Genomic DNA, 55185 nt, shown 5'->3' with positions numbered 1-55185 from the left:
GCGCGACTGCCCGCCGAGGATCGCGACGAGCTCCTCGTTGACGATCTGGACGACCTGCTGGGCCGGGTTGAGCGCCTTGTTGACCTCGTCGCCGAGGGCGCGCTCGCGCACCTTGCCGGTGAACTCCTTCACGACCTCCAGCGCGACGTCGGCGTCGAGGAGGGCCCGCCGGATCTCGCGGACGGTGCCGTCGACGTCCGACGCGGAGAGCTTGCCCTTCGTCCGGAGGTTCTTGAAGGTCTCGACGAGTCGATCGGAGAGGGTGCCGAAAGTAGCCATGATGCCCGGAATTCTACCGGAGGCCCGGAGGGTCGGCGGGCGGGGCCGCCGATCGGCCCGCGATCGGCGCGATCACGGAGGTGCGGATTAACTGGTCCGAGTCCAAGAACAGGGTTAGGGTGGCCCGGTGATCGAGACACTGGTGGCGGGCGACTCCGCGGACCCCCTGGACTACACCGACGGCTGGGAGCTGCAGCGCCGCCTGCACGCCGAGGTGGTGGCGGGCTCGAGGCCGGACACCCTCGTGCTCTGCGAGCACTCCTCCGTCTACACCGCCGGCAAGCGCACCGAGGCGCACGAGCGCCCGGACGACGGCTCGCCCGTGGTCGACGTCGACCGCGGAGGGCGGATCACCTGGCACGGCCCGGGCCAGCTCGTCGGCTACCCGATCGTGCGGCTCGGTGAGCCCGTCGACGTGGTCGCCTACGTCCGCTCGCTGGAGGGCGTGCTGATCGCCGCTCTCGACGACCTGGGCGTGCAGGGGCGGCGCGTCGACGGGCGCTCGGGAGTGTGGATCCCGAGGGACGGCGGCGCCGACAAGATCGCCGCGATCGGCATCCGCGTCGCCTCGGGCGTGACGATGCACGGCTTCGCCCTCAACGTCTCGAACAGCCTCGAGCCCTACGCCCGCATCGTCGCCTGCGGCATCGCCGACGCCGGGGTGACCACGCTCGAGCGCGAGCGCGGCGAGGCTCCGCCCATGGAGGCGGTGCGGGCGCGGGTGGCGGCGCGCTTCTCGGAGGCGGCCCCCGCCTTCTCCGCCCGCATCGAGGAGGTCGCCGCGTGAGCGCCGAGGCCGGCGGCCGCAAGCTCCTGCGGCTGGAGATCCGCAACGCCGAGACGCCGATCGAGCGCAAGCCCGAGTGGATCCGCACGAAGGCCTCGATGGGCCCGGAGTACCTGCAGCTGCAGTCGCTGGTGAAGAGCGAGGAGCTGCACACCGTCTGCCAGGAGGCGGGCTGCCCCAACATCTTCGAGTGCTGGGAGGACCGCGAGGCGACCTTCCTCATCGGGGGCGCCCAGTGCACCCGCCGCTGCGACTTCTGCCAGATCGACACCGGGAAGCCCGCGGACTACGACGCGGACGAGCCCCGGCGCGTCGGCGAGTCCGTGGCGCGGATGAACCTCCGCTACGCGACCGTCACCGGAGTCGCCCGCGACGACCTGCCGGACGAGGGCTCCTGGCTCTACGCCGAGACCATCCGCCAGATCCACGCCCAGGCTCCGGGCACGGGGGTCGAGATCCTGGTCCCGGACTTCACCGGCCGCGCCGAGCACCTGCAGCGGGTGTTCGACGCGGAGCCGGAGGTGTTCGCCCACAACGTCGAGACGGTGCCGCGGATCTTCAAGCGCATCCGGCCGGCCTTCCGCTACGAGCGCTCGCTCGACGTGCTCACCCAGGGCCGGGAGGCGGGGCTGATCACGAAGTCGAACCTCATCCTCGGCATGGGCGAGGAGCGGGAGGAGATCTCGCAGGCGCTGCAGGACCTCCACGACGCCGGCACCGACATCGTGACCATCACGCAGTACCTCCGCCCGACGCCGCGGCATCTGCCGGTGGACCGCTGGGTGCACCCGGAGGAGTTCGTGGCGATCAAGGAGGAGGCCGAGGACATCGGCTTCCTCGGCGTCCTCGCGGGGCCCCTGGTCCGCTCCTCCTACCGGGCCGGCCGGCTCTGGGCGCGCTCGATGGAGTCGAAGGGGCTGCCGGTCCCGGAGCACCTGCGCCACCTCGCCGACGCGGCACTGGGCTTCTCGCAGGCCGTGTAGCCCGCCACCGGGACGGCGCCGGCGCGTCGTCCCGGGCGGGGCCGCTCAGCTGACGAGCTGCTGGGCGAAGACGTGGGGGGTGAAGCCGGTGAGGTCGCCGATGCCCTCGCCCTGGCCGACGAGCTTGATCGGGATGCCGGTGCGCTCCTGGACCGCGAGGACGAAGCCGCCCTTCGCGGAGCCGTCGAGCTTGGTGATGACCAGGCCGGTGACGCCCGCGTGCTCGATGAACGCCTCGGCCTGGCTCAGCCCGTTCTGACCGGTCGTCGCGTCGAGCACGAGCAGGATCTCGGAGATCGGGGCCTGCTTCTCGATGACGCGCTTGATCTTCGTGAGCTCGTCCATCAGCCCGCCCTTGGTGTGCAGGCGGCCGGCCGTGTCGATGATGACCATCTCGACGCCGGTGTCCTTCGCGAACTGCACGGTCTGGAAGGCGACGGACGCCGGATCCTGGCGCTCCTGCTGCGGGCGGACGATCTGGGCGTCGGCGCGCTGCGCCCAGGTGGCGAGCTGGTCGACCGCGGCGGCGCGGAAGGTGTCGGCCGCGCCGACCACGACGCTCCGGCCGTAGTTGCGGAGGAACTTGGCGAACTTGCCGATGGTCGTGGTCTTGCCGACGCCGTTCACGCCGACCACGAGGATCACGGCGGGGCGCTCGCTGAGCTTGAGGGTCGTGTCGTACTTCGACAGGCGCTCCTCGAGGGACTCGCGGAGCATCCGCTGCAGGTCGCGCGGGTCGGTGGTGGAGTAGCGGGCGACCTTGGCGCGGAGGTCGTCGACGATCTCCTCGGTGATGTCGGGGCCGAAGTCGGCGGTGATCAGCGCCGTCTCGAGGTCGTCCCAGGTCTGGTCGTCGATCGTGCGCTTCTCGAACAGGCCGCGCAGTGCGCGGCCGAGCGACCAGGAGGTGCGTTCTGCCATAGGTCCAGGCTACCGGCGGGCGCGCCTCCGAGCGGTCGGGGAGGCGGGTTCAGGCCGGGGGCGCGGCGACGCGCTGGCCGACGACGGCCGAGACGCCGTCCTGCCGCATCGACACGCCGTAGAGGGCGTCCGCGATCTCCATGGTCCGCTTCTGGTGGGTGATGACGATCAGCTGGCTCGAGGTGCGCAGGTCCTCGAAGATGCTGAGCAGTCGGCCGAGATTCGCGTCGTCGAGAGCGGCCTCCACCTCGTCCATGATGTAGAAGGGGCTCGGCCGCGACTTGAAGATGGCGACCATGAACGCCACGGCCGCGAGCGAGCGCTCCCCTCCGGAGAGGAGCGACAGCCGCTCGATCTTCTTGCCGGCCGGCCGCACCGCGACCTCGATGCCGGTGGTGAGCAGGTTCTCCGGGTCGGTCAGCCGGATGCTGCCGGTGCCGCCGGGGAAGAGGACGGGGAACACGTCCGCGAACGCCGCCTGCGTGTCGTCGAACGCGGAGGCGAACACGGTCTGCATCGTCTCGTCGAGCTCCTCGATGATGGTGAGCAGGTCCCGCCGGGTCCCGGTGAGGTCGGCCAGCTGCTCGGTCAGGAACGCGTGCCGCTGCTCCAGCGCGGCGAACTCCTCCAGCGCGAGCGGATTGACGCGGCCCAGCTGCCCGAGCTGCTTCTCGGCCTTCTCGAGGCGGCGGCGCTGCTCCTCGCGGACGTAGGGCCGCGGCTCCTGCTCCTCGTCCGTCTCGTCGGGGACGCCGACTCCGGGACCGTACTCCTCCACCAGCACGTCCTCGGTGAGCCCGAGCTCGGACGCGGCGCGCTCGAGCAGACCGGTGAGCTGCAGCCTCTTCTCGTAGATCTGCAGCTCGAGGCCGTGCACGCTCTCGGTGACGGACTGGAGCCGGTCGCGCACGCTCCCCTCCTCGCGGCGGAGCCCCTGCAGCTCGGCGTTCTGCTGCGAGCGCGCCGCCTCGGCCGCGACGAGCTCGGCCCGGGCCTGCTGGACGGAGCGGTCGACGGAGGCGAGGACGGCGGGGAGCGCGGCGGTCACCTCGGCCGCGGCGTCGCGCTGGCGACGGCGGATCACGGCGCGGCGCGCGGCCTCGTCGGCGGCGGCGCGGTCGGCGGCCAGCTGGCGGGCCAGCGACTCCCCGCGGGACTGCTCCGCCCGCACCCGCTCCTTGGCGGTCTCGACGCCGAGTCGCGCCTCGATCTCGCGCTCGCGTGCGGTGTCTACGTCGCTCTGCAGACCGTCGCGCGCGCTCGCGTCGAGCACCGGCCGGGGCCTGGCGCGCGCGGCGTCGAGCGCCGACCTCGCCTCCTGGGCCGCGCGCTCGGCGTCGCCGACCCGGTCCGAGGCGACGGCCAGCGCCCTCGAGCCCCGGCCGTGCTCGGCGGTGGCCGCCTCGAGCTGGGCGCGCACGCCGCCGAGCCGCTCGGTGTGGGCGGCACGGGCGGCGTCGTGCTCGCGGAGGGCCGAGAGCGCGCTCGCCGCCTGCTCCTTCGCGCCGCGGAGCGCACCGGTCTGCTCGGCGAGCTCGAAGCGGAGCCGGTCGATCCCGCCCTCGACCTCCTCCAGCCGGGCGGCGGCGGAGTCGCGCTCGGAGACGAGCTCGATCCGGCTGCGCTGCCCGCCGGAGCCGGCGCTCTGCACGGCGTCGGAGACGGTCGCGCCGTCGCGGGTGACCAGGACGGTGCCCGGATCGATGCGCTCCCTCAGCCGCCGCGCCGCGGCGAGGTCCTCGACCACGAGCACGCGCTCGAGGAGCGAGAGGACCCCGGCCGGCGCCCTGACGAGGTCGCCCGCGCGTTCCGCCCCCTCGGGAACGGTGAGAGCGACGTGCGGCCGGGCGGCGTCGGCGACCAGCAGCTCGACGCGTCCGAGGTCGCGCTCCAGCGCGGCGTCCAGAGCCGCGTCGGCCCGGGTGGTCGACTCGACCAGCACGGCGTCGGCGACCGCGCCGAGGGCGGCGGCGATCGCGGCCTCGGAGCCCGGCCGCACCTGGATCCGCTCGGCGACCCGGCCGCGCACCCCCTCGATCCGGGCGGCGATCAGCTCGGCTGAGCCGTCCGAGACGTCGAGGGCCAGCGACAGGGCACCCGTGCGGGCGGCCAGCGCCTCGCGCTCGCGCTCCAGGGCGTGCAGCTCCTCGCGCAGCCGCTCGATCCCGGCCTCGGCGGCCGAGACCGCGGACTGGGCGAGCTCGTAGCCCTCGTCGAGGCCGCCGTCGGGGCCGCGGCCGGCGTCGTCCAGCTCGGCCTCCAGAGCGTCGAGCGCCCGCCGCGCCGCCTCCTTCCGCCGGTCGGCCGCGTCGAGGGTGTTCTGCGCGCGCAGGACCTCGCCCCGGACGGACGCGAGACGGGAGGCGGCGGTGTCGGCCTGCCCCGAGAGGGTGGAGAGCTCGAGGTCGTAGCGCGAGACGAGGGCCGCCTGCGCGGCGATCTCCTCGTCGACCGCGTCGAGGGCGGAGCGGGCGGCGACGGTCGTGCGCTGCGCCTTGACCCACGCCGTCTCCGCGTCGAGGACGGCCTGCCGCAGGCGCTCCAGCTCGACCCGCGCCTCCTCCACCTGCGCCGGCGTCACGCGCGGCTGGATCTGCGGCTGCTCGGACTCGAGCTCGAGCATCGCGAGCCGCTGCCCGGCGAGGGCCGAGAGGTTGCGCAGCCGCTCCTGCACCGACTCCAGCTCGAACGAGGTGCGCCGGGCGTCGTCGACCGCGTCGCCGACCACCTCCGCCTCGATCCGCGCTCGCCGGAGCGTCGCCTGCTCGAGCCGCTGCTGCAGGACCACCCGCTCGCTGTGCCGCTCGCTCTCGGTGCGGGCGAAGCCGTCCAGGGCGGTCCGGAGCGCGACCACGTCGTCGGCGAGCAGGCGCGCCCGGGCGTCGCGCACCACGGCGGCGATCGTCTGCGCCTGCCGTGCGACCTCGGCCTGGCGCCCGAGGGGCTTGAGCTGGCGCCGGATCTCGCCCGCGAGGTCGGAGAGGCGGGTCAGGTTCGCCTGCATCGCCTCGAGCTTGCGGAGCGTCTTCTCCTTGCGGCGGCGGTGCTTGAGGATCCCGGCGGCCTCCTCGATGAACCCGCGCCGCTCCTCGGGGGTCGCGTGCAGCACGGCGTCGAGCTGTCCCTGCCCCACGATGACGTGCATCTCGCGCCCGAGACCGGAGTCGCTCAACAGCTCCTGCACGTCGAGCAGCCGGCAACCGCGTCCGTTGATCGCGTACTCGCTGCCGCCGTTGCGGAAGAGGGTCCGGGTGATCGTCACCTCGGTGTACTCGATCGGCAGGGCGCCGTCCGAGTTGTCGATGGTGAGCGCGACCTCGGCGCGGCCGAGGGGTCCGCGGGTGGAGGTGCCCGCGAAGATGACGTCCTCCATCTTGCCGCCGCGGAGCGTCTTCGCCCCCTGCTCCCCCATCACCCAGGCGAGCGCGTCGACGACGTTGCTCTTGCCCGAGCCGTTGGGGCCGACGACGCAGGTGACCCCCGGCTCGAAGGCGAACGTGGTCGGCTGAGCGAAGGACTTGAAGCCCTTGAGGGTCAGGCTCTTCAGGTACACCCGGCCGCCTCGCTCCCGTCCACAACGCCTCCACGGTAGCCGACGGCCGCGGCCGGGCCGGGAGGCGGAGCCCCGACCGGCCGACGGACCGCCGCGATCCCGCACCGGAACAGGCGCAGGAGGCCGCCGCGGGCGCCGGGACGTGCACACTGGGGTGGTGAACCGCACCTCCGACCCGGCGCTCCGGATCCGCGAGCTCGCGATCCCCGAGGCCGTGGGCGCCGACGGCTGGAGCGACTTCCTCGCCCTGACCGCGATCGGCGACGCGGTGGGGACCGCCTCGGACTGCCGGGCCGTCTCCACCTGGAACGCCGAGGAGAACCGACCGATGCTCGCCGTGAACGAGGCCGTCGGCTTCACCCCCGTCGCCCACGAGGGCCAGTGGAGGAAGGAGCTCTCATGACCCCGCTCGTCGAGCCCGGACCGCCGCTGACCGCCGCCGAGCGCGAGCGGTTCGCCCGGCAGATCCGCCTGGCGCCCCTCGGGGAGCTCGGACAGCGGCGCCTCCGGAACGCGCGCGTGCTGATCCTCGGCGCGGGCGGCATCGGCTCGCCGGTGATCACGGCGCTCGCCGCGGCCGGGATCGGGCGGCTCGGCATCGTGGACGGCGACGTCGTCGAGCTCTCGAACCTGGCGCGGCAGACGGCGCACGACGACTCCTCGGTGGGCCGGTCGAAGGCGGAGTCGGCGGCGGCGACCGCGCGGCGGCTCTCCCCCGGCATCGACGCCCGGGCCTTCCCGGTGTCGCTGACCTCGGCCAACGTCGACGCCCTGGTGGCGGGCTGGGACGTCGTGGTCGACGGCTTCGACACCTTCGGCGCGCGCTACCTCGCCTCCGATGCGACGACCCGCGCCGGGATCCCGCACGTGTGGGGATCGGCGCTCGGCTTCGACGGGCAGCTCTCGACCTTCTGGGCCGGCGCCCCGGGCGGAGGGGTGACCCTGCGCGCGCTGCACCCCGAGGCCGAGGACGCGGGCGACAGCTGCTCGACGGTGGGCGTGCTGGGCGCGCTCTGCGCGCTGATCGGCTCGGCCATGGCGGCCGAGGTCGTGAAGCTCGTGACCGGGGCGGGCGAGCCGCTGTTCGGTCGCGTCCTCGTGCACGACGCTCTCGACTCCTCCTGGGCCGAGCTCCCTCTCGAGCGGCGGGTGCCGCCGGTCCCGGAGCGGCGGGCCGCGGCGGGCTCGATCACGGCGGCCGAGCTGCGGGAGCGGCTGGCCGGGCCGACGCCCCCGAGCGTCGTCGACCTCCGCGAGGACGACGAGGACCGGTCCGTCGCGGTGCCCGGTGCCGTGCGGATGCCGATGTCGCGCTTCGACCCCGCCGCTCTGCCGGCCGGTCCGCTCGTGCTGCACTGCGCCTCCGGGGTCCGGTCGCGTCTCGCAGCGGAGCGCGCGGCGGCGGCGGGCGTGGCGTCCGACTCGCTCGACGGCGGGATGGCGTCGTGGCGGGAGCGGTGAGCCGCGCCGCGGCCTCGTGCGCCGCGGAACGGGAGGGGTGAGGCGCACCCAGCGCCCTGCCGATCGGCGACCCGGGATGTTCGGTGCTCGCAGCGGAGAGGATCCGTCCTTCTCCGCGGATCAGGGCGGAGCAGTGTTCGAAGCTGATCGGCGGTGGCGTGCTCGCGGCCACCGTTCCGAGGAGAGCACCCATGCCGACGCCTTCACCGCACTCCGCGCGGCAGGCGGCGCTGCTCGATCCTCCCGACCCGCTCGACCCCGGCGCGGAGGCGTGATGCCCGAGGTCTGGAGTCCCGCCGAGAGGCGGCTGCGTCGGCTCGGCTGGATTCCGCGGCGCCCCCTGCCGCGAGGTGCCGTCTGCGACGCGATCGTCTCGCCGCGCCTCAGCCTCAGCCGCGCCTGGCTGCAGACCGGGGAGTTCGAGGTCCTCCCCCATCCCGGGAGGCTCCGCGTGCTCTTCAGCCTCGACGGGACCGGCCGCCTCTCCGCCCGGGGCCGCGACCACCGGCTCCCGGCCGGCAGCGCTCTCGTGACCCGCGCCTCGACGGTGCAGTACGCGGCGGCGGTCAGTCCGTGGGCGCGTTTCGAGTGGCAGCTGCGCCCCTCGGTGCTCCGCGCGAGCGAGTTCGCCTCGCTCACGGACCGGGTCCTCGCCCTCCCCGAGGCCTACTGGCGCGCACTCACCGGTGCGGCGAACACCGTCCTCACTTTCGGCGTCGAGCCCTCGGACGCGGCCTTCGAGCACTTCGAGATCGCGAGCGAGCACCTCCTGGCCTCGGCCTTCTCGGCGCTGCTGCCCTCCTCCGACCGGGAGGACCGGTCCCCCGCCGCCGTGTATGCGAACGGCACGCGCCTGATCGAGCGGCACTACCGCGACCGCTCCTTCACTGTGGAGACGCTGGCGGAGCGCCTCGGCGTGTCGGTCAGCCACCTGCACCGGGCGTTCTCGGCCGCCGGCACCACCCCTCGTCAGCGGATCGAGCGCGCACGGGCCTTCGAGGCGCAGCGCCTCCTCGACGAGCTCGGCCCGCGGGCGGCGACGGACCTGGACCGCGTGGCGCGGTCGGCCGGCTTCAGCTCGCGGATCCACATGCAGCGGACCCTCCGCCGGATCGACGACGCGGGCTGACGTGGGCCGCCGCGTCCCCCGCGCCGGACGGGCTCCCGGCGAGGAGGCGGCCTGAGCGGCTCCCCCGGTCCGGCGGCGCGACGGAACGTCCACGGTCGGGCATGGAACCTCGTCGCGGCCCGTTCCGCGTCGACCGGAGGCCGGACGTTCGGCAGGATCGGCGCGTCCACCACCCCTCGCACGAAAGAAAGAAAAGGAACACCATGACGGACACCAACGCCCTGGACCCGACGGCAGCGCACTCGCGCTCCCTCCCACCGCGGATCGACTCGACCCGCGGGGGGCCCGCCCGGCGGACGATCATGTCGGGTGCGGCCTGGTCCGTCCCCGTCGTCGCCGCGGCGGTTGCGACCCCCGCGGCCGCCGCGTCCACCGGCCTCACCCTCGCCTTCGACGCCCCGGCGTACTCCTTCCCCGCCTGCACCACGAGAACGGTCTCCGTCCTCGCCACGACCAACGGTGCTCCCGCTGCCGGCGACACGGTCACCATCACTCTCCCCGCCGGCCTGACCAGCGGCGGCGCGCAGACCGTCAGGGCGACGACCGGCGCGGACGGACGCGTGAGCATCCCGGTCACGGCCGGGAACGTGGCGCAGAACGGCATCACCCTCTCCGCCGTCTCCGGCGCCGCGGGCGCGACGGCGACCGCGAGCACCACCGCGACCACGGGGACCGCCGTCCGGTACGTCACCGACGGCGGAGGGACGACGCCGGAGTCGAACGGCAACGTGCCCTCGGGAGCCAAGACCGTCGGACCCCGGTACTACCTGACGGAGTCGGGCGAGCTCTATCACGGCGGGGGGCGGATCGCGCGCGGCGTCACCAGCGTCCAGGGCTTCCGCGACGAGCAGAACCGCGACGTCGCCGACTTCGTGGTCGACGGCGTCTTCTACCGCTTCGTCACCGGAGACGCCGCGCCGAAGGCCATCGGGAGCGGCGTGCCGGCCGGATCGACGGTCCATGCGCCCGCCTTCTACGTCACACCGAACGGCGAGCTGCGGCGCGCCGGCGGAGCCCTCGTGACCACCGGAGTGACGAGCGCGGACTCCTTCCGCGACCAGAGCAACAACGACGTCATCGACGTGATCGTCGGCTCGGAGCTCGTCCGCTACATCAACTCCACGAAGAACCAGGTCTACGCCAGGAACGTTCCGGCAGGATCGACGGCCTTGGCGCCCTCGTACCACCTGACGCCGGACGGGCGCCTCTTCAACAGCAGCATCCTGGTCGCCACCGGGGTGACCAGTGCCGACGCCTACCGCGATCGACAGAACCGTGACGTCGTGGACGTGATCCAGAACGGCGCTCTCGTCCGGTACGGGGCGTTCGCGGACAGGACGCAGCCGCAGATCCGCGTCGCCTCCGGTGTGCCCTCCGACGCCACCATCTACGCGCCGGACGCCTACGTGACCCGGGACGGCCGGGCCTTCGTCAGCGGCGTGCTGGTCGCCACCGGAGTCTCCTCGGCGTTCGGATTCCGCGACGTGCAGAATCGCAACGTGCTCGACACGATGACCAACGTCCTGTGCCCGTGACGCACGGGATCGGCCGCTGATCCGGTCCTGCCCCGCCGCACGCGGGTCCGAGGGAGGCGTCCCGCGGGTCCCTGTGCGGCGGGACAGGACCAGTCCGTCCTCGGGATGCAGCCTCCTCCAGAAGCGCGGGCGCACCTGCTGCGGACCGCGCGGAGCGGACGCACCGGTCCGGTCGAGGACGGCTCGTCACGGAGGGCTCTTCGGGGTCAGCCGCCGGCGAACGGCGGCAGGACGTCGACCGCGGCATCGGGACGCAGCGGCGTGGCCCTGTCCGCGGTCGACACGCCGTCGACCAGGTAGGTGCACCGTGCGAGCACGTCGGCGGCCGAGGGCGCGGAGGCGACGAGTCTCTCCTCGAGAGCGCCCAGGTCGGGCACCTCGTCGAGCTCGTCGGAACCACGGCCGAGGGCGGCCTTGGCCGCCGCGAAGTAGCGGACCCGCATGCTCATCCGCCGATCGCGCTCATCGTGCGCTCGGGCTGCACGAAGCCCGCCCTGTTCATCTCGTGTCCCGCGGGTTTGGCCCACATCGCCCCGCGCCAGAGCTGGGCGACCTCGTGGTCGTCCGCGCCCGCGCGCATCGGGCCGAGCAGGTCCGTCTCCTCGTTCGAGAAGAGGCAGCTGCGGACACCGCCCTCGGCGGTGAGCCGGGTGCGGCGGCAGTCGTCGCAGAAGTTCTCGGTGACGGACGCGATGATCCCCACCTGGCCGAGCACCTCGGACCCCCTGGCCTCGCGGACGTCGAAGAGCTCGGCGGGGGCGCCGTCGCGGGGGGCCGCGTGCGGGCTGAGCGAGAAGCGCTCCGAGAGCAGCGCCCGGATGTCCGCGGCGGTGATCATGGTCGCGCGGTCCCAGCCGTGGTCGGCGTCGAGCGCCATCTGCTCGATGAAGCGGAGCTGGTGGCCTCCCGCGAGGGCCCAGGCGAGCAGCTCCGGGGCCTCGTGGTCGTTGATCCCGGGGAGGAGCACCGCGTTGATCTTGGTCTGGTCCAGGCCGGCGGGACCGAGCGCGTCGATGCCCGCGAGCACGCGGTCGAGGAACGGGCGACGGGTGACCTTCGCGAAGGTCTCGGCGCAGATCGAGTCGAGCGAGACGTTGACGCGGTTCAGGCCGGCGTCGGCGAGCGCCGCCGCCCGACCCGACAGGCCGATCGCGTTCGTGGTGAGCGAGATCTCGGGGCGCGGGTCGAGGGAGGCGACGTCGCGGATGATGTCGACGAGGTCCTTGCGCAGGAGCGGCTCGCCGCCGGTGAAGCGGATCTGGCGGACGCCGAACTGCTCCACGGCGATGCGCGCGAGGCGGAGGATCTCCTCACGGCTGAGCAGGGACGCGGGCGGCTGGAACGGCAGGCCCTCCGCCGGCATGCAGTAGGTGCAGCGCAGATTGCACTTGTCCGTCAGCGAGATCCGCAGATCGTCCGCGACGCGCCCGTAGGTGTCCAGGAGGAGCGGGGTGGCGGGGCGGTCGGCCGGGAGGACCGCGCTGCGCTGTCGGGGCCGGAAGCCCGGGATCCCCAGTGCTGTGCTCATCCGCTCACACTACGCCGCGGAACCGGGCGCGACCCGGCAAGATGGACTCGGTCCCGCCGCCGGTCGGGCTCCGCCGCTCGCGAGAGGACACGATGACCTCGATCGACCTGCACGCCGCCCGGGTGCGGGCGCTGCTCGCGCCGCTGGCCACGCGGGGTGCCCGCGAGACGCTGAGCCTGGAGCCGGCCGCCGTCGCCGCCGATCCGGGCGCGTACGACCGGCGGGTCCTCGCCCGCTCCGTCGACTCCCCGCTCGACCTGCCGCGCTTCGACAACTCGCAGATGGACGGCTTCGCGGTGCGGGCGGCCGACCTCGACGCGGCGGCGCCGGAGCATCCCGTCGCCCTGCCCGTCTCGGCGCCGATCCCCGCGGGCGACCGGGCGCCGCGGCACGAGCCCGGCACGGCGACACCGATCATGACCGGCTCGCCGCTGCCGGAGGGGGCCGACGCCGTCGTCCCGGTCGAGCGCGTCGATCCTCCGCGCTTCCCCGCGGCGGGCAGCGTCGCCTTCGCGCACCCGGTGGTGCCGGCGACCTTCGTCCGAGCCCGGGGCAGCGACGCCCGCCGCGGCGAGCTCGCCCTCCCAGCCGGCGCGGTCCTCCGCGCGGCCCACTACGGACTCCTCGCCTCCCTCGGGCTGACCGAGGCGGAGGTGCTGCCGCGACTCCGGGTGCTCGTCGTCCCCACCGGCAACGAGATCCGTCCCGCAGGCGCCGTCCTCGAGGAGGCGCAGATCCACGACGCGAACGGCGCCCTGCTGGCCGAGGCCGTCCGCGAGGCGGGCGCGCTGCCCGTCGTCGCCGCCTGCACGAGCGATCGGGCCGAGGACCTCCTGGCGCTGCTCGAGGAGCACGCGGGCGCGGCCGACCTGGTGATCACGGTCGGCGGTGTCAGCGCGGGCGCCTACGAGGTCGTCCGCGACGCGCTCGGCCCGGCGGGCTCGGAGTTCGGCCACGTCGAGATGCAGCCGGGCGGCCCGCAGGGCCTCGGTCTCGTGCGCGTGGCCGAGGGGCTGCACCTGCCGGTCGTCTCGCTTCCCGGGAACCCGGTGAGCGCCCTGGTCTCGTTCGAGGTGTTCCTCCGGCCCGTGCTGCGCTCGCTCGCGGGACGGACGCCCGCCGAGCGGCCGCGGCTCCGTGCGCGCCTCGGCACGGCGCTCGACTCGCCCGCGCACCTGCACCAGATCCGCCGCGGAGTCCTCGACGACGAGGGCCTCGTGCACCCGGTGGGCGGGCCCGGCTCGCACCTGCTGGCGTCCTACGCCCGCTCCACCGTGCTCATCCACGTCCCCGTCGGGACGGACCACGCAGCGACCGGCGACACGGTCGAGATCTGGAGGATCGATGACTGAGAGCGATCGGCTCACCCATGTGCGCGGCGACGGAGCCGTGCACATGGTCGATGTGAGCGCGAAGGAGGTCACGGCGCGCACCGCCGTCGCCGAGGGCTACGTCGAGACCTCGCCCGAGGTGGTGCGGCTCCTCGAGCAGGGCGAGCTGCCCAAGGGCGAAGCGCTCGGCGTGGCGCGGATCGCCGGGATCCTCGGCGCGAAGGCGACCTCGACCCTCATCCCGCTCTGCCACCCGCTGGCGCTGGACGGCGTCGACGTGGACCTCGAGCCGCAGGACAGCCGAGTCCGGATCGAGGCGCGCGTGCGCACGACCGGGCGCACCGGCGTCGAGATGGAGGCGCTGACCGCGGTCAGCGTGGCCGCCCTCACGGTCTACGACATGATCAAGGCGGTCGATCGCGGTGCCGCGATCACCGGTATCCGTGTGCTCGCGAAGGCGGGCGGGAGGAGCGGCTCGTGGACGAGCGGAGGAACCCCGTGACGCGGCGGGCGGTGGCGGTCGTCGCCTCCACCCGTGCCGCCTCCGGCGTGTACGAGGACCGGACGGGACCGGCGCTGGAGGCCTGGTTCACCACCCGCGGCTGGGAGTCCCGGGTGGTCGTGGTGGCCGACGGCGACGCGGTGGGCGAGGCGATCGCCGACGCGATCGGCAGCGGAGTCGACGTGGTCGTGACCACCGGCGGGACGGGCGTCGCCCCGAGCGACGTCACCCCGGAGCAGACCGCCCCCCTCCTGGAGCGGCCCCTGCCCGGCCTCGCCGAGGCGGTGCGCGCCAAGGGCGCCGCCCACGTCCCGACCGCCGTGCTCAGCCGCGGGCTCGCCGGCGTCAGCGGCCGCACCGTCGTGGTGAACCTCCCAGGCTCCCCCGGCGGCGTCCGCGACGGGATCGACGTGCTCGACCCGGTGATCGGGCACCTGCTCGACCAGCTCGGAGGCGGCGACCATGCCCGCTGAGCCGGTCGCCCTCGCCCGGCTCGCGGCCGAGGCCATCACCGTCGACGAGTGCGAGCAGGCGGTCGACTCCCCGACGCACGGCGCCGTCGTGACCTTCGCGGGCGTCGTCCGCGACCACGACGAGGGCCGCGGCGTGCTCCGACTGTCCTACGAGGCGCACCCGGACGCCCCCGCCGCACTCCTCGCCTCCGCCCGCCGCATCGCCGGCCGCTGGCCCGACGTCCGGATCGCCGCCGTGCACCGGGTCGGCGACCTCGTGGTCGGCGACCTCGCCCTCGCCTGCGCCGTGGCCTCGGCCCACCGCGCGGCGGCCTTCGAAGCCTGCGCGGCACTGGTCGACGACATCAAGGCGTCGGTGCCGATCTGGAAGGAGCAGTCCTTCGTCGACGGCAGCTCGGAGTGGGTCGCGAGCTTGGGCTGATCTTCCTTCGAGCCCGTCCCCGCCGGGCTCGGCGCGGTCGGCCGGAGAGGGTGGTCACGTTTCGCAGAGCGGGGAGCGATCGCCTAGATCGATCCGCTGGCACGCGGATCGATCGTTCGGCTCGGGGGTGTTTCACACCGAGCCCGTCCCCGCCGGGCTCGGCGCGGTCGCGGTGCTCGTCCCCGAGCCCGTCCCGGCCGGGCTCGGCGCAGTCGGCTTTCCAGGGCGGCTGCGATTCGCAGAGCGAGGGACGACCGCCTAGATCGATCCGCTGGCACGCGGATCGATCGTTCGGCTCGACCTTCCTGATCTCCGAGCCCGTCCCCGCCGGGCTCGGCGCGGTCGGCCGGAGAGGGTGGTCACGTTTCGCAGAGCGGAGAGCGACCGCCTAGATCGATCCGCTGGCACGCGGATCGATCGTTCGGCTCGGGGGGAGAGCGAGGGGGTGGCGGGTCGACATCGGGAGGTCGCCCACTGATCCGCAAGTTGGGGCCCGGGGTGTGGCGCAGCGGATGGCGGATCCGCCGGGGGGACGGGGAGCGGAGCCGCGGCAGGCCGGGGTGGGGAAACACGGGCGTCACACGGGTGGGGTTCACTGGGGGGAGACGCCCGACGGGCGCGGGACGGAGGCGCGGCATGGACCTGAACACGATCCAGCGCGTCCGGGTGGTGCGCGAGCGCTCCGAGCTGGCGGGCCGCGGGCCGCGCTCAGCGGTCATCGGAGGCGGCTCCTGGGTGTTCTCCCTCCCCCACGACCACCTCGACGAGCTCCTCGACCTGCAGGGATTCGCGTGGGAGCCGATCGTGCGCACGGACGCCGGGCTCTCGATCGCGGCGACCTGCACGCTCAGCGAGCTCGCCGCGATGCCCGACGCGGGCGACACCGCCCATCCGCTCTTCTTCCAGTGCTGCACGGCACTGCTGGGCTCCTTCAAGATCTGGAACGTCGCCACTGTCGGCGGCAACATCGCCAACGCCCTGCCCGCAGGACCGATGATCAGCCTCGCCGCCGCGCTCGACGCCACCGCCCTCGTCTGGCGGGCCGACGGCTCGGACGTCGCCGTGCCGGTCGCCGAGCTCGTGACCGGCAACATGACCACTTCCCTGGCCCAGGACGACGTCATCCGCTCGATCGAGATCCCGCTCTCCTCCCTCCGGGCGCGCACCGCGTTCCGCAAGACGGCGCTCTCCCCTCTCGGACGCTCCGGCGCCGTCGTCATCGGCCGCCTCGACACCGACGGCGCGTTCGTGCTCACGATCACCGCGGCGACCGTCCGGCCGGAGCTGCTCCGCTTCGCCGCCGTTCCCTCCTCGGCCGAGCTCGCCGCGGCCGTCGACGGCGTCGCGACCTGGTTCACCGACCCGCACGGAGCCGCCGACTGGCGCCATGCCGTCGTCCGCGTGCTCGCCGAGGAGATCCGCACCGAGCTGGCCGGAGGCGGCCGATGAGGTTCACCGTCAACGGCGAGCCGGTCGACGCCTCCCCCCGCCCCGGCCAGGTGCTGCGCACCCTCCTCCGCGACCACGAGCACTTCGAGGTGAAGAAGGGGTGCGACGCCGGCGACTGCGGCGCCTGCTCCGTCCTCGTCGACGGGACGCCGTTCCACTCCTGCCTCTACCCCGCCCACCGCGTCGAGGGGCGCGAGGTGACGACCGCGGCCGGCCTCGGCACGCCCGAGGAGCCGAGCGCGGTGCAGGAGGCGTTCGTCGAGGCCGGCGCGTTCCAGTGCGGCTTCTGCACGGCCGGCATGGTGGTCACGGCCACGGCGCTCGACGGAGTCCGCGCCGAGGATGTGCCGCGGCTGATGAAGGGCAACCTCTGCCGGTGCACGGGCTACCGCCCCATCCGCGAGGCCGTGACGGGCGCCTGCGCGTCCGGGCACGGCGCGCACGCGGCCGAGCCGTCCGGCGCGGATCGCACGGAGGCCCCGGCCCGCGGACGGCACGCGGCCCCGCCCTCGGGTCTCACGCCCGTCCGCCGCACCGGTCGCCCGTCGGCCGAGGAGTCCCGGGTCGGCCGCTCGCTCGGCGCGCCCGCCGGCCGGCGGATCGTCCAGGGCCGCGAGCCGTTCACCCTCGACGTCGCCGTGGCCGGCCTGCTGCACCTGAAGGTCGTCCAGAGCCCGCACGCCCACGCGCGCATCCGCTCGATAGACACGACCGCCGCCCGCGCGATGCGGGGCGTCGTCGCGGTCCTCACCGCCGAGGACGTCCCGGACGTCCTCTACTCCACCGCCCGCCACGAGTCCCGGCTCGACGACCCGGACGACACCCGCATGCTCGACACCGTCGTCCGGTTCCGCGGGCAGCGCGTGGCCGTGGTGGTCGCGGAGTCGGTGGCCGAGGCGGAGGCGGCCTGCCGCGCCGTCGAGGTCGACTACGAGGTGCTGCCCGCCGTCTTCGACCCGGAGGAGGCGCGCTCGGCCGGCGCGCCGCTCCTGCACGCCGACAAGGATCCGATCGCCTCGCGCATCGCCCGGCCGGAGGCGAACGTCGTCGCGGAGCTCCACGGAGAGTACGGGGACGTGGCCGCCGGACTCGCGGAGGCCGACGTGGTCGTCGAGGGCCGGTACTCGACCTCCCGGGTCGCGCACACGGCGCTCGAGACCCACGGCACCATCGGCTGGCTCGAGGGCGGAGAGCTGGTGCTGCGGACCTCGACGCAGGTGCCCTTCCTCGTGCGCGACGAGATCGCGCGCCTGTTCGACCGCGATCCGTCGACCGTCCGCGTCTTCACGGCCCGGGTGGGCGGCGGCTTCGGCGGCAAGCAGGAGATCCTGACGGAGGACGTCGTCGCCCTCGCCGTGCTCGCCACCGGCCGGCCCGTGCAGTTCGAGTTCACCCGGAGCGACGAGTTCACGATGGCCCCCTGCCGACACCCGATGCGGGTCGGCGTCACGCTCGGCGCCCGGCGCGACGGACGGCTGACCGCCCTCGCCGTGGACGTGCTCTCGGACACCGGCGCCTACGGCAATCACGGACCCGGCGTGATGTTCCACGGCACCTCGGAGTCGGTCGCCGTCTACAGCGCGCCCAGCAAGCGCGTCGACGCGCAGGCCGTCTACACGAACAACCTCCCCTCGGGGGCGTTCCGCGGCTACGGCCTCGGGCAGGTGATCTTCGGCATCGAGTCGGCGATGGACGATCTCGCCCGCGAGCTCGGGATCGACCCGTTCGAGCTGCGGCGGATCAACGCGGTGCGCCCGGGCGAGCCGCTGGTGGTCACGCACGTCGAGGGCGACGACATCGGCTTCGCCTCCTACGGGCTCGACCAGTGCCTCGACCTCACCGAGGCGGCCCTGGCCGGCGGCGGCGGCTCCCCCGCCCCCGACGGACCGGGGTGGCGGACCGGGCAGGGCGCGGCACTGGCGATGATCGCCACCATCCCACCGCGGGGCCACTTCTCGGAGGCGACCGTCACCGTCGACGCCGAGGGAGTGCTGACCATCGGCGTGGGCACGGCCGAGTTCGGCAACGGGACGACCACCGTGCACACGCAGCTGGTCGCGAGCGCCTTCCGCGCCTCGGCCGATCGGGTGCGGATCCGCCAGTCCGACACGGACGCGGCCCGCTACGACACCGGAGCGTTCGGCAGCGCCGGCACGGTGGTCGCGGGCAAGGCCGTCCACTCGGCCGCGACGCGCCTCCTCGCCGAGCTGCAGGCGCTCGCCAAGCGGCTGACCGGGCACGACGAGACCTTCGAGCCCGACGACGAGGGCCTGCTCGCTCCGGACGGCACCCGGGTCGCGTTCGCCGATCTGGTCCGTGCGGCCGGCGGACCGGTCACCGCGACCGGGAGCGAGGACGGCGCTCAGCGCTCGCTCGCGTTCAACGTCCAGGGCTTCCGCGTCGCGGTGCACGAGCCGACGGGCGAGGTGCGGATCCTGCAGTCGGTCCAGGCGGCCGACGCCGGCTTCGTGATCAACCCGGCGCAGTGCCGCGGGCAGGTCGAGGGCGGAGTGGCGCAGGCGATCGGCTCGGCGCTGTACGAGGAGGTGATCCTCGACGGCGAGGGCACCGTGACCACGGCGATCCTCCGGAACTACCACATCCCGCAGATGGCGGACGTGCCCGAGACCGAGGTGCTCTTCGCGGACACCGCCGACGAGCTCGGGCCGTTCGGCGCGAAGTCGATGAGCGAGGCGCCCTACAACCCGGTCGCCCCCGCACTCGCCAACGCCGTCCGCGACGCGATCGGCGTGAGGCCGACCGAGCTGCCGCTCTCCCGCGACCGGATCTGGAGGCTCCTGCACCCGGACGCCGCCCCGGTCGCTACCGTCGACGCGGAGGCGCCGCCCGGTTGAACGACGACGGGCTGAGCGCCGATCGGCCGCCGCAGCTCAGTCGCGCGAGGCCAGCTCCGTGCTCGCCCGGGCGACCTCGCGGGCGATCGCGTCCTCGTCCGCGTTCACCAGCCGTCCCTCCCGCACCGTCGGGCGACCCTGCACCAGGAGCAGGCTCAGCGGGGGCTGCGCTCCGAGTGCGAGCGCCGCGACCGGGTCCGCGATGCCCGCGTGCTCGATCCCGTCGATCCGCCAGAGCGCGAGGTCGGCGAGCTTGCCGGCCTCGATCGAGCCGATCTCGTCCTGCCGGCCGAGCACCCGGGCCCCGCCGATGGTGGCGACCGAGAGCGCCTGCCGGGCGCTCATCCGGTCGGCGCCGGCGCGCAGGCGGTTCATCAGCACCGCGGCGCGGATCTCGGAGCCGAGCTGACCGGACTCGTTCGACGCCGCGCCGTCCACCCCGAGGCCGACCGGTGCTCCTGCCGCCAGCAGCTGCGGGATCGGCGCGATGCCCGCGGCGAGCCGGCCGTTCGAGGACGGGCAGTGCGCGACTCCGGTGCCCGTGGCCGCGAACTTCGCGATCGCGTCGGCGTCGAGGTGGACGCAGTGCGCCATCCAGACGTCGTCCCCGAGCCAGCCGAGCGACTCCAGGTGGTCGGTGGGCGAGAGGCCGAACGCCTCCTGCGTGTAGGCGTCCTCCTCCACGGTCTCGGAGCCGTGGGTGTGCAGCCGGACCCCGAGCTGACGGGCGAGGACGGCCGACTCTCGCAGCAGGTCGGTGGTCACCGAGAACGGCGAGCACGGGGCGATCGCGACCCGCACCATCGCGTCGGCGGAGGCGTCGTGGTACCGCTGGACCGCCTCTCCGCTGGCCTGGAGCGCGGCCGCCGTGGTCTCGACGGCGAAGTCCGGCGGGAGGCCGCCCCGGGACTCGCCGAGGTCCATCGACCCGCGGGTCGCGTGCAGCCGGAGGCCGAGGGTGCCGGCCGCGTCGACGATGCCGCCGACGATGTCACCGGAGCCCCGTGGGAAGACGTAGTGGTGGTCGGCGACGGTGCTGCAGCCGGACCGGGCGAGGACGCCCATCGCGCCGAGGGCGGCGGAGCGGGTCAGGTCGGCGTCGATGCGGGACCAGGCGGGGTAGAGCGCGACGAGCCAGTCGAAGAGGATCGAGTCCTGCGCCCAGCCGCGGGTGAGCCACTGGTAGAGGTGGTGGTGCGTGTTGACGAGCCCGGGAGTGAGCAGGTGGCCGCGGCCGTCGACCCGCGTGAGCGCGATCGCCTCCTGCGCCGGCAGGCCCGTCGGGGACCGTCCGTCGAGGGCCCACGCCGGAGGGTCGCCGGCTCCGACGGCGACGATGCGGGAGTCGTCGACGACGACGTGGCCGACGGGGTGCTCGGTCCCGTGCGCGTCGACGGTGGCGACGTGGGCTCCGGTGAGGACGTGGCGCTGCATGCCCCGAGCATGGCAGCGCGGTGTTTCGCGGCCGTTTCCCGCCGGAGTGCGAGCAGGCCGGCGCGATCACGACGGCGCGCCGTCAGGGGAGGACGTGCGGCTCAGCGCGCCGCGTGGATCGGGCCCGAGCGCCCCGCGAGCGGCTCCCCGGACGTCCCCGTGCGCGCGGCGAGGACCTCCGCGAGGATCGACACGGCCGTCTCCTCCGGCGTCGACGCGCCGATGTCCAGGCCGATCGGCGAGTGCAGGCGGGCGAGCGCCTCCTCCGTCACTTCCGCCTCGCGCAGCAGCCGCAGCCGCCGCTCGTGGGTGCGCCGCGATCCCATCGCGCCGACGTAGGCGACCGGGAGCGCGAGCGCGGTCTCGAGCAGCGGGATGTCGAACTTCTCGTCGTGCGTGAGCACCGCGATCACGGTGCGCGAGTCGACCTCGGCGCGGGCGAGGTGGTCGGACGGCCACTCGACGAGGACCTCGTCGGCGCCGGGGAAGCGCTCGGCGGTCGCGAACACCGGACGCGCGTCGCAGACGGTCACGCGGTAGCCGAGCAGGGATCCGGCGGAGCAGAGCGCGGCGGAGAAGTCGACGGCGCCGTAGATCAGCAGGCGCGGCCGCTCGGCGTGCACGATGTAGGCGATCTCGAGCTCGGCGCTCCGGCAGGCGGTCTCGACCGCGGCCGAGCGGCCGGAGGCCAGGCGCGCCTCGCGCTCGGCGAGGATGCGGCGGGCGGTGTCCTCGTCCAGGTGCGGGCCGACGACGTCCTGGAGGCGCGTCGCTCCGGTGAGGACGAGGCCGATCAGCTCCTCCGGGCCGCCGACGACGATCGCCAGCGCGGCCGAGCGGCCGGCGCGGGCGGCGCGCAGCTCGGCGAGGACCGCGGTGGAGCCGGAGTCGACGACCTGGCCGAACACGCGCAGCTGCCCCCCGCAGGACAGGCCCGCGGCGAAGGCCGCCTCGTCGTCGAAGCCGAAGTGCTCGGACGCGCTGCCCGAGGTGCCGAGCACCTCCTGGGCCAGCGCGTACGCCTGCGCCTCGACGCAGCCGCCGGAGATCGAGCCGATCGCGCGCCCCTCCGCGTCCACCGCCATCGAGGACCCGAGAGCGCGGGGAGCCGAGCCGAAGACGTGCGTGACCGTGACGACCGCGACGCTCCCGCCCGCCTCGACGCGCTCGAGCAGGGGGTCGGCGATGTCGAGCACGACGGCCTCCTCTTCTCGGACGGGAGGCGACGGCGCCGGGGCTGCGGGGAGGCCGGGCGGAGCCGCCGACGGGCGCTCACACGCAGGAAACATGCCGAGTATAGGGTCGATCCATGCCTGACGACGCTCCCTTCCTCGACCTCGTGATCCGCGCCTCCGACGTGCTGACCGAGAACGGCCGGCGTCCGGCCAGCATCGCGATCGCCGAGGGCCTGATCGTCGCGGTCGGCGAGCGGGACGCCCCCTGGCGGACCACGGAGGAGATCGTCCTCCCCGAGGGCCAGGTCCTGATCCCGGGGATCGTCGACACCCACGTGCACGTCAACGAGCCGGGCCGCACGGAGTGGGAGGGCTTCGCCTCCGCCACCCGCGCGGCCGCCGCCGGGGGCGTCACCACGATCATCGACATGCCGCTGAACTCGATCCCGCCGACCACCACGGTGGCGGGGCTCGAGGCCAAGCGCGCGGCCGCCGGGCCGCAGGCGCAGGTGGACGTCGGCTTCTGGGGCGGGGCGATCCCCTCGAACCTCGGCACGCTGCGCGAGCTCCACGACGCGGGCGTCTTCGGCTTCAAGTGCTTCCTCTCGCCGAGCGGCGTGGACGAGTTCCCGCACCTGAGCCGGGAGCAGCTCGTCGAGGCGATGCGCGAGATCGCCGCCTTCGACGGACTGCTGATCGTGCACGCCGAGGACCCGGCCGAGCTGGAGGCGAGCGCGCTGGAGCCCGGCGCCTCCTACGGCGCGTTCGTCGACTCCCGCCCGCCCGCCTCCGAGCGCAGCGCGATCCTGCACGTGATCGAGGCCGTCCGCGAGACCGGCTGCCGCGCGCACATCCTGCACCTCTCCTCCGCCGACGCGCTGCCGCTCCTGCGCGAGGCGAAGGCCGAGGGGCTGCCGATCTCCGCCGAGACCTGCCCGCACTACCTCACCTTCGACGCCGGCTCGATCCCCGACGGCGGCACGCAGTTCAAGTGCTGCCCGCCGATCCGCGACGAGCGCAATCGCGAGCAGCTCTGGAAGGGGCTGCTCGACGGGACGATCGACATCATCGCCTCGGACCACTCCCCCGCCACCGCCGAGCTGAAGCTCCCCGCCGGCGGCGACTTCGGCGTCGCCTGGGGCGGGATCTCGGGACTCGAGCTGAGCTTCCGCGCGGTCTGGACCGGGGCCCGCGAGCGGGGCATCCCGCTCGAGCAGGTCGTCGCCTGGATGTCCACGGCGACCGCCGCGTTCGCCGGGCTCGGCCAGAAGGGCCTGCTGCACGCGGGGTCCGATGCCGACCTGGTCGCGTTCGACCCGGAGGCGCAGTGGCGCGTGGACGTCGACGCCCTCTCGCACCGGAACCCCGTCTCGGCCTACGAGGGCCGCGTCCTCCGCGGCGCCGTCGCCGCCACCTGGGTGGGCGGCCGACGCGTCACCGCCGAGACGGTCCCGCCCGCCGGGCGCCTCCTCACCCGCCCCTGACCTCGATCCGCCGATCCCCCGCCTCCCTGACGACACCTCGGGGGTGCTCCCCCGCTCACGCCGAGCGCCGCCGTGTCATCGGCAGGTTTCGAGTGTGTGAACGGAGGCGGGTCGGAGCCGCGGAGCGGGCGGATCGCACAAGACTCGGAGTCCCGGCGGCGGCTCCTCGGGATGCTCCGCCGGTGCGCGGAGCCCCCGGCAGGCGCGAGGCTGGCAGACGGGCTCGCAGGAGCCGCGAGCAGGACGGTCACCACCGCGTGACCGGGCCCGGCCGCACGGAACGGACAGGAGCGGACATGTCGATCATCCTCGGGGACCACCAGTACGGGAAGGCCGAGAACCGCGTCGTGCGGATCTACCGCGAGACCCCGCGGCACGAGATCCACGACGTCAACGTCTCCACGGCCCTCCGCGGCGACTTCGAGGCCGCGCACCGAGAGGGCGACCAGTCGGCCGTCCTGCCCACGGACACGCAGAAGCAGACGGCGTACGCCTTCGCCAAGCAGAAGGGCCTGCGCTCGATCGAGCCCTACGGCCTCGAGCTGGCCCGCCACTTCGTCGACGGCTACGAGCCCGTCCACGGCGCCCGCATCGAGATCGAGGAGTTCGCCTGGGAGCGCGTGCTGGTGGACGGGCGCGAGCACGACCACACCTGGGTCCGGAAGGGCCAGGAGACGCGGATCGCGTCGGTCACGGTCGAGGGCTCGGGCGACGAGCGGCGGATCTGGATCACCGGCGGCTTCAAGGACCTCACGATCCTGAAGTCCACGGGGAGCGAGTTCCACGGCTTCCTCACCGACCCGTACACGGTCCTCCAGCCGACGAACGACCGGGTGATGGCGACCTCGCTGGTCGCGAAGTGGCGCTTCGCCCTGAGCGAGGACGAGATCGCGGCGATGGACTGGGAGGCGGTCTACGCGGGCGTCAAGGCGCTCATGACGAGCCGCTTCGCGACCGTGCACTCCCTCGCCCTCCAGCAGACGCTCTTCGAGATGGGGAAGGCGGTCCTGGAGGAGTACCCGCAGATCGTCGAGATCCGTCTCTCCGCGCCGAACAAGCACCACTTCGTCTACGACCTCTCGCCCTTCGGCGTCGAGAACGACAACGAGGTCTTCCACGCCGCCGACCGCCCCTACGGGCTGATCCAGGCGAGCGTCACCCGCGACGACGCGCCGCCCGCGGGATCCGCCTGGACCGCCTACACGGGCCTGGTGTGACCGGCGCCGGGGGCGTCCACCGGGGGCACGTGCTGCACGTCGCCGGGGGTGCGACGCTCGCGACCGCGCGGGAGTCGCTGGTGTCGATCCCGGACGGCGCTCTCGCCGTGGACGAGGACGGCACGATCGCCTGGGTCGGTCCGTACCGCGAGCTGCCGGACCGCTTCGCTCTCCTGCCGGTCTCCGGCGACGCCGCGTCGATCCTGCTGCCCGGCTTCGTCGACGCGCACGTGCACTTCCCCCAGACGTTCTCGACCGACGGCTTCGGCGGCGGCCAGCTGCTCGAGTGGCTCGACCGGACGGTGTTCCCGACGGAGGCGCGGCTCGCCGACCCGGAGTTCGCCGACGTCGTCGCGCGAGCCTTCACCCGGCGGCGGGTGGCCGCGGGCACGACCGCCGCGATGGTCTTCGGCTCCGCGTTCCCGGCCGCGCAGGACGCCCTCTTCGAGCGCACCCGCGAGGCGGGGCTGCGGATCGTGTCGGGGCGCGGGATCCAGACCACGGGCCCGGCCTCGGCGGCGCCCCTGATCACCTCGGAGGAGGAGGCGCTGACGCTCGCGTCGGAGGAGATCGACCGCTGGCACGGGAGGAACCCGCTCCTGCAGGTCGCGCTCGTCCCGCGGTTCTCGCTGTCCGTCACTCCCCGGACCCTCGGAGCGCTCGGCGACCTCTACGACGACGTCCGCGGACGTGGCGTCTACGTGCACAGCCACCTCAACGAGAACGACCGGCCCGGCGACGGCGAGATCGCCGCCGTGCTCGGCTCGTACGGCACCCGCAGCTACCTCGACACCTACGACGGGCTCTTCCTGCCCGGCTCCGCGCGCGGCGGCTCCTCCCTCCTCGGGCCGCGCACGATCCTCGCTCACGCGGTGCACTGCCAGGACGCGGAGCTGCACCGGATGGAGGAGACCGGCACCTCGATCGCCCACTGCCCGACCTCGCAGCAGTTCCTCGGCTCCGGCACCATGCCCTGGCGCCGGACCGTCGCCTCGGGGGTCACCGTCGCCCTCGGTTCGGACGTGGGCGCGGGCGACGAGTGGCTGCTGGCGCGAGTGGCGAACGACGCCTTCAAGGTGCACCTCTCGGAGCCCGGCGACGCGGCCGTCGCCCTGCATCCGGCCGAGCTCCTGTTCACGGCGACGCTCGCCGGCGCGCGGGCGCTCGACCAGGAGGAGCGGTTCGGCAGCCTCGACCCCGGGAAGGACGCGGACTTCCTCCGCATCGAGCCCGACCGGTGGGAGCCGCTCGCCGACGTCCTCGCCCACGGGATCCGCGCGGACGACGAGGAGGAGGCGACGGCCCAGCTGCTCTTCGCCCTGCTGATGACCCTGCGCGAGCCGGCGATCGCCGCGGTGCACGTCCGGGGCAGGCGGATCGTGGCTCCGGAGTGACGGGGCCGGCCCGGGAAGCGCGGTGCGGACCGCGCGCACCCGGCCGTCAGCGCAGGCGCAGCGCCAGGAACAGGTCGGCGCGGTCCGCGGTGTCCGACAGGTCGCGCTGCGTCAGCTCCTCCACCCTCGCGATGCGGTACCGCACCGTGTTCAGGTGCAGGTGCGTCTGCTCCGCCGTGCGCACCCACGAGCCGCCGCAGTCGAGGAACGCCGCGAGCGTGGCGACCAGCTGCGAGCCGTAGCGCGCGTCGTGCTCGACGAGCCGCCCGAGCACCAGCTCGACGAACACCGAGCGCAGGTGGTCGGGGACCGCGCTCAGCAGCTGCACGGCGGAGGTGACCTCCCCGGAGTCGCTGACCCGCACCGGAGCGTCGTCGCCCGGAGAGCCCGGCAGCAGCATCCCGTAGCGTGCCGAGCGGAGGGCGCCGCCGAGCGCGGGCAGCGGAGTCGCGGCGCTCGTCCCGACGCGCAGCACGGCGCCCGGCCACGCGGCTCCCGCTCGTCGCAGCGCCGAGGTGACGACGGCGAGCGGATCCGCGCCGGTGGGGATCGCATCGGTCGCCTCGGTGGGCAGCACCGCCACCGCGCAGCCCTGGGCGTCGCGTCCGACCACGGCGCGGCCCAGGTGCGCGGCGGCGTCGACCAGGACACGGCGCGCCAGGTCCGGGGGCGCGTCGCCCTCGAACTCGGCGGCGACCACGGCGCACCGCCCGGCGCCGCCGAGTCCGAGCTGCCGCAGGTACACCGCGGCCTCGGGCTGCTCGCTGTCCTCCTCCACGAGCTCGAGCAGGCGGTCGGCGAGAGCGGAGTCGGCCGAGAGCGCCGCCTCCCGCTGCAGCCGGTAGACCCCCACGACTCCGGCGAGCTCGGTCACGGCGTCCAGCACAGCGGCGGACCAGTCGTTCCAGTCGCCCCCGACGACGACCAGCCAGGAGGTGGCGCGGTGCTCGCCCGCTCCGGCGACGGTGAGGACCGACAGGGCGCCGCCGCGGGCGTCCGCGACCACGACCGGGCTGCGCCGGGCCGTGAGCGCCGCGTGCACGACCCGCTCGATCTCCCCCAGCCCCAGGGGCGAGGCGGAGGCCGCGGTCCGGCCGGTGGCGGTCAGCACCGACACGGGGAGTCCGAGCTCGCGCGAGGTGCGCGTGACGAGCTCGTCGAGCTGCTGCCCCCGGTAGACCTCCGTCAGCAGTTCCCGCTGGCGGGCGAGGGCGGCCGTCAGCCGGGCCACGCGGTCGCCGGCGAGAGCGTTCGACAGGTGCGCCGTGATCGCGCCGAACGACACATCGGCCGGCACGGCGATCAGCGGGACGTCGTGCTCGCGGCAGGCGACGACGAGGTCGTCCGGCACGAAGCCCAGCAGCCCCTCGCCGGCGAGCAGAGCGCTGGCACCCGAGTCCGCGACCGCGGCGACGAAGGCCGCGCTGTCCTGGGCGTCCCGACGCCAGACCAGACCGGTCAGCACCAGCTGGTCGCGCGAGATGTAGCGGCGCGGGTCGAGGAGATCGGTCGTGAAGATGCCGTCGACCGGCCGGGCGAGCGCTCCGTCGCCGGCGACCAGCACGCGCAGCCGCAGCTGCGGCGCGTCGAGGACGTCCTGCAGCTGCATCAGCTGCCCCGGTAGGTCGAGTAGGCGAAGGGGCTGAGCAGGAGCGGGATGTGGAAGTGCGCCTCCTCGTCGTCGAGGCGGAAGGCGACGACGACCTCGGGGTAGAACGACTCGGTGCCCGAGGCGGCGAACCAGGCGCCGGTGTCGAAGACGACCCGGTGCACCCCGGCGGCCAGGCGCTCCGGCCCGAAGGCCGCCACGCGGCCGTCGTCGTCGGTGCGGGCCTCGGCGAGGCGCTCCCAGCCGGAGCCGGCACGGGCGTCGAGAGCCACCGGGACCCCTCGCGCGGGGCGGCCGCGGACGGCGTCGAGCACGTGGGTGGTGACGCGGCTGGCGTGCCCGCTCATCGTGCGGCCTCCGCCCGGACGAGGCGCCCGTCGTCGAGGCCGCGGACGCGCAGCACCGTGATCTCCCGCAGCTGCTCCGCGACGATGCGGGCCTCCGTCTCGTCGTCGAGCCCGAGCCTCCGCTCCAGCTCCGCGACGACCTCGGCCCGGTCGCGGCCGGCCGCGCGGAGGAGGAACACGCGCCCGAACCGCTCCTCGTAGGCGCGGTTGCCGGCCAGCAGCCGCCGGGTCAGCTCCTCGTCGCCCGTGCGGCTCGCCGCCTGCTCCGCGGCCGAGAACGCGGAGGAGCGCCCCGCGCCCGCGTGCCGCTCGCCGATCCGGGGGTGGTCGGCCAGCGCCGCCTCCACCTCCTCCTCGGTGAGCGTGCGCGCGGCCCGCTCGGCCGCGTCGGCGAGCGCGTCGGCCGACGGGTAGGGCGCGCCGGAGGCGACCTCCTCGGCCCAGCGGGGCACGGCGAGGCACGCGAGCAGCACGTCGCGGGCGGTCTCGGATCGGGTGTCGGTCATGCGGTCTCCTTCGTCCGGCGGAGCAGGGGCTCGGCCTGCGGCACGATGGTCGGATGGATCTGGTCGGGAGTCGGGACCTCGTCGGGCTGGTGCTCGCGGCGGGTGCGGGGCGCCGGGCGGGCGGCCCGAAGGCGCTGCGGTGCGACGCGGCGGGAGTTCCCTGGGTGGAGCGAGCCGTCGAGAGGCTCCGCGCGGTGGGCTGCGAGCGGGTGCTCGTGGTCCTGGGCGCGGAGGCCGGACGGGCGCGCCTCCTGGTGCCGCCGTCCGCGGACGTGGTCGTCGCGGCGGAGTGGGAGAGCGGCCTCTCGGCGTCGCTCCGCGCGGGTCTCGCCGCGGCCGAGGGCGTTGCCGCGCTGGTCGCCCTGGTCGACCTGCCCGAGGAGCCGCCGAGCGTGGGGGCCCGGCTGCTCGCGGAGGCGCCGGTCGCGCCGGACGTGCTCGCCCGCGCGGTCTTCCGCGGTCGGCCCGGTCATCCGGTGCTGCTGGGACGGGACCACTGGCCGGAGCTCCTCGAGGGCGTGCACGGCGACTCCGGCGCGCGCGACCTGCTCCGCGCGAGGGGCGCGCGCGGGGTGGAGTGCGGCGATCTGTGGTCGGGAGCCGACCGCGACGGGCCGGACTGAGCGGTTCACGCCAGGCCCGCGTCGTCGAGGGCGGCGGCCAGCGCCCGCCAGGCCAGCGTCGCGCAGACGGAGCGGACGGGGTTGCCCGCCACTGCGAGCAGCGCCTGCTCCTCGCCGGCGAGTGCACCCTCCCGGTGCGCCATCGCCGCGAGGAACGCGTCGATCCGCTCCCGCATGTCCGACGCCGGCAGCCCGTCGAGACCGTCCACGAGCAGCGACGCGGATCCCCGCGAGACCTCGCACCCCCGCCCGCTCCAGGCGAGGCGCACCTGCTCCGCACCGCCGTCGACGCGCAGCTCGATCCGGTCGCCGCAGGTGGGGGTGATCAGCTCGGCCCGGCCGAGGGCCGGAGTCGGGTCGGCCTGCCCGACGGGGTCCTTGGCGTGCGCGCGGATCAGCTCCGCCGCCTCGCTCACGGCCGGTCCTCCAGCTCGGCGAGCTCCGCGTAGGCCGTGCTGATCCCGGCGATCCGCTCGCGCGACTCCCTCGGGGACGCGCCGAGCACTCCGGAGGCCACGAGCGCGACCGCGCTCATCGCCGCCGCGTAGCTGTCCAGCGCCGTGCCGCTGTCGACCGGGCACTCCAGCCAGACCGCCGCGTGCTCCGCGTAGCGCCGGGCGGGCGGATCCGCGAGGAGCACCACGGGCACCTCGCGCGCGGCGAGCGTCCCGATCAGGGCGGCGAAGGAGGCGGGGCGGCGGCGGAAGCCGACCAGCACCACGACGTCCTCGGCTCCGAGCCCCTCGAGCTCCTCACCGAGCGACTGGCCGGGCTGCGGGGCGATCCGGACGCGTCCGCGCGCCTGGGCGAGCTGCTGGCGCAGGTGCAGCGCCACCGGGTAGCTGTTGCGCAGTCCGATCACGACGACCTCGCGCGCTCCCGCGATCAGCCGCACCGCCTCCTCCAGCCGCCCGTCGCCGAACGCGGCGGCCAGCCGGGCCAGGTTCGCCCGCTCGCTCTCGAGGTGCGCGGCGAGCGGATCCCCCTGCCCCTGCGCGGGACCGACCGGCACACCGGAGGACCGCAGTGCCCGGGCGTGCTCGCGCACCTCCTGCGAGTTCGAGAACCCCAGGCGGCGGAACAGCCGCGAGACCGTGGCCTTGGACACTCCGCTGTGCTGGGCGAGCTCGGTCGCCGTGTAGACGGCCAGGTCGCCGAGGTGGTCGAGGATGAAGTCGGCCGCCCGCTGCTCCTGCCGCGACAGCGCGGCGTAGCCGGCATCGATGCGGTGGCCGATGCTCGTCGAGGGGGCCGGGGCGGGGGTCACGCGGTCGGCTTCCCGTCGGCGAGTGCCAGCACGGCCGCCTCGAACGCGTCGAGCGCGGTCGCGACGTCGGCCTCGGACACGTTCTCGTCCGGGTGGTGGCTGACGCCGCCCTCGCAGCGGAGGAAGAGCATCGCGTACTCGGCGAGGTCGGCGACCGCCATCGCGTCGTGGCCGGCCTTGGAGAACAGCACCATCGGCTCCGCGTCCCCGGTCGCGCGGATGCCCGCCCGCACGACGTCCTGCAGCCGGGAGGAGGCGACGACCGCGGGGGCCGAATGGGTCTCCTCCACCGTCAGCGCGAGACGGCGGCGCGACGCCGACTCCGACATCGCGTGCTCGATGGCGTCCCACGCCGCGTCGCGCTGGGCGTCGGTCTCGGCGCGGAGGTCGAGGCTGAACTCGACCCGGCCGGGGATGACGTTGACCGCGCCCGGGAAGGTCTCGAGCCGGCCGACCGTGGCGATCACGCCCTGCTCCCGCGCGATGCGCTCCACCGCGAGCACGGCCTCGGCCGCCCCGGTGAGCGCGTCGCGGCGGCGGTCGAGCGGAACTCCGCCCGCGTGCCCGGCCTTGCCGGTGAGGGTGAGTGCGAAGCGGCGGGCGCCCGCTATCGAGGAGACCACGGCGAGGGCGCGGTCCGCCTCCTCCAGGTAGGGGCCCTGCTCGATGTGCGCCTCGAGGTAGGCGAGAACGTCCTGCGCGTCGCGCGCGGCGGTGCGGATGCGCGAGGGGTCCAGCCCGAACTCGTGGAACGCCTCGACGAGCGTCGTCCCGTCGGCGTCCTCGAGCTCCCACCAGTGCTCGTCCCAGGTGCCGGCGAGGGCGCGGGAGCCGAGGAGCGCCGTGCCGAAGCGGGTGCCCTCCTCGTCGCCGAACGCGACGACCTCGACGGCGAACGGCAGGCGCCGGCCCGCCCCGTGCAGGCGCGACACCACGGCGATCGCGAGCATCACGCCGAGGATCCCGTCGTAGCGGCCCGCGTCGGGCACCGTGTCGAGGTGCGAGCCGAGCAGGAGCGCCGGGAGTCCCGGAGTCGCGCCCTCGTAGCGGCCGCACTGGTTGCCGGCCGCGTCCTGCCAGGTGCGCATGCCCGCCTCGGTCATCCAGCGCGCGGCCATCGCGTTCACCCGGGCGTGCTCGGGCGAGAGGTAGACCCGCTCGATGCCGTCGCGGCTGGAGGAGACCGCGGCGAGCTCGTCGCAGCGGGCCATGATCGCGGCGGCGTCGAGGGCGGGGGCGGCGGTGGCGGCGGGGGGCGCGGTCGTGGTGGCGGGGTCCGTGGTGGTGCCGGTCATGCGCGTGCCGCCCCGTAGACCTCGTAGGCCCCCGCGACTCCGCCGCCCACCGGCACGGAGGCGCCCGCGCGGCGCAGCACCGCCTCCAGCGCCGCCAGGGTGGTCAGCACCGCGTCCGTCCGGGCGTTGTAGCCCATCGTGCCGATGCGCCAGACCTTCCCGTGCAGCGGCCCGAAGGACGTGCCGATCTCGATGCCGAAGTCGGCGAGCATCTCCCCGCGCACCGCATCACCGTTCACGCCCTGCGGGATGCGCACCGCGACGACGTTCGTCATCTTGTGCCCGACGTCGCCGAACACCTCGAGATCGAGGCCGCGGACTCCGGCGAGCATCGCCGACCCGTGCAGCGCGTGGCGGGCGACCGTCTCGTCCAGGCCCTCCTCGACGACGATGCGGGCGCACTCGCGCGCGCCGTAGAGCATCGTGGTCGCCTCGGTGTGGTGGTTGAGGCGGCGCGGCCCCCAGTAGTCGAAGATCATCCCGAGGTCGAAGTAGTTGGAGCGGACGCGGCGGGCGCTGACAGTGTCGCCCTCGTCGCGGATCCCCGCCTCGATGCTCCTGCGCGACTCGATCACCGCGACGGCCTTCTCCGAGAAGGTGACGGGAGCCGATCCGGACGGGCCGCCCAGGCACTTCTGGAGCCCCGCGGTGACCGCGTCGAGCCCGAGCTCGTCGGTCGCGAAGGCGTTGCCCGCGAGGGAGGCGGTGACGTCGGTGTAGAAGAGGGCGCCGTGCTTCTCGCAGAGGGCGCCGAGCTCCTCCAGCGGCTGCGCCATGGTGGTCGACGTGTCGCCGTGGACCACGGCCAGCATCTTCGGCTTCACCCGGGCCAGGGCCTCGGCGATCGCCGAGACGGGGAAGACCTGCCCCCACTCGGCCTCGATCACGTGCACCTCCGCGCCGCAGCGCTCCGCGATCTCCCGGAGGAGGTGCCCGAACCGCCCGAAGACCGGCACGACCACGCGGTCGCCCGGCTCCAGCATCGAGACCAGCGCCGCCTCGATGCCCGCACGGCTCGTGCCGTCGACGAGCATCGTCTTCTCGTTGCGGGTGCGGAACACCTGCCGGTACAGCTCCTGCGTCTCCGTCATCGTCGCCGTCATGAACGGGTCGTACTGCCCGACCAGCTGCGCCGACATCGCACGCAGGACGCGCGGATCCGCGTTGATCGGGCCCGGCCCCATCAGCAGGCGCGGCGGCGGATCGACGGGGAGGAACGGTGCGGGCGCGGTCATGGGCCACCTCTTCACGAGCGGGAGAGAAACAGTCGTTTCACCCGGAGAGCCTATGCGACGGACGTTTCGCCGGTGTTTCGCGGTGTGGCGGGGGTCGAGATTCTCGACAGACGCTCCTCCACAGACGTCTTCCGGAAGCGGGTCCTCCCGATCGGGCGCATCTGCTGCCCGCGTGTCGGTGGTCGCTGGTTCAATACGGGTATGGCGGATGGGATGCGGCAGGGACTCGAGGAGGTCCGCGCCCTCGGCGGCCGCGCGGCGCTGCTCGCCCGCTCCGCGGCTCCGCTCCACCTCGCCTCCGCCGAGGCGCTGCACGAGGCGTACAGGGCTGCTCTGCGTCGCCCGGAGGCGTTCGCCCGCGGCAAGTCTCCCGCCGAGTCGCGCGACCTCGTGGAGCGCTCCGTCCGGGCCGAGCTCGCCGTCGCGCTCGCCGTGTCCGAGCGGGTGGCCGCGCGCGACCTCGAGCACGCCCGCCTGCTGGTCGACCACCTGCCCTGCACGCGCGCCGCGCTGGCCGAGGCGCGGTCGCGCTGGGAGGCGGGGCAGATCATCTGCGGAGTCGCGGCCACCCTGCCGCCGGCCTCCCTCCCGGAGTTCGACGAGCGCGCCGCGGGACTGGCCGCCTCGATGAAGCCGACCCAGCTGCGGCGACGCCTCGCCCGGCTGCGGGACGAGCTCCACGAGAGTCCTCTGGCCGACCGGCACGCCCGCGCTCGGGAGCACCGGTCGGTCCGGGTCTCGCCCGAGCAGGACGGCATGGCCACGCTCTGCGCGACCCTCCCCGCTCCGGCCGCTTTCGGTGCGCTCGCGCGGCTCGACCGGATCGCCCGCACCCTCCGCGACGGGAACGGCGACGGGAGCGGTGCAGCGGAGGAGCGCACGCTCGCGCAGCTGCGGGCCGACGCCCTGGTCGACATGCTCTGCGACGGCGACGTGACCGGGACAGCGCCGGGAGACGAGCGGCCGCTTACGGCCGTCCGCGGCATCAGGGCCGAGGTGCGTCTGACCCTCGCCGCGAGCACCGCGCCCGGGCGGGACGAGACGCCCGCGGAACTGGACGGCTACGGCCTCATCCCGGCCGGCGTCGCGCGCGAGCTCCTCGGAGCCGACTCGGCCGTCACCCCGGTGCTCACCCATCCGAGCACGGGCGCCGTGGTCTCCGTCGGACGCACGCACCGCCTCCCTCCCCCGCGGATGCGCCTCGCCCTCCAGCTGCGCGACCGGACCTGCCGCTTCTCCGGCTGCACCCGGCCCGCGGCGACCGCCGAGGCCGACCACACGCTCGAGTGGCGTCACGGAGTCGCCACCGCCCTCGACAACCTGGCGTCGCTCTGCGTCGCCCACCACCACGTCCGCCACGGCGACCGCTGAACCTACACGCTCCACCCCGACGGATCGGCCGACTGGACCACCCCACGGGCCGCCGCGTGGTCACCCGTCCACCCGATCCGCCCGCGCCGCCAGCCCCGCCGCGGCGCAGCCCGAGCTTCAGCGATGCGCCGCCCCCGTTCTGACGGCGGAAGGAGCCGATTCGCGACGAGGGAGAGAACGAGCTCCGGGCGTGGCCCCTCTCAGAGCGTGCCGGCCAGATCCAGCAGCGCGAGATCCGACCCCCGCGGTCCCACCAGGCAGAGCCCCACCGGAGCGCCGCCGACACTCAATCGCGGCACCGACAGCGCCGGATACCCGCCGATCCCGGCGACGCAGGTCAGGCCGAGCGTCGCCGTCCGCGCCGCGTCGATCGCCTCGGCCGACGCATCGAGGGCCGGCGCCACCGACGACGTCGACGGCAGGAGGAGCACCCGCCCCTCGAGCGCACGGTCGAGCGCCTCCCGGAACCCCGCGACCCGCGCCCGCGCGGCCGCCTCCGTCTGCTCGTCGACGAGCGAGGCCGCATCGAAGCGCGCCTGGACGTCCGCCGCCAGCACTCCCGGATGCGCCGCGACCCACGAGCCGCTCGACCGCCACGCCTCCGCCGCCTGCACGAGCCGGAACGCCTCGAGCATCTCCGCCACGGGCGGCAGCTCGACCTCGTCGGCGCTCATCCTCTCGACGGCCGATCGGAACGCCGCCCGGACGGCCGCGTCCACTCCGGCCAGCAGTGCCGGCGCCACCGCGAGACTCCGCACCGGCGGGCCGGACGGCAGGCAGACCTCGGCCACCCGCCTCAGCGTGCCGAGGTCCCGCGTCAGCCACCCGACGGTGTCGAAGCTCGGCGCCAGCGGCAGCAGCCCCTCGACGGGCACCGCACCGTGGGTCGTCCTCAGCCCCCACAGGCCCTGATAGGAGGCGGGTACCCGGATCGATCCCGCCGTGTCGGTCGCCAGCCCGACGGCGGCCTGCCCGAGCGACACGGCGGTCGCCGGTCCGCTCGACGATCCGCCCGGGATCGCTCCGGGCACGGCCGGATTGGGCGGCGTCCCGTAGCCGGAGTTCCGGCCGGCGATGCTGTAGGCGAACTCGTCGGTCTGAGCGATCCCGCGCACCGACGCTCCCGCTGCGAGCAGCTGCGCGACGGCCGGAGCGGTCGCCGCCTCGATCGGCGCGGAAGCGAGGCGGGCCGGCACTCCCGCGCCGATCCGCTGGCCCTCGATCGCGAAGAGGTCCTTGACCGCGACGTCCAGTCCGTCGAGGGTCCCGGAGCCGGCGGCCGGCACGAGCGGCGCGCCGACGGCGCGCCAGACGCGGGGGTCCAGCGCGGGCGAGGGCGCCTGCACCTGCGCGGCGCGCACCCTCCAGGTCCCGCCCTCGCGCGACCACAGCTGCGTGACGAGCCCGCGCCCGCCACGGGCCGGAGCGTTCACGCTGACCACGAGCGCCGTGTCCGCATCGACCGCCCGCACGTGCAGCTCGACCAGCTCCCGCACCGGCGCCCCGCCGCGACGACCCCGGAAGCCGGTGATGACCGCGTGGCCGACGAGCAGTCCGGAGGCGTCGCCCCGGAGCGTCGTCGGCGCGTCCACGAACGCGTCGGCGAGCGCCGCGACGTCGTCAGCCCCGAGCGCCGCCTCGTACGCCAGGACCGCGTCCACCAGCCCGTCCGGCAGGTCGCCCTCGAGCGTCGTCACCCGCGGGTCAGTCATCGAAGTCGGCCGTCCGGACGCGGGCGTGCACGCCCTTCACCAGGTCGACGACCTGCGAGATGTCGAAGTCGGTCGCCGCGCTGAGGTAGGCGTAGGCGTGAGCCGGGTCCATCCCGTAGCGGGCCGCGAGCAGCGCGATGGCCGCGCGGACGCACTTCTGCACGGCGACGTCCAGGTCCTCGTCCATCCCGGTGGGCACGAGGAACTCGCCGGTCTCCCCCATCGGCCCGAGCAGCTCCCCGAACGCCGCGAGCGCCTCGGCGCGCGGGACGACCTCCAGGCGCACCCGGACGCGCAGGCTCGCCTCCATCGCCGTCAGCGCCACCTCGCCGTCGCCCTGCGCGAAGTGGGGATCGCCGACGTACGCGAGCGCGCCCGGGACCTGCACGGGAAGGTAGAGGCTGGTTCCGGCGGTCAGCAGTGCGATGTCGATGTTGCCCCCGTGCGCACCGGGCGGCACGGAGTGCGGGCGCTCCTCCCCTGCGACGGCGACGCCCATGATCCCGAGGAACGGCCGGAGCGGGAACCGGGCGGCCCGCTCTCCTCCCGGCACCAGCGGGATCACGCCGCGGAGACCGCCCTGCGCGTCCTCGTCGACGCGCGCGAAGACGCTGAACGGCCCCTCCTGCAGCGGGTACTCGCCCGGCAGCGCCCCGCGGCCGTGCCGGTTCGAGACGACTCCGTACGGCACGCGCGGCTCGGCCTCGAGGAGGGTCATCCGGAGCAGGTCCCCCGGCAGCGCTCCCCGGACGGCGATCGGCCCCGTGACCACGTGCGGCCCGTCCGTCTCGCCGTCGCGGAACGGCCCGTCCGCGGCGAGCGCGACCGCGTCGCGCAGCACCCCCTCCGGAGCGACTCCGTGGCGGCCGAAGAAGGCGACCGGATCGCGGCCCTGGTCCTCCAGCACGCCCTCGTGGCTGAGCGTGTCGATGACGACCTCGGCCCCCGAGTCGACGGTGAGCACGGGGGCGTCCGCCGCGCACGGCAGGCGCCCCCACAGCACCGAACCCGGCTCGGCCGGCAGGTAGTCCACCCCCGGCGGCACTCCCTCACCGGGCTGCACCGCCCACTCCGTCCACCGCATGCGCGTCCGCCTCCCGCGCGGCCCGTCCGCGCCGTCCGACCCTAACCGCGCCGTGTTTCGAGCATGTGCACGCGTGTGCCACGATTCTCCAGACCCGCCCCCGACGACAGGACTCCTGTGCTCCGACGCCTGCGCACCCGCTCCGAGGGCGCGACCCTCGGCCTGATGCTCGCCCTCACCTTCTCGACCGGCATCATCGACGCCGTCGGGTACCTCGGGCTCGACCGCGTCTTCGCCGGCAACATGACCGGCAACGTCGTCATCCTCGGCATGGCCCTCTCCGGCGCGGCCGACCTGCCCGTGGTCGGGCCCCTGATCGCGCTGGGCGCCTTCATGATCGGCGCCGTGATCGGCGGCCGGGTGCTCCGCCCGGTGAAGAAGGGCTGGACCTCGCGCTCGACCTGGCTCTTCGCGGTGGTCGGCATCCTGCTCGGCGTCCTGGCGATCGTGCTCGCGGTCGTGCCCGAGCACCCCGAGCCGCTCGCCTTCACCGTCACCGGCGTGCTGGGCGGGGCGATGGGCCTCCAGGCCGCGACCGCCCGCCACCTCGCCGTCAAGGACGTCACGACGGTCGTCGTGACCTCGACGATCACCGGCCTCGCCGCGGACTCCCGCCTGGCGGGAGGCTCCGGTCAGCCGTGGTTCCGCCGCGCGGCCGCGATCGTCCTGATCGCCGCGGGTGCCGGAGTCGGCGCGCTCGCCCTGCTGGTCGGGCTCTGGCTCGGCCTCGCGATAGCCGCCGTCATCACGCTCGTCGCGACGCTGCTGGGCGAGCTCGTCGTCCACTCCCGGTACGCTCCGGCGCCCGCCGACGCCGCCGCCTGAGGCGGCGCCTCCCGGCGCGTCAGCGCGGCAGTTGCTGGCAGTGCGGGCAGAGGTGCGAGGAGCGGTTCATGAACGGCACCCGCACGATCGCCGCGCCGCACCGGGCGCACGGCTTCCCCGTCTGCCCGTAGGCGTGCAGGCTGTGCGAGAAGTAGCCGGAGGCACCGTTCACGTTCACGTACTGCGCATCGAAGCTGGTGCCGCCCTCGGCCAGCGCCCGTTCGAGCACCGAGCGCACCTCGGCGAAGAGGCGGCGGATGCGCGCCTCGCCGAGCGACGAGCTCGGCCGCTCCGGGTGCAGCTCCGCCGCCCACAGCGACTCGTCCGCGTAGATGTTCCCGATGCCGCTCACGAGCGTCTGGTCGAGCAGCGCCCGCTTGATCCCGCTGCTCCTCCTCGCCAGCGACGCGACGACCGAGCCCAGGTCGAAGGAGGGGTCGAGCGGATCGCGGGCGATGTGCGCGACCTGCGAGGGCACGGCGCGCAGCCAGCCGCCTCCGCGGACCTCCTCGCCCGCGTAGCCGCCCGGCGCTCCGTCCGGGGTCGGCACCAGAGCGTCGACCGCCATCGAGCCGAAGATCCGCTGGTCGACGAAGTGCAGGGCGAGCTCGCCGTGCTCGGGGTGCTCGATCCCGATCCGGATGCGCGCCAGCCGCGGCAGCGCCGCATCCGCCGTGCGCAGCAGCACCTGACCGCTCATGCCGAGGTGCACCAGCAGCGCCTCGTCGCGGCCCGCGGGCAGCCAGAGGAACTTCCCGCGCCGCACCGCCGCTTCGAGCCGGCGCCCGACGAGCAGGCGCTCGAAGGTCCCGTGCGGATGCACGTGCCGCTTCAGCGAGCGCTCGTCGACGATCTCGACGCCGGTCACCAGGGAGCCGGTGACCGCGGGAGCGAGGCCCGCCCGCACCACCTCGACCTCGGGCAGCTCGGGCACGGTCAGTCCGAGACCGCGGGAGCGGCGGGTGCGCCGGGGGCCGCCAGACGCGTCCACGCGTCGAGCGCGGCGGCCATCTCGGCCGCCTTCTTGCTCGTCCCCTCGCCGCGGGCGGTGACGAGTCCGCCGACGATCACGGTGGCGACGAACACCTTGTTGTGGTCGGGGCCGGTGGCGGCGATCTCGTAGCGCGGGGCCGGCGCACCGCGCTCGGCGGCCGCCTCCTGGAGGCTCGTCTTCGGGTCCATCGAGACGCCGAAGCGGAGCGGATCGGCCCTTAGAGGAGCGATCAGGCGCAGCACCAGGTCGCGGGCCGCGTCGGGACCGGTGCCCAGGTAGACGGCGCCGATGATGGCCTCGACGGTGTCGGCGAGGATCGACGCCTTGTCGCGGCCGCCGGTCAGCTCCTCGCCGCGTCCGAGGCGGAGGAACTCGCCCAGGCCGATGCCGCGGGCGATCTCTGCGAGCGCCACGGTCGAGACGAGGCTCGCCCGGCGCTTGGCCAGGTCGCCCTCGCTGAGGGCGGGGTACTCGGTGTAGAGCATGACGGTCACGGCCTGCCCGAGGATCGAGTCGCCGAGGAACTCGAGGCGCTCGTTGTGCGGGATGCCGCCGTGCTCGAAAGCGAACGACCGGTGCGTCAGGGCGAGCTCGAAGAGCTCACCGTCGAGGCTCACGCCGAGCGTGGCCTCCAGACGCGACCGGTCGTCGCTGGAGGGTCGTGCGGAGGTCTGGTTCACCATGGACCGCGGTCCGTTCGTCGAGGGGCGGTGCGCCCCGCGCCGTGCGGACCAGGAGCGGGATCAGACGTCGGCGACCTTGCGGCCCTTGTACTCGAGGAACAGCGCGGTGCCCGCGGAGTCCTCGACGACCTTGGCGCGGTGGGGAAGGCTGTAGACGACCTTGCCGTTCTCGATGGTCTTGACGAGGGTGGGGACCTCGGCCTTCCACTGCGAACGACGGGCGTGGGTGTTCGCGCGGGACTTCTTCCTCTTGGGAACAGCCATGATTCTCTCTTCTCTACCTCTAGTCGGATTCGGTGCGGGCGGTCGCGCCCTCACCGCTGTCTGCGGAAGCTCTGTCGGTGGAAGCTCCGAGCGCTGCGGCCCCGCCGTCCCCCTCGCTCAACCCTGCGAGCGCGGCCCACCGGGAGTCGCGCGGCGCCTCGGGTTCGGGCGTGGAGGAATCGGCCAGCCGCTCCCCCGTGACGGGGTCGAGGCCCGGACAGTCCGGCCGGCAGACCGGCTGGAACGGCAGCGACAGAACCACCGCATCCCTGACCAGAGGTTCAAGATCCACGTGGTCGTCGTGAACCTCATAGTCGAAAGCTTCGTCAGAAGAGTACGCGAAAAGTTCCTGGAACTCGACATCGACAGGCAGGGAGATGTCGGTCAGGCACCGGCTGCACTCGCCGTCGGCCCTCGCCGACACCTCGACACTGGCCAGGATCCCCTCGTGCACGGACTCGAGCCGGACGTCGAGATCGACGGCCGATCCCTTGCGGACCGCGACGATCCCCTCGCCGAACTGCTCCGGCGCCTCGAGCTCGAGGCGGTGCTCGCGCATCTCGCCCGGTCGCCTCACGAGGTCGCGCACGTTCACGGTGAACGGCGTCTTCTTGAAAGTAGTCACGAGGGTCCAGCCTACCCCTCCCGGCCCCCTCCGGGGCGGGAGGGGTAGGGAGGAGCCGGGAGGGGCGGAGTCCGGGCTCAGGCGCCGCCGGCCTCCAGCGTCACGTCGATCGGCGCGTAGTCGGCACCGCTCGTGTCCACTCCCTCCTCGGCGAGCTCCGCGAGCGCCTTCTCGACGTACTCATTCGAGTAGGCGGTGGCGGGCGGGTCCGCGCTGATGATCGTCGCACCCGTCTCGTTCTCCGTCTCCTTCGCGATGTCGACCGTCTGCTGCCACGCGGCCTCGTCGATCATCCCGACGCCGCTCGTCGAGGGCCAGATCAGCTTGTTGACCTCGTTGGTCATCCAGAGCTGGTGGCTGGTGCCGAGCGTGGATCCGGCCGCGGTCACGATGTCGGCCGCCGCCTGCGGATCGTCCTTCGCGAAGATCCAGCCCTTGATCGAGGCCTTGATGAAGGCGACCGTCTGCTCGGCGTACGCGTCGTCGTCGGCGAGCCTGCCCGCGTCCGCCCAGATCGCGTCCTGGAGCATCGCAGTGCCCACGTCGTTCCAGCTGATGACGTTCAGATCGTCCGGCTGGTACAGCTCGCCTGTGGCGGGGTTCACGGTCTCGAGGACCTGGGCGTACTCGTTGTAGGTCATCGCCTGGGCCGCGTCGATGTCGCCCGCGAGGAAGCCGTTCATGTCGAACTGCTGCTGCACCAGCGAGATGTCGTCGAGGGAGACGCCGTCCTTCTGCATGCCGGCGAACAGCTCCCACTCGTTGCCGTAGCCCCAGCTGCCCACGCTCTTCCCGGCGAGGTCGGCGGGCGAGGTGATCCCCTTGTCCTTGAAGGAGATCTGCGTGGTGGCGCTGCGCTCGAAGATCTGCGCGACGTCGGTGATCCCGGCCCCCTGCTCGATCGAGCCGAGGACCTTGGGCACCCAGGAGATCGCGTAGTCCGCGTCGCCCGAGGCGAGCACGTCCTGGGGGACGATGTCGCCGCCTCCCTCGGCGATCGTCACGTCGAGGCCCTCGTCCTCGTAGTAGCCCTGGTCGAGCGCGGCGTAGTACCCGGCGAACTGCGCCTGGGCCACCCACTGCAGCTGCAGGGTGACCGGCGTGAGGCCGCCGGAGCTGGAATCCGACCCCGGGTCGGAGCCGCCGGAGGCGCTGCAGCCGGTGAGCGCGAGGCCCACGGCCGCGAAGGCGGCGGTCGTCGTCAGGGTGATGCGGGTGTGTCTGGTCACGGGTCCTCCTGGTGCGGTCTGCGGGGTCGCCGGTGCGGCGCGCCCCGTGGTGCGGCGGTGCAGGTGGTGCTGTGGTGCAAGTGGCGCTGATGATGCGGGCGGTGCGGATGGTGCGTCGGGTGGAGTCGGGAATCGGGAATCGGGAATCGGGAATCGGGAATCGGGAATCGGGAATCGGGAGTCGGGAATAAGAAGGATCGAGGATCGAGGAGGGTGCGGGGACGCGCGGCGCCGCGCTCAGCGCAGCCGGCTGCGGCGCAGCGCGAACGCCTCGAGCGCGGCCGTCACGCAGTAGAACGCGAGGCCGACGAGCACAGCGCCCAGGACGTAGGCGTAGGCGAGCGCGTAGTCGCTGCCCGAGGCCGCCGTCGTGATCGACTTGCCGAGCCCGCCCACGGGTCCGCCGAAGTACTCGGCGATCAGCGCCGAGATCACCGCGAGCGAGGAGGCGATGCGGAGCCCCGTGAAGACGTAGGGCACTGCTCCCGGCAGCGTGATCGTGCGGGCGGTCTGCCAGGGGGTCGCCGCGTAGGCCTTCAGCAGGTCGCGGTGCACCGGAGCGGCCTGCCGCAGCCCGCGCAGCGTCGTCACGTACACCGGCACGAACACGGCGAGCGCCGCGACGAGCTGCCTCGCGGTCTCGGCGTTCGCTCCGAACATCGTGTAGAGCACCGGAGCGAGGGCGACGATCGGCACGACGGCGGCCGCGGCCACGATCGGCGCGACCAGTCCGTCGAAGACCCGCGCGAGCGCCGAGAGCCCGGCGACCACGACCGCCAGCACCGCGCCGACCAGCAGGCCGACCAGCGCGTTGCGGCCGGTCACCGCGCTGCCCTCGGCGACGGAGCCGAGGTTCGCGGCGAACTTCCGTCCGATCGCCAGCGGCGACGGGAGCACGAACGGCTGGATCGCCAGAGCGGTGACCCCGGCCTGCCAGAGCAGGACCGCGGCGATCCCGAGCACGACCGGCGCGAGCACGCTGCGCGCCAGCGCGGTCGTGCTCACCGGTTCTCCACCCCGCGCGGCACGGCGGCGGGATCCCCGTGCAGCAGCTCGCGCACGGCGCTCACGTCGCGGAAGAACGCCGTGTCCTCCCTGACCGCCGCGTCGCGCTCGGATGCTCCGGGGAGTCCGACCGGGAGGACGTCGCGGATCCTGCCCGGCCGCGGCGACATCACCACGACGCGGTCCGAGAGGAACACCGCCTCCGGGATCGAGTGGGTGACGAAGACGACGGCGGCGCCGGTCTCGCGCCGGATCCGCAGCAGCTCCGTCTGCATCCGCTCGCGGGTCATCTCGTCGAGCGCCCCGAACGGCTCGTCCATGAGGAGCAGGCGCGGGCTCTCGGCGAGCGCCCGCGCGATGGCGACGCGCTGCTGCATCCCGCCGGAGAGCTGGTCCGGGTAGGAGTCGGCGAAGTCGCCGAGCCCGACCAGCGCCAGCAGCTCGTCGACGCGCGAGCGCCGGGCGGTCGCGGCGACGCCGTGCAGCTCCAGCGGCAGGGCGATGTTCGCCCGGATCGTGCGCCACGGCAGGAGGCCCGCCTGCTGGAACGCGATCCCGTAGTCCTGGTCGAGCCTCGCCTGCCGGGCCGTCTTGCCGAACACGGCGATCGAGCCGGAGTCCGGCTCGTCGAGGTCGGCGATCAGCCGCAGCAGCGTCGACTTGCCGCAGCCGGACGGGCCGATCAGCGAGACGAACTCCCCCGCGGCCACCTCGAGCGAGACGTCCTGGAGCGCCGTGACGCTCGCGGCGCGGGCGGTGGTGAAGGTCCTCGTGACGGAGTCGACGACGACCGCGGATCCTGCAGTGCTCATGCGGGCTGCTCCCCTCGGCGGTACGGACGGAGGAGGGTGCCGAGCAGGGCGACGGCGCCTGCGGCCGCGAGGCCCACCAGCACCGCCCCGAGGATCGGCGCCCAGGGCTTGGCGGGGTCGCCTCCGGCAGCGGAGGCGAACTCGATGATCATGCGGCCGATCCCGCCGCGCAGGCCGATCGAGACCTCGGCGACGATCGTGCCGACGACGGCGCTGACCGCTCCGAGCCGGAGGGCCGGCAGCAGGTAGGGCACGCTCGCCGGCAGCCTCAGGCGCACCAGCGTCTTCCACCAGCCGACGCCGTAGACGTGCATCAGCTCGACCTGGTGGGCCGTCGGCGAGCCGAGCCCGCGGAGCGCCCCGATCGAGACGGGGAAGAACGCGAGGTAGGAGGCGATCAGGGCCACCGACATCCAGTTCTCCCAGGTCACCGGTCCGAGCTCGAGCTGCGACCCCCAGCGCCGCACCAGTGGGGCGATCGCGATCAGGGGCACCGTCTGGCTCAGCACGATCCAGGGCAGCACCGCCGACTCCGCCGTGCGGAACCGCTGCATCAGGAGAGCCAGGAGCAGCCCCACGACCGTGCCGACGACCCAGCCGACCGCGGCGATCCCGAGCGAGAAGGCGCTCGCCCCCACGACGGCCGACCACAGCGCCGGGGCGTTCCGCGCTCCGGTGACCGGCTCGCCGAGCCGGGCCGCGATCTCCCAGAGGTGGGGCATCGCGATGGCGCTCGTGCGCGGGAGCACCGTGACTCCTCCGACGACCACCCCGGCCTCGGGCCCGAGCGCCTTCCAGCCCTCCCACACCAGCGCGAGCAGGAGCAGCCCGGCGGCGCCGAGCACGAGCCCGCGCGCGAGGGCCGGTCTCATGCGCGGGCCACGATGTGCTCGCGCAGCTCCGGGATGATCCGCTCGCCGTACACGCGCAGCGTCTCCTCCTTGTTGTCGTGCTGGAGGTAGCCCGCGAACTGCGTCACGCCGATGTCGGCGAGCGCCCGGAGCTTCTCGACGTGCTCGTCCGCCGTGCCCAGCACGCAGAAGCGCTCCACGATCTCGTCCGGCACGAAGGCGGTGTGGCTGTTGCCCGCGCGGCCGTGCTCGTTGTAGTCGTAGCCCTCGCGCCCGGCGATGTAGTCCGTCAGCGCCTGCGGCACCGCTCCGGAGGCGCCGTAGCGGCCCACGATGTCGGCCACGTGGTTGCCGACCATCCCGCCGAACCAGCGGCACTGGTCGCGCATGTGCTCCCGGTCGGTGCCGATGTACATCGGCGCCGCGACGCAGAACTGCAGCGACTCGGGATCCCGGCCGGCGTTCGCCGCCGCCTCCTTGACGGCGCCGATCATCCAGCGCGCGATGTCCACGTCGGCCAGCTGCAGGATGAAGCCGTCGCCGACCTCGCCCGCGAGCTTCAGAGCGAGCGGGCCGTAGGCGGCCACCCACATCTCCAGGGACGAGCCCCGGCTCCACGGGAACTGCAGCGTCTGGCCGTTGTACTCGACCGGACGGCTGTTGGCGAGCTCGCGGATGACGTGGATCGACTCCCGCAGCGTCTTGAGCGTCGTCGGAGCTCCTCCGGTCACCCTCACCGCCGAGTCGCCGCGTCCGATCCCGCACACCGTGCGGTTCCCGTACATCTCGTTGAGCGTCGCGTGCAGCGAGGCGATGACCGTCCAGTCGCGCGTGGCGGGGTTGGTGACCATCGGGCCGACCGTGATCCGGTGCGTCCTCTCGAGGATCTGCGAGTAGATCACGTAGGGCTCCTGCCAGAGCAGGTGCGAGTCGAAGGTCCACGCGTAGTCGAAGCCGTGCGTCTCCGCGAGGACGGCGAGCGCGACGGTGCGCGAGGCGGGCGGGTTGGTCTGGAGGACGACTCCGAAGTCCATGGGGTTCCTTCTGCTCGATCAGGTGCTAGCTCGGATCGGGTGCCGGCTCAGATCAGGTACTGGCTCAGACCGCGCGGGATGTACGCCCCGTCGCCCTTCGTGCCGACGTAGGAGCCGTCGTCGACGACGACCCTGCCGCGGGAGATCACCGTGTCGACGTGGCCGTCGATCTCGAAGCCCTCCCAGGCCGAGTAGTCCATGTTCATGTGGTGGCTTCGGCCCTCGCCGATCCCGATCGAGGTGTGCCCGCTCGGGTCGTAGACGACGACGTCGCCGTCGGCCCCGGGCTGGATGACGCCCTTCCTCCCGTACATCCCGAACATCCGCGCCGGGGTGGTCGAGGTGAGCTCGACCCAGCGCGGCAGGGAGATCTGCCCCGACACCACGCCCTGGTACATCAGGTCCATCCGGTGCTCCACCGAGCCGATGCCGTTGGGGATCTTCGAGAAGTCGCCGATCCCCATGTCCTTCTGGCCCTTCATGCAGAAGGGGCAGTGATCGGTCGAGACCATCTGGATGTCGTTGGTGCGGAGCGACTGCCACATGTGGTGCTGATGCCCCTCCGCCTTCGAGCGCAGCGGCGTGGAGCACACCCACTTCGCGCCCTCGAAGCCCGGCGCGCCGAGCTGCTCCTCGAGCGAGAGGTAGAGGTACTGCGGGCAGGTCTCCCCGAAGACGTTCATGCCGCGGTCGCGGGCCTGCGCGATCTGCTCCACCGCCTGCTTCGCGGAGACGTGCACCACGTACAGCGGCGCGCCGGTGAGGTCGGCGATCATGATCGCCCGGTGCGTCGCCTCCTCCTCCGCCTGCCAGGGTCGAGAGGTGCCGTGGAAGTACGGCGCGGTGTTCCCGGCGGCGAGGGTCTGCTTCACCAGTTCGTCGATGAGGGCGCCGTTCTCGGCGTGCATCATCATCATCGCGCCGTTCTCCGCGCCCTTCTGGAACGCCCGGAGGATCTGCCCGTCGTCCGAGAGGAACACGCCCTTGTAGGCCATGAACAGCTTGAAGCTGGTCACCCCCTCGCGCATCAGCTCGTCCATCGCGACGAGCGAGGAGTCCTGCACGTCCGAGAGGATCTGGTGGAAGCCGTAGTCGATCGCGCAGTTGCCGGCCGCCTTCTCCTGCCACGCCTGGAACCGGTCGACGACGCTCTCGCCCGGGTACTGCACCACGAAGTCGACGATCGACGTCGTGCCGCCCCAGGCCGCGGCGCGCGTGCCGGTCTCGAAGGTGTCCGAGGCGGAGGTGCCGCCGAACGGCATCTCCATGTGCGTGTGCGCGTCGATCCCGCCCGGGATCACGTACTTGCCGCGCGCGTCGATCACCCGGTCGACGTGGGCAGCCAGGTCGAAGCCCAGCAGCGTGGAGCCGGGGGCGAGGACGGCGGCGATGGTCTCGCCGTCGATCAGGACGTCTGCGGCTCCGGTGCCGGTCGCGTTGACGACCGTCCCGCCGGTGATGAGGGTCTTCATCGGTCTTCCCCGTCTCGGTCTGCGGTCACGGCTTCGGGATGCTGGTGTACGACTCCGGCCGGCGGTCCCGGTAGAACTGCCAGTCGTCGCGCATCTCCTGCACCATGTCCATCTCGAGGTCGCGGATCAGGATCTCCTCGGCCTCGCCCGAGCCCCGCTCGCCGACGAACTCCCCGCGCGGATCGATGATCTGGCTTGTGCCGTAGAAGTCGACCGCGAGGTCGCCGTACTCGTTGTCCTCCCGGCCGACGCGGTTGGGCTGCAGCACGAAGTAGCCGTTCGCCACCGCGGCCGCCGGGCCCTCGACCTCCCAGAGGCGGTTCGACAGGCCGGGCTTGGTGGCGTTGGGGTTGAAGACGAGGTGGGCGCCGTTCAGGCCCAGCTCCCGCCAGCCCTCCGGGAAGTGGCGGTCGTAGCAGATGTGGACGCCGACCTTGCCGACCGCGGTGTCGAAGACCGGGAAGCCGAGGTTCCCGGGCCGGAAGTAGAACTTCTCCCAGAAGCGGTCCAGGTGCGGGATGTGGTGCTTGCGGTACTTGCCGAGGATCGTCCCGTCGGCGTCGACCACGACCGCGGTGTTGTAGTAGACGCCGGTCTGCTCCTCCTCGTAGATCGGGAGGATCATCACCACGCCCAGCTCCTTCGCGAGGGCCGCGAAGCGCTGCACGATCGGCCCGTCGGCGGGCTCGGCGTAGCGGTAGTACTTCTTGTCCTGGGTGATGCCGAAGTACGGGCCGTAGAACAGCTCCTGGAAGCAGACGATCTGCGCGCCGTCGGCTGCGGCGTCCCGGGCCATCCGCTCGTGCTTGTCGAGCATCGACTCCTTGTCGCCGGTCCAGGTCGTCTGGGTGATCGCTGCGCGGACGATGGTCATCGGTACCTCCATGCTCGGGCGTCCCTGTCCGGCTCCGGTGTGCTCCGCCAGGCGGTGCGGAGCCGGGGACGTGGACCCACTGTGGTCCCCGCCGGGCCCGAAGGCAATGACGGACCGTCCGGCTCCGGGGACAGGGCTTCATCGTCGGGGTTCGACGTTTCCCCGGTGTTTCCGGCGCGGATCCGCAGGATTAAGGCTCGCCGGGGGAGGAATCCGTCGGTGCCGCTAGCGTGGGCGGATGCGCATCACGATCCTGGCCGGAGGCGTCGGCGGCGCCCGCTTCACCTCGGCGGTCCGCGAGCACCTCCGCGATCTCGAGGCCGCCGGCGGCGAGGCGAGCGAGATCACCGTCGTCGTCAACACCGGCGACGACATATGGCTCACCGGCCTCAAGGTCTGCCCCGACCTCGACTCGATCACCTACGCGCTCGGCGGAGTGAACGACACGGAGCGCGGCTGGGGGCGGGCCGGCGAGAGCGAGCGGGTCTCGGCCGAGCTCACCGCCTTCGGCGTCGGCTGGCCGTGGTTCACCCTGGGCGACCTCGACCTCGGCACCCACATCGCCCGCAGCTCGATGCTGCGCGACGGCCTCACCCTCTCGGAGGCGACCGCGCGGATCACCGCCCGCTGGCCGCTGGGGGTCCGCCTGCTGCCGATGTCGGACCAGGACGTCGAGACCCACGTCGAGGTCGACCTTCCCGGCGAGGGCGTGCGGCTCCTCCACTTCGAGGAGTGGTGGGTGCGGCTTCGGGCGTCAGCGCCCGCGCGCCGCTTCGTCCAGCAGGGGGTGGAGAGCGCCCGCCCCGCCCCGGGCGTGCTGGAGGCGATCGCCGACACCGACGCGGTGCTCGTCGCCCCCTCCAATCCCGTCGTCTCGATCGGCACGATCCTCGGAGTGCCCGGCATCGCGGACGCCCTCCGCCGGACCTCCGCACCCGTCGTGGGCGTCTCCCCCGTCATCGGAGGCGCGGTGGTGCGCGGCATGGCCGACGCCTGCCTCGCCGCGATCGGCGTCGAGACGTCCGCCGAGGCCGTCGGCCGGCACTACGGAGCCCGGCGCGGGGGCGGCCTCCTCGACGCCTGGCTCGTCGGCGAGGAGGACGCGGACGCGGTCCCGGCGCTCGAGTCGGCGGGCCTCCGCGCCCGCTCCGTGCCGCTCTGGCTGACCGGCCGGGACGCCTCCGTGCGGCTCGCCGCCGACGCTCTCGCCGCCGCGAGGGGCTGAGCGGAGCCTCCTCCCGGGGCCGCGCACCGCGTGTCGCAGCGCGGATGCGGTCACGCCTCCCACGGGGCGCCCCGTTCCCTTGTACGGTCGGAGGCGGACGAACTCCCCGATTCACCCCCGCATCGGATCCGGAATCCCTCGGTCGCGCCCCCGACCGCGTCCTCACCACGTCTCCGAGCCCTGCGGAACCGCGTGCCGTCCCGTCAGGAGGACACCATGGAGCCCAGCTCGAGGATCAGCACCGAGCGGATCGAGCCCGACATCGTGGTGATCCGCCCCGTCGGCAGGCTCGACCTGTCCACGGCGTGGGAGCTCGAAGCGGTCCTCCAGCGCGCGCTCGAGGCGGGAGAGGTCCGCGTGGTCGTCGACCTGGCGGCCGTCGAGTTCCTCGACTCGTCCGGGCTCGGCGTCCTCGTCGCCGGACTCAAGGAGGCGCGGAAGGCGGGCGGCGAGCTGCGCGTGGCCGCCGCCGGTGAGCAGCCCGCCATGGTGCTCGGCCTGTCCAACCTCGACCGCCTGCTCGGGAGCGCCGAGACCGTCGAGGAGGCCTACCGTGCCTGAGCGCTCCTTCGTCGTGCGCACGCCGCCCGAGGACGGCGTCACCGCCGTCCACGAGGCGCTCGAGGAGCTGTGGCTCGAGGAGCCGGGCGTCGCGCCGGTCGACCGGATGTCGTTCGAGACCGCGCTGGTCGAGCTGACCTCGAACATCGTCCAGCACGCCCGGTCGTACCGGCACATCATCTGCCTGGTCGAGATCCGCGTCGACGCGACCGAGCTGCGCGCCTCGCTCAACGACTCCGCCGAGGAGGCGCCCGCCGAGGTCGCCGACCCCCGCGACATGCCGGACGAGTGGGACGAGGCAGGCCGCGGCATCCCCTTCATCCACGCCCTCGTCACCGAGTTCTCCTACCGCCGTGTCGACGGGCAGAACCTCTGGGCACTCGCCCGGACCCGCACGTGAGCGAGCCGACCGAGCGCGCCCGCCTCGCCGCGATCGCCGAGCTCGGGATCGGCCTGAGCACCCCCCAGGAGCGCTTCGACAGGATCACCCGCGTCGCCCGCCGACTCCTGCGCGTCCCCCTCGCCGAGATCAACATCCTCGAGGAGTCGACGCAGTTCACGAAGTCGCCCCAGCGCTCGGCGCGGGCGAGCAGGATGCTGCGCGCCGACTCGATGTGCGACGTCACGGTCCAGCAGGGCGACATCCTCGTCGTCGAGGACGCCACCGCCGATCCGCGGTTCGCCGACCGCGGAGTCGTCACCGGATCCCCTCACGTGCGCTTCTACGCGGGCCGCCCGCTCGTCGTCGGGGACGGCCTCCGCGTCGGCACGATCTGCATCATCGACAGCGAGGTGCGCGGCTTCTCGGAGGAGGAGCGCGAGATCCTCGAGGACCTCGGCCGGTGGGCCGAGCGGGAGCTGCGCGAGATCGCCTTCTCCGGACGCGCGAGCGAGACGCAGGAGCGGCTCCGGCCCCAGCGCCTCGACCTCGGCGAGTGGAGCCTCGACTCGCTGACCACGCCGCTGCACGACGTCGCCGGCGACTACACGGCGTGGCGCCGCAGCGGGGACGACCTCTCCCTCGAGCTGGTCGACGTGATGGGCAAGGGGGTCTCGGCGGCGATCGTCGCCTCCGCGATCCGCTCCGCGTTCCAGGCGCGGCCGGAGCTCCCTCCCGCGGCAGCCGTCGAGGCCGTCAACCGCCAGCTCCTGCCCGACCTGACAGCGACCGGGTTGTTCGCGACCGCGCTGATCGCCCGGGTCGACCTCGCGAGCGGCGCCGTCGCGTTCGTGGACAGCGGCCACGGCCTCACCCTCCTGCTGCGCGCCGACGGCACCACGGAGCGGCTCGCCTCCACCGGCGTCCCGCTCGGCATCGCCGCCGACGTCTCCTGGGAGGAGGAGCAGCGCGTGCTCGCCCCCGGCGACGCGCTCTTCTCCTGCAGCGACGGCCTGCTCGACGTCTTCGGCGGGCGCCTCGACGCGCTCGACCGTCTCGCCGAGCTGGTGCGGAGCAACGACGACCCCGCTCTCTTCGAGCGTCTGCATGCTCTCGCAGACGACGCGCACGACGATGTGACAGCGTTGGTGCTGCGGCGCTCCGCAGCGCCCGCCCCCTCCTGATCCTGATCGAAAGGACCTCCCCCATGCCTGGTGCACTCGTCCTCGCCGGCGGCGGCCTCGCCGGAATCGCCTGGGAGCTCGGCGTCCTCCGCGGCCTCGCCGACGCCTCCCCCGAGGCGGCCCGCCTCCTGCTCGATCCGTCGACGACCTTCATCGGCACCTCCGCGGGCTCCGCGGTCGCCGCGCAGCTGAGCACCGGCACCGGCCTCGACGAGTCGTACGAGGCCCAGCTCCAGGAGGAGTCCGCCGAGATCGGAGCGGACGTCGACGGTGAGCGCCTCCAGGCCCTCTTCGCCGCGGCCGTCGAGGGCGCGACCTCGCCCCAGGACGCGCGGCGCCGCATCGGCACCCTCGCGCTCGAGGCCGAGACGCTCTCCGAGGACACGCGCCGGGCCGTCATCTCGGCCCGCGTGGGCGACGCCGACTGGCCCGAGCAGCGTCTGCTCATCACCGCGGTCGACACGGCCACCGGTGAGCTGCGCGTGTTCGACCGCGAGAGCGGTGTCGGCCTCGTCGACGCGATCTCCGCCAGCTGCGCCGTCCCCGGGGTCTGGCCTCCCGTCAGCATCGACGGCGTCCGCTACATGGACGGCGGCGCGCGCTCCGGCAGCAACGCCGACCTCGCCGCGGGAGCCGACTGGGTCTTGATCGTCACTCCGCTGCCGGGAGTCGGCACGCCCGGCGCGGGCCTGATCCCGACCGGCGAGCTCGACGCCCTCGCGGACTCGCGGGTCGAGGTGCTCTACGCCGACGAGGAGTCGGTGCGCGCCTTCGGCCCGAACTCGCTCGACCCGGCCGTCCGCGCCGCCTCCGCCCGCGCCGGACGTGCTCAGGGCGCCCGTCTCGCCTCGCGGATCGCCGCGCTGGTCGGCGCCGAGTAGCCGGTCTCAGCGCCGCACGCTGTAGCGCGTGAAGACCGTGCCGTCGGCGAAGCGGTGCTCCTCGCGCAGGTCGAGGCGCGCGTGGAACCCGCACGGGAGGAAGTGGGTCCCGCCGCCCACCGCCACCGGCACCGTGTAGACCTGCACCTCGTCGACGATCCCGGCGAGCAGCGCGTGCCTGGCGAGGGTCGGCCCGCCGATCGAGACGTCGTGGTCGGCGGCGCTGACCTGCGCGGCGACGACGACCGGGTCGAACCCGCCCTCGACGCGGGTGCGGCGGGTCTCGGCCGACTCCAGCGTCGTCGAGTACACGACCTTGTCGGCCGCCCGCCACATCTCCTGGAAGTCGCGGATGAACGCGAACTCCTCCGCCAGTGCCCAGGTCTGCTCCCACGCGCGCATGACCTCGTACATGCGCCGCCCGTACAGGTACGTGCGCACCCGCCCCTCGCGCTCCGTGATGAAGCGGTGCACGGCGGGTCGCGGCTCCGCCCAGGCGAATCCGCCGTCCGCGTCGTTCACGTAGCCGTCGAGCGACGCGATCGAGCTGTAGATGAGCGCGCCCACGTCGGCCTCTCTCCGTGGCCGGCTTCGGGACCGCCCACGGGCGCGACCGTAGGCCTCCCGCCTCCGTCCGGCAATGTCCGCCGGGGCCTCTGGCGCGGATCGACGGGTCGCCGCTGCTCCTGGTGGCGCTCCCGGCGGTCGGCGCCCCCTCTCGGACCGCGTACCGTGGTCGTGCCGCAGGGAGCGGCCGTGAAGGGTTCGGGATGAAGATCAGCCAGCTGCGCCACTTCGTGGCGGTCGCCGAGGAGCTGCACTTCGTGCGCGCCGCCGAGCGCCTCGGCATCTCGCGGCAGAAGCTCGACTCCTCCGTCGCCGCCGTCGAGCTCGACCTCGGCAAACCGCTCTTCGAGCCCGGTGCCGCCGCCACGACCCTCACCGCGGCCGGGCGGCAGCGCCTCGCCTCGGCCCGCGAGGAGCTCGCCGCGCTCGGCGACGAGCCGGAGGCGGCCCCGAAGTCGGGAGGCAAGGCCAAGGCCTCCAAGGGAACCGGGCGCGCCCCGATCGTCAAGGGCCAGCCGAAGCCCTACAAGCGCCGCCAGTCCCGCTGACGCGCAGTGTCCGATCGTCGGATCTGGTGGGCCCTACCGGGCTCGAACCGATGACATCCACGGTGTAAACGTGGCGCTCTACCAACTGAGCTAAAGGCCCCCGTCGCGGGAGCACCCGCGGACGATCGACTCGATCCTACGGCAGGCGGAGCGGCCCCCTGCGGGCACTAGCCTCGGCACATGACCGCCGACAGCGACTCCCGGGCGAGGCGGCGCACCGAGAGCCGCTGGCCCGCCTCCGCCGCGATCCTCGTGGCCGTCGCACTGAACGTGGCCGGCCACAGCGCCGACACCTCGGTGGTCCGCCTCGTCGCCGCCGGCATCACGCTCGCGCTGCTCGTGCCGCTTTTCGTCGTCAACCCGCACCGGCTCGACAGCGAGACGCGCTGGTCGCGCGGGGTCTCCATCGCCCTGGCGGTCGTGCTCGCCGTGGCGAACCAGGTGAACGTGGTCGCCGTGGTGATCGACCTCGTCGACGGGACGGCCGACGGCCCTCCGCTGCTGCTCACCGCACTCCAGGTCTGGGTCACCAACGTCGTCGCGTACGCGCTGCTGTTCTGGGAGCTCGACCGCGGCGGTCCGGTCGCCCGCGGAACGCTTCCCCGCACCGAGCTGCCGGCGGCCGACTTCGCCTTCCCGCAGGACACCTACCGCGACACCGCGCCCGAGGTCGCCGCGACCTCCTCCGAGCGCGCCGACTGGCGGCCCGGCTTCGTCGACTACCTCTCGGTCTCGACGACGAACACCATGGCGTTCAGCCCGACCGACACGATGCCGCTGTCGAGCCGGATGAAGCTCCTGATGATCGCCGAGGCGTTCACCGGATTCGTCCTGCTGGCCCTCGTGATCTCGCGGGCCGTCAACATCCTCAGCTGACGACCGGGGCGGTCCGCCTCCGGAGGGTCAGACGTGCGCGGGGGCGAGCGCGTCGATCGCGGCGCGGTAGGCGTCGATCGAGCGCGCCTCGCCCGGGGCGGTCATGAACGTGTCCCGGATGACGCCGGCCTTGTCGATCAGGAAGGTCGCGCGGGTCGCGTAGCCCTTCGCCTCGGTGAACACGCCGTACTGCTTGGCGACATCGCCGTGCGGCCAGAAGTCGGAGAGGAGCGTGAAGTCGTAGCCCTGCTTCTCGCCCCAGGCGCGCAGCGTGTGCTTGGAGTCGACCGAGATGCCGATCAGCTCCACGTCGGCGTGCTCGAAGAGGGAGAGGTTCTCGCGCAGCGCGCAGAACTCGCCCGTGCAGGTGCCGGAGAAGGCGAGGGGGAAGAACACCAGGGCGACGTTGCGCCGCCCGTGGAAGTCGCCCAGCTGGATGCGCTCGCCGTACTGGTTCGCGAGTTCGAAGTCGGGAGCCAGGGTCAGCTTCTCGAGAGCCATCGGTCCGATGTCCTTCCGTGCGCACGAGAGTCGCGCGAGCACGAGGGGCAATGCTAGACCCGCTCCGCGCAGACTCCAAGGAACGGCCCGTCTCCCCCGATCACGGGCCGGTCGACGCGTCCCGTCTGGCGCTCTCCTACAGTCGTCGGCGCTCATTCCTCGTGGATCACCACAGTGCGATTCCAGGTTCGGGGCACGGGAATCGCTAGGCTGACGGAGGTGCCCGCGCGCGGCTCGTCATCCGAGCCCCGGATCCGCGGATCCGCACCGCTTCATGAGAGTGATGTCTCGGGCACGATCTGCCCCCAGAGAGAGGTCGAGGGTGACTGTTAACGATCAGGACCCGTATTCCGTCGGTCACGTGGACTCGGACCCCGAGGAAACGTCGGAGTGGAACGAGTCGCTCGATGCGCTCGTCGAGGAGCGGGGCCGGGGTCGCGGGCGCGACGTCATGCTCAGCCTCCTCAAGCGCTCCAAGGAGCTCCACCTCGGCGTGCCGATGGTGCCCACCACGGACTACATCAACACCATCGCGCCCGAGAACGAGCCCGACTTCCCGGGCGACGAGGACGTCGAGCGCCGCTACCGCGCGTGGATCCGCTGGAACGCGGCCATCCTCGTGCACCGCGCGCAGCGTCCCGGCATCGGGGTCGGCGGCCACATCTCGACGTACGCGTCGAGCGCCTCGCTGTACGAGGTCGGCTTCAACCACTTCTTCCGCGGTCAGGACCACCCGGGCGGCGGCGACCAGGTCTTCATCCAGGGCCACGCCTCCCCCGGCCCGTACGCGCGCGCCTTCCTCGAGGGACGCCTGAGCGAGCACCAGCTCGACGGC

55 protein-coding genes and 1 tRNA gene (2 of these 56 cut by a window edge) are annotated in these 55185 nt (G+C 73.7%); 26 read left to right on the top strand and 30 right to left on the bottom strand.

From position 1 onward, the window contains the following. Positions 1-279, bottom strand: partial view of a signal recognition particle protein gene (gene ffh, locus C5D50_RS11505; RefSeq protein WP_104226882.1) — the start only. It extends 1278 nt beyond the left edge of the window; only the first 279 of its 1557 coding nucleotides appear in the window; the start codon lies at positions 277-279; the stop codon falls past the left edge of the window. 127 nt (positions 280-406) lie between these two features. On the opposite strand from ffh, the gene lipB reads away from it, so the two are divergent. Together lipB and lipA are read left to right on the top strand one after the other, a co-directional pair. Next, positions 407-1066: a lipoyl(octanoyl) transferase LipB gene (gene lipB, locus C5D50_RS11500; protein ID WP_104238539.1), complete on the top strand. Its 660-nt coding sequence runs from the start codon at positions 407-409 to the stop codon at positions 1064-1066. Then, positions 1063-2049 (top strand): lipoyl synthase, encoded by a 987-nt coding sequence (gene lipA, locus C5D50_RS11495; protein ID WP_104247634.1) that lies wholly within the window; start codon positions 1063-1065, stop codon positions 2047-2049. Before lipB ends, lipA begins: the two co-directional genes overlap by 4 nt. A gap of 45 nt (positions 2050-2094) precedes the next feature. Here lipA and ftsY read toward each other — a convergent pair whose 3' ends face one another. Both ftsY and smc read right to left on the bottom strand, forming a co-directional pair. Next, the gene (gene ftsY, locus C5D50_RS11490) at positions 2095-2970 is read right to left on the bottom strand and encodes a signal recognition particle-docking protein FtsY (RefSeq protein ID WP_104223920.1); all 876 of its coding nucleotides are present in this window, start codon (positions 2968-2970) and stop codon (positions 2095-2097) included. Positions 2971-3019: 49 nt separating this feature from the next. Beyond that, positions 3020-6523 carry a chromosome segregation protein SMC gene (gene smc / locus C5D50_RS11485; protein WP_104283552.1) on the bottom strand — a complete coding sequence of 1168 codons (3504 nt, stop codon included), beginning with the start codon at positions 6521-6523 and terminating at the stop codon, positions 3020-3022. 157 nt (positions 6524-6680) lie between these two features. On the opposite strand from smc, the gene C5D50_RS16960 reads away from it, so the two are divergent. From C5D50_RS16960 to C5D50_RS11465, 4 genes are all read left to right on the top strand, one after another. Then, complete coding sequence (locus tag C5D50_RS16960) at positions 6681-6926, top strand: hypothetical protein (RefSeq protein ID WP_181137342.1); 246 nt, start codon at positions 6681-6683, stop codon at positions 6924-6926. Beyond that, on the top strand, positions 6923-7984 hold the full coding sequence (locus C5D50_RS11475; protein WP_104283551.1) for a ThiF family adenylyltransferase: 1062 nt from the start codon (positions 6923-6925) through the stop codon (positions 7982-7984). The genes C5D50_RS16960 and C5D50_RS11475 overlap by 4 nt, the downstream gene beginning before the upstream one ends. Positions 7985-8258: 274 nt before the next feature. Further along, positions 8259-9113, top strand: a complete 855-nt coding sequence (locus tag C5D50_RS16715; RefSeq protein ID WP_258069601.1) for an AraC family transcriptional regulator — start codon at positions 8259-8261, stop codon at positions 9111-9113. A gap of 203 nt (positions 9114-9316) precedes the next feature. Then, on the top strand, positions 9317-10648 hold the full coding sequence (locus C5D50_RS11465) for a hypothetical protein (protein ID WP_104283550.1): 1332 nt from the start codon (positions 9317-9319) through the stop codon (positions 10646-10648). Positions 10649-10854: 206 nt separating this feature from the next. Here the strand turns inward: C5D50_RS11465 and C5D50_RS11460 are convergent, their stop codons facing one another. After that, positions 10855-11097 carry a MoaD/ThiS family protein gene (locus C5D50_RS11460; protein WP_104223924.1) on the bottom strand — a complete coding sequence of 81 codons (243 nt, stop codon included), beginning with the start codon at positions 11095-11097 and terminating at the stop codon, positions 10855-10857. Beyond that, positions 11094-12176 carry a GTP 3',8-cyclase MoaA gene (gene moaA, locus C5D50_RS11455; RefSeq protein WP_104283549.1) on the bottom strand — a complete coding sequence of 361 codons (1083 nt, stop codon included), beginning with the start codon at positions 12174-12176 and terminating at the stop codon, positions 11094-11096. The genes C5D50_RS11460 and moaA overlap by 4 nt, the downstream gene beginning before the upstream one ends. Positions 12177-12268: 92 nt before the next feature. On the opposite strand from moaA, the gene glp reads away from it, so the two are divergent. From glp to C5D50_RS11425, 6 genes are all read left to right on the top strand, one after another. Then, positions 12269-13528, top strand: coding sequence for a gephyrin-like molybdotransferase Glp (gene glp, locus C5D50_RS11450; protein WP_104283562.1), 1260 nt, complete (start codon positions 12269-12271; stop codon positions 13526-13528). Beyond that, positions 13521-14009, top strand: a complete 489-nt coding sequence (moaC, locus tag C5D50_RS11445; protein WP_104283548.1) for a cyclic pyranopterin monophosphate synthase MoaC — start codon at positions 13521-13523, stop codon at positions 14007-14009. The genes glp and moaC overlap by 8 nt, the downstream gene beginning before the upstream one ends. Further along, positions 13985-14482: a molybdenum cofactor biosynthesis protein B gene (locus C5D50_RS11440; RefSeq protein WP_244229433.1), complete on the top strand. Its 498-nt coding sequence runs from the start codon at positions 13985-13987 to the stop codon at positions 14480-14482. Before moaC ends, C5D50_RS11440 begins: the two co-directional genes overlap by 25 nt. Then, on the top strand, positions 14472-14903 hold the full coding sequence (locus C5D50_RS11435; protein WP_104283547.1) for a molybdenum cofactor biosynthesis protein MoaE: 432 nt from the start codon (positions 14472-14474) through the stop codon (positions 14901-14903). The genes C5D50_RS11440 and C5D50_RS11435 overlap by 11 nt, the downstream gene beginning before the upstream one ends. A gap of 636 nt (positions 14904-15539) precedes the next feature. Continuing rightward, entirely contained in the window at positions 15540-16352 is an 813-nt protein-coding gene (locus C5D50_RS11430) for an FAD binding domain-containing protein (RefSeq protein WP_104289010.1), read from the top strand. After that, positions 16349-19207 (top strand): molybdopterin cofactor-binding domain-containing protein, encoded by a 2859-nt coding sequence (locus C5D50_RS11425; RefSeq protein WP_104283545.1) that lies wholly within the window; start codon positions 16349-16351, stop codon positions 19205-19207. The genes C5D50_RS11430 and C5D50_RS11425 overlap by 4 nt, the downstream gene beginning before the upstream one ends. Positions 19208-19243: 36 nt before the next feature. On the opposite strand, the gene C5D50_RS11420 is transcribed toward C5D50_RS11425, so the two are convergent. Continuing rightward, positions 19244-20641, bottom strand: a complete 1398-nt coding sequence (locus tag C5D50_RS11420) for an 8-oxoguanine deaminase (protein WP_104283544.1) — start codon at positions 20639-20641, stop codon at positions 19244-19246. Between the two features lie 101 nt (positions 20642-20742). Then, a complete protein-coding gene (locus tag C5D50_RS11415) occupies positions 20743-21837 on the bottom strand; it encodes an XdhC family protein (protein ID WP_104283543.1) in 1095 nt (364 codons plus the stop codon). 113 nt (positions 21838-21950) lie between these two features. Between C5D50_RS11415 and allB the strand changes: the two genes are divergently transcribed. From allB to C5D50_RS11400, 3 genes are all read left to right on the top strand, one after another. Continuing rightward, the gene (allB, locus tag C5D50_RS11410; RefSeq protein WP_104283542.1) at positions 21951-23300 is read left to right on the top strand and encodes an allantoinase AllB; all 1350 of its coding nucleotides are present in this window, start codon (positions 21951-21953) and stop codon (positions 23298-23300) included. A gap of 296 nt (positions 23301-23596) precedes the next feature. Beyond that, positions 23597-24517 carry a factor-independent urate hydroxylase gene (gene pucL / locus C5D50_RS11405; RefSeq protein WP_104283541.1) on the top strand — a complete coding sequence of 307 codons (921 nt, stop codon included), beginning with the start codon at positions 23597-23599 and terminating at the stop codon, positions 24515-24517. Beyond that, on the top strand, positions 24514-25911 hold the full coding sequence (locus tag C5D50_RS11400; RefSeq protein ID WP_104283540.1) for an amidohydrolase family protein: 1398 nt from the start codon (positions 24514-24516) through the stop codon (positions 25909-25911). The genes pucL and C5D50_RS11400 overlap by 4 nt, the downstream gene beginning before the upstream one ends. A gap of 46 nt (positions 25912-25957) precedes the next feature. On the opposite strand, the gene C5D50_RS11395 is transcribed toward C5D50_RS11400, so the two are convergent. The 3 genes from C5D50_RS11395 to uraD are packed head-to-tail and all read right to left on the bottom strand — an operon-like array spanning position 25958 to position 28373. Next, on the bottom strand, positions 25958-27520 hold the full coding sequence (locus tag C5D50_RS11395) for a PucR family transcriptional regulator (RefSeq protein WP_104283539.1): 1563 nt from the start codon (positions 27518-27520) through the stop codon (positions 25958-25960). Next, positions 27520-27867, bottom strand: a complete 348-nt coding sequence (gene uraH, locus C5D50_RS11390) for a hydroxyisourate hydrolase (RefSeq protein WP_104239680.1) — start codon at positions 27865-27867, stop codon at positions 27520-27522. Before uraH ends, C5D50_RS11395 begins: the two co-directional genes overlap by 1 nt. After that, positions 27864-28373 (bottom strand): 2-oxo-4-hydroxy-4-carboxy-5-ureidoimidazoline decarboxylase, encoded by a 510-nt coding sequence (gene uraD / locus C5D50_RS11385; protein ID WP_104283538.1) that lies wholly within the window; start codon positions 28371-28373, stop codon positions 27864-27866. The genes uraH and uraD overlap by 4 nt, the downstream gene beginning before the upstream one ends. Positions 28374-28426: 53 nt before the next feature. Here uraD and C5D50_RS11380 point away from each other — a divergent pair, with 53 nt between their 5' ends. Further along, on the top strand, positions 28427-28996 hold the full coding sequence (locus C5D50_RS11380) for an NTP transferase domain-containing protein (protein WP_104234583.1): 570 nt from the start codon (positions 28427-28429) through the stop codon (positions 28994-28996). A gap of 5 nt (positions 28997-29001) precedes the next feature. On the opposite strand, the gene C5D50_RS11375 is transcribed toward C5D50_RS11380, so the two are convergent. From C5D50_RS11375 to C5D50_RS11360, 4 genes are read right to left on the bottom strand one after another with little or no spacing between them, the layout of a single operon-like run. Beyond that, complete coding sequence (locus C5D50_RS11375) at positions 29002-29412, bottom strand: iron-sulfur cluster assembly scaffold protein (protein ID WP_104260556.1); 411 nt, start codon at positions 29410-29412, stop codon at positions 29002-29004. After that, on the bottom strand, positions 29409-30263 hold the full coding sequence (locus tag C5D50_RS11370; protein WP_219812189.1) for a MurR/RpiR family transcriptional regulator: 855 nt from the start codon (positions 30261-30263) through the stop codon (positions 29409-29411). Before C5D50_RS11370 ends, C5D50_RS11375 begins: the two co-directional genes overlap by 4 nt. Then, positions 30260-31558 (bottom strand): allantoate amidohydrolase, encoded by a 1299-nt coding sequence (locus tag C5D50_RS11365; RefSeq protein WP_104289009.1) that lies wholly within the window; start codon positions 31556-31558, stop codon positions 30260-30262. Before C5D50_RS11365 ends, C5D50_RS11370 begins: the two co-directional genes overlap by 4 nt. Beyond that, entirely contained in the window at positions 31555-32793 is a 1239-nt protein-coding gene (locus C5D50_RS11360; protein WP_258062256.1) for an alanine--glyoxylate aminotransferase family protein, read from the bottom strand. The genes C5D50_RS11365 and C5D50_RS11360 overlap by 4 nt, the downstream gene beginning before the upstream one ends. A 213-nt stretch (positions 32794-33006) precedes the next feature. Between C5D50_RS11360 and C5D50_RS11355 the strand changes: the two genes are divergently transcribed. Then, a complete protein-coding gene (locus tag C5D50_RS11355) occupies positions 33007-34164 on the top strand; it encodes an HNH endonuclease signature motif containing protein (protein ID WP_181137341.1) in 1158 nt (385 codons plus the stop codon). 200 nt (positions 34165-34364) lie between these two features. Here C5D50_RS11355 and C5D50_RS11350 read toward each other — a convergent pair whose 3' ends face one another. Next, positions 34365-35876 (bottom strand): AtzH-like domain-containing protein, encoded by a 1512-nt coding sequence (locus C5D50_RS11350; protein WP_104283533.1) that lies wholly within the window; start codon positions 35874-35876, stop codon positions 34365-34367. Continuing rightward, positions 35869-36960, bottom strand: a complete 1092-nt coding sequence (locus C5D50_RS11345; protein WP_104226656.1) for an acetamidase/formamidase family protein — start codon at positions 36958-36960, stop codon at positions 35869-35871. Before C5D50_RS11345 ends, C5D50_RS11350 begins: the two co-directional genes overlap by 8 nt. 117 nt (positions 36961-37077) lie before the next feature. Here C5D50_RS11345 and C5D50_RS11340 point away from each other — a divergent pair, with 117 nt between their 5' ends. Further along, positions 37078-37785 (top strand): YoaK family protein, encoded by a 708-nt coding sequence (locus C5D50_RS11340; RefSeq protein WP_308470800.1) that lies wholly within the window; start codon positions 37078-37080, stop codon positions 37783-37785. Between the two features lie 19 nt (positions 37786-37804). Here the strand turns inward: C5D50_RS11340 and mutM are convergent, their stop codons facing one another. The 11 genes from mutM to C5D50_RS11280 all read right to left on the bottom strand — a co-directional run bounded on the left by mutM (position 37805) and on the right by C5D50_RS11280 (position 47628). Continuing rightward, entirely contained in the window at positions 37805-38719 is a 915-nt protein-coding gene (mutM, locus tag C5D50_RS11335) for a bifunctional DNA-formamidopyrimidine glycosylase/DNA-(apurinic or apyrimidinic site) lyase (protein ID WP_104283536.1), read from the bottom strand. Between the two features lie 2 nt (positions 38720-38721). Further along, positions 38722-39462, bottom strand: a complete 741-nt coding sequence (rnc, locus tag C5D50_RS11330) for a ribonuclease III (RefSeq protein WP_104250952.1) — start codon at positions 39460-39462, stop codon at positions 38722-38724. 60 nt (positions 39463-39522) lie between these two features. Continuing rightward, positions 39523-39726 (bottom strand): 50S ribosomal protein L32, encoded by a 204-nt coding sequence (rpmF, locus tag C5D50_RS11325; protein ID WP_104223482.1) that lies wholly within the window; start codon positions 39724-39726, stop codon positions 39523-39525. 19 nt (positions 39727-39745) lie between these two features. Continuing rightward, on the bottom strand, positions 39746-40285 hold the full coding sequence (locus C5D50_RS11320; RefSeq protein ID WP_104283535.1) for a DUF177 domain-containing protein: 540 nt from the start codon (positions 40283-40285) through the stop codon (positions 39746-39748). A gap of 143 nt (positions 40286-40428) precedes the next feature. Further along, complete coding sequence (locus C5D50_RS11315; protein WP_219814713.1) at positions 40429-41580, bottom strand: ABC transporter substrate-binding protein; 1152 nt, start codon at positions 41578-41580, stop codon at positions 40429-40431. A gap of 237 nt (positions 41581-41817) precedes the next feature. Then, entirely contained in the window at positions 41818-42585 is a 768-nt protein-coding gene (locus C5D50_RS11305) for an ABC transporter permease (RefSeq protein WP_104283528.1), read from the bottom strand. After that, complete coding sequence (locus C5D50_RS11300; protein ID WP_104234205.1) at positions 42582-43397, bottom strand: ABC transporter ATP-binding protein; 816 nt, start codon at positions 43395-43397, stop codon at positions 42582-42584. Before C5D50_RS11300 ends, C5D50_RS11305 begins: the two co-directional genes overlap by 4 nt. Beyond that, a complete protein-coding gene (locus tag C5D50_RS11295) occupies positions 43394-44269 on the bottom strand; it encodes an ABC transporter permease (protein WP_104273343.1) in 876 nt (291 codons plus the stop codon). The genes C5D50_RS11300 and C5D50_RS11295 overlap by 4 nt, the downstream gene beginning before the upstream one ends. Beyond that, positions 44266-45282: a TIGR03842 family LLM class F420-dependent oxidoreductase gene (locus C5D50_RS11290; protein WP_104226663.1), complete on the bottom strand. Its 1017-nt coding sequence runs from the start codon at positions 45280-45282 to the stop codon at positions 44266-44268. Before C5D50_RS11290 ends, C5D50_RS11295 begins: the two co-directional genes overlap by 4 nt. Positions 45283-45329: 47 nt before the next feature. After that, positions 45330-46754 carry a dihydropyrimidinase gene (gene hydA / locus C5D50_RS11285; RefSeq protein ID WP_104223477.1) on the bottom strand — a complete coding sequence of 475 codons (1425 nt, stop codon included), beginning with the start codon at positions 46752-46754 and terminating at the stop codon, positions 45330-45332. A 25-nt stretch (positions 46755-46779) separates the two neighbouring features. Beyond that, positions 46780-47628, bottom strand: a complete 849-nt coding sequence (locus C5D50_RS11280) for a nitrilase-related carbon-nitrogen hydrolase (RefSeq protein WP_104223476.1) — start codon at positions 47626-47628, stop codon at positions 46780-46782. Positions 47629-47866: 238 nt separating this feature from the next. Between C5D50_RS11280 and cofD the strand changes: the two genes are divergently transcribed. From cofD to C5D50_RS11255, 5 genes are all read left to right on the top strand, one after another. Beyond that, positions 47867-48853 (top strand): 2-phospho-L-lactate transferase, encoded by a 987-nt coding sequence (gene cofD, locus C5D50_RS11275; RefSeq protein WP_104283527.1) that lies wholly within the window; start codon positions 47867-47869, stop codon positions 48851-48853. A gap of 216 nt (positions 48854-49069) precedes the next feature. Beyond that, a complete protein-coding gene (locus C5D50_RS11270; RefSeq protein ID WP_104223474.1) occupies positions 49070-49414 on the top strand; it encodes an STAS domain-containing protein in 345 nt (114 codons plus the stop codon). After that, positions 49407-49814, top strand: coding sequence for an ATP-binding protein (locus C5D50_RS11265; RefSeq protein ID WP_104223473.1), 408 nt, complete (start codon positions 49407-49409; stop codon positions 49812-49814). The genes C5D50_RS11270 and C5D50_RS11265 overlap by 8 nt, the downstream gene beginning before the upstream one ends. Next, a complete protein-coding gene (locus tag C5D50_RS11260; RefSeq protein WP_181137340.1) occupies positions 49811-50977 on the top strand; it encodes a PP2C family protein-serine/threonine phosphatase in 1167 nt (388 codons plus the stop codon). The genes C5D50_RS11265 and C5D50_RS11260 overlap by 4 nt, the downstream gene beginning before the upstream one ends. 23 nt (positions 50978-51000) lie before the next feature. Next, positions 51001-51858, top strand: a complete 858-nt coding sequence (locus tag C5D50_RS11255; RefSeq protein WP_104283524.1) for a patatin-like phospholipase family protein — start codon at positions 51001-51003, stop codon at positions 51856-51858. A 6-nt stretch (positions 51859-51864) separates the two neighbouring features. Here C5D50_RS11255 and C5D50_RS11250 read toward each other — a convergent pair whose 3' ends face one another. Beyond that, positions 51865-52425: a dihydrofolate reductase family protein gene (locus C5D50_RS11250; RefSeq protein WP_104226668.1), complete on the bottom strand. Its 561-nt coding sequence runs from the start codon at positions 52423-52425 to the stop codon at positions 51865-51867. A 203-nt stretch (positions 52426-52628) separates the two neighbouring features. On the opposite strand from C5D50_RS11250, the gene C5D50_RS11245 reads away from it, so the two are divergent. After that, complete coding sequence (locus C5D50_RS11245) at positions 52629-52973, top strand: LysR family transcriptional regulator (RefSeq protein ID WP_104223469.1); 345 nt, start codon at positions 52629-52631, stop codon at positions 52971-52973. A 24-nt stretch (positions 52974-52997) separates the two neighbouring features. On the opposite strand, the gene C5D50_RS11240 is transcribed toward C5D50_RS11245, so the two are convergent. Beyond that, positions 52998-53073: transfer RNA gene (locus C5D50_RS11240), tRNA-Val, on the bottom strand. 80 nt (positions 53074-53153) lie between these two features. On the opposite strand from C5D50_RS11240, the gene C5D50_RS11235 reads away from it, so the two are divergent. Next, positions 53154-53849, top strand: coding sequence for a hypothetical protein (locus tag C5D50_RS11235; RefSeq protein ID WP_104283523.1), 696 nt, complete (start codon positions 53154-53156; stop codon positions 53847-53849). A gap of 27 nt (positions 53850-53876) precedes the next feature. On the opposite strand, the gene C5D50_RS11230 is transcribed toward C5D50_RS11235, so the two are convergent. Beyond that, entirely contained in the window at positions 53877-54350 is a 474-nt protein-coding gene (locus C5D50_RS11230; protein WP_104223507.1) for a peroxiredoxin, read from the bottom strand. 322 nt (positions 54351-54672) lie between these two features. Here C5D50_RS11230 and aceE point away from each other — a divergent pair, with 322 nt between their 5' ends. Next, positions 54673-55185, top strand: the beginning of a protein-coding gene (gene aceE / locus C5D50_RS11225; protein WP_104283522.1) for a pyruvate dehydrogenase (acetyl-transferring), homodimeric type. It continues 2214 nt past the right edge of the window; only the first 513 of its 2727 coding nucleotides appear in the window; its start codon is at positions 54673-54675; its stop codon lies off the right edge, out of view.

This window comes from Rathayibacter sp. RFBD1 (genome assembly GCF_002932915.1).
In the GTDB taxonomy this organism is placed as follows: domain Bacteria; phylum Actinomycetota; class Actinomycetes; order Actinomycetales; family Microbacteriaceae; genus Rathayibacter.
The sequence above is the reverse complement of the archived record's forward strand: the minus strand, read 5'-3'. Positions and strand labels throughout refer to the sequence as shown.

Excerpts from the sequence above, each read along its gene's own strand:
- C5D50_RS11345 (WP_104226656.1), bottom strand. The coding sequence starts at position 36,960 with ATGCGGTGGACGGAGTGGGCGGTGCAGCCCGGTGAGGGAGTGCCGCCG.
- C5D50_RS11320 (WP_104283535.1), bottom strand. The coding sequence starts at position 40,285 with ATGCGCGAGCACCGCCTCGAGCTCGAGGCGCCGGAGCAGTTCGGCGAG.
- C5D50_RS11235 (WP_104283523.1), top strand. The coding sequence starts at position 53,154 with ATGACCGCCGACAGCGACTCCCGGGCGAGGCGGCGCACCGAGAGCCGC.
- C5D50_RS11380 (WP_104234583.1), top strand. The coding sequence starts at position 28,427 with ATGGATCTGGTCGGGAGTCGGGACCTCGTCGGGCTGGTGCTCGCGGCG.
- C5D50_RS11425 (WP_104283545.1), top strand. The coding sequence starts at position 16,349 with ATGAGGTTCACCGTCAACGGCGAGCCGGTCGACGCCTCCCCCCGCCCC.
- C5D50_RS11435 (WP_104283547.1), top strand. The coding sequence starts at position 14,472 with ATGCCCGCTGAGCCGGTCGCCCTCGCCCGGCTCGCGGCCGAGGCCATC.
- C5D50_RS11365 (WP_104289009.1), bottom strand. The coding sequence starts at position 31,558 with ATGACCGGCACCACCACGGACCCCGCCACCACGACCGCGCCCCCCGCC.
- rnc (WP_104250952.1), bottom strand. The coding sequence starts at position 39,462 with ATGGTGAACCAGACCTCCGCACGACCCTCCAGCGACGACCGGTCGCGT.
- C5D50_RS11350 (WP_104283533.1), bottom strand. The coding sequence starts at position 35,876 with ATGACTGACCCGCGGGTGACGACGCTCGAGGGCGACCTGCCGGACGGG.
- C5D50_RS11290 (WP_104226663.1), bottom strand. The coding sequence starts at position 45,282 with ATGGACTTCGGAGTCGTCCTCCAGACCAACCCGCCCGCCTCGCGCACC.
- glp (WP_104283562.1), top strand. The coding sequence starts at position 12,269 with ATGACCTCGATCGACCTGCACGCCGCCCGGGTGCGGGCGCTGCTCGCG.
- C5D50_RS11280 (WP_104223476.1), bottom strand. The coding sequence starts at position 47,628 with ATGACCATCGTCCGCGCAGCGATCACCCAGACGACCTGGACCGGCGAC.
- C5D50_RS11430 (WP_104289010.1), top strand. The coding sequence starts at position 15,540 with ATGGACCTGAACACGATCCAGCGCGTCCGGGTGGTGCGCGAGCGCTCC.
- pucL (WP_104283541.1), top strand. The coding sequence starts at position 23,597 with ATGTCGATCATCCTCGGGGACCACCAGTACGGGAAGGCCGAGAACCGC.
- C5D50_RS11355 (WP_181137341.1), top strand. The coding sequence starts at position 33,007 with ATGCGGCAGGGACTCGAGGAGGTCCGCGCCCTCGGCGGCCGCGCGGCG.
- rpmF (WP_104223482.1), bottom strand. The coding sequence starts at position 39,726 with ATGGCTGTTCCCAAGAGGAAGAAGTCCCGCGCGAACACCCACGCCCGT.
- C5D50_RS11420 (WP_104283544.1), bottom strand. The coding sequence starts at position 20,641 with ATGCAGCGCCACGTCCTCACCGGAGCCCACGTCGCCACCGTCGACGCG.
- C5D50_RS11360 (WP_258062256.1), bottom strand. The coding sequence starts at position 32,793 with ATGACCGCGCCCGCACCGTTCCTCCCCGTCGATCCGCCGCCGCGCCTG.
- C5D50_RS11395 (WP_104283539.1), bottom strand. The coding sequence starts at position 27,520 with ATGCAGCTGCAGGACGTCCTCGACGCGCCGCAGCTGCGGCTGCGCGTG.
- moaA (WP_104283549.1), bottom strand. The coding sequence starts at position 12,176 with ATGAGCACAGCACTGGGGATCCCGGGCTTCCGGCCCCGACAGCGCAGC.
- C5D50_RS11300 (WP_104234205.1), bottom strand. The coding sequence starts at position 43,397 with ATGAGCACTGCAGGATCCGCGGTCGTCGTCGACTCCGTCACGAGGACC.
- C5D50_RS11475 (WP_104283551.1), top strand. The coding sequence starts at position 6,923 with ATGACCCCGCTCGTCGAGCCCGGACCGCCGCTGACCGCCGCCGAGCGC.
- moaC (WP_104283548.1), top strand. The coding sequence starts at position 13,521 with ATGACTGAGAGCGATCGGCTCACCCATGTGCGCGGCGACGGAGCCGTG.
- C5D50_RS11460 (WP_104223924.1), bottom strand. The coding sequence starts at position 11,097 with ATGAGCATGCGGGTCCGCTACTTCGCGGCGGCCAAGGCCGCCCTCGGC.
- cofD (WP_104283527.1), top strand. The coding sequence starts at position 47,867 with ATGCGCATCACGATCCTGGCCGGAGGCGTCGGCGGCGCCCGCTTCACC.
- allB (WP_104283542.1), top strand. The coding sequence starts at position 21,951 with ATGCCTGACGACGCTCCCTTCCTCGACCTCGTGATCCGCGCCTCCGAC.
- C5D50_RS16715 (WP_258069601.1), top strand. The coding sequence starts at position 8,259 with ATGCCCGAGGTCTGGAGTCCCGCCGAGAGGCGGCTGCGTCGGCTCGGC.
- uraD (WP_104283538.1), bottom strand. The coding sequence starts at position 28,373 with ATGACCGACACCCGATCCGAGACCGCCCGCGACGTGCTGCTCGCGTGC.
- C5D50_RS11245 (WP_104223469.1), top strand. The coding sequence starts at position 52,629 with ATGAAGATCAGCCAGCTGCGCCACTTCGTGGCGGTCGCCGAGGAGCTG.
- C5D50_RS11255 (WP_104283524.1), top strand. The coding sequence starts at position 51,001 with ATGCCTGGTGCACTCGTCCTCGCCGGCGGCGGCCTCGCCGGAATCGCC.
- hydA (WP_104223477.1), bottom strand. The coding sequence starts at position 46,754 with ATGAAGACCCTCATCACCGGCGGGACGGTCGTCAACGCGACCGGCACC.
- C5D50_RS11465 (WP_104283550.1), top strand. The coding sequence starts at position 9,317 with ATGACGGACACCAACGCCCTGGACCCGACGGCAGCGCACTCGCGCTCC.
- uraH (WP_104239680.1), bottom strand. The coding sequence starts at position 27,867 with ATGAGCGGGCACGCCAGCCGCGTCACCACCCACGTGCTCGACGCCGTC.
- C5D50_RS11270 (WP_104223474.1), top strand. The coding sequence starts at position 49,070 with ATGGAGCCCAGCTCGAGGATCAGCACCGAGCGGATCGAGCCCGACATC.
- C5D50_RS11230 (WP_104223507.1), bottom strand. The coding sequence starts at position 54,350 with ATGGCTCTCGAGAAGCTGACCCTGGCTCCCGACTTCGAACTCGCGAAC.
- C5D50_RS11295 (WP_104273343.1), bottom strand. The coding sequence starts at position 44,269 with ATGAGACCGGCCCTCGCGCGCGGGCTCGTGCTCGGCGCCGCCGGGCTG.
- ftsY (WP_104223920.1), bottom strand. The coding sequence starts at position 2,970 with ATGGCAGAACGCACCTCCTGGTCGCTCGGCCGCGCACTGCGCGGCCTG.